Source organism: Rhodococcus maanshanensis NBRC 100610 (assembly GCF_001894865.1).
GTDB classification, from domain to species: domain Bacteria; phylum Actinomycetota; class Actinomycetes; order Mycobacteriales; family Mycobacteriaceae; genus Rhodococcus_G; species Rhodococcus_G maanshanensis.
In genome coordinates this window covers 1-57,671 of sequence record NZ_BCXA01000046.1, presented here as the reverse complement: position 1 = coordinate 57,671, position 57,671 = coordinate 1, and the positions used below count along the sequence as shown (strand labels likewise).

General features: G+C 69.9%; 45 protein-coding genes and 1 pseudogene (1 of these 46 running past the window's edge). 25 read left to right on the top strand and 21 right to left on the bottom strand.

What is annotated here, in order from left to right; genetic code table 11:
- On the top strand, positions 1-874 hold the 3' portion of the coding sequence (locus RM1_RS20865) for a polysaccharide biosynthesis protein (RefSeq protein WP_072753606.1). It extends 341 nt beyond the left edge of the window; the window shows 874 of its 1,215 coding nt (coding positions 342-1,215); the start codon falls outside the window, past its left edge; it ends in the stop codon at positions 872-874.
- Between the two features lie 160 nt (positions 875-1,034).
- Here the strand turns inward: RM1_RS20865 and RM1_RS20860 are convergent, their stop codons facing one another.
- On the bottom strand, positions 1,035-1,790 hold the full coding sequence (locus RM1_RS20860; protein ID WP_072753605.1) for a Mut7-C RNAse domain-containing protein: 756 nt from the start codon (positions 1,788-1,790) through the stop codon (positions 1,035-1,037).
- Between the two features lie 93 nt (positions 1,791-1,883).
- Positions 1,884-3,059, bottom strand: coding sequence for a cell envelope lipid trafficking protein PgfA (gene pgfA / locus RM1_RS20855; protein WP_072753604.1), 1,176 nt, complete (start codon positions 3,057-3,059; stop codon positions 1,884-1,886).
- Between the two features lie 200 nt (positions 3,060-3,259).
- Here pgfA and RM1_RS20850 point away from each other — a divergent pair.
- Positions 3,260-4,309, top strand: a pseudogene (locus tag RM1_RS20850) (acyltransferase family protein); the annotation flags it as partial.
- Between the two features lie 23 nt (positions 4,310-4,332).
- Here RM1_RS20850 and RM1_RS20845 read toward each other — a convergent pair.
- From RM1_RS20845 to RM1_RS20830, 4 genes are all read right to left on the bottom strand, one after another.
- Complete coding sequence (locus tag RM1_RS20845) at positions 4,333-8,763, bottom strand: alpha-(1->3)-arabinofuranosyltransferase domain-containing protein (RefSeq protein WP_072753602.1); 4,431 nt, start codon at positions 8,761-8,763, stop codon at positions 4,333-4,335.
- Positions 8,764-8,800: 37 nt separating this feature from the next.
- On the bottom strand, positions 8,801-8,971 hold the full coding sequence (locus RM1_RS20840; RefSeq protein ID WP_072753601.1) for a DUF2613 domain-containing protein: 171 nt from the start codon (positions 8,969-8,971) through the stop codon (positions 8,801-8,803).
- 86 nt (positions 8,972-9,057) lie between these two features.
- A complete protein-coding gene (locus RM1_RS20835; RefSeq protein WP_072753600.1) occupies positions 9,058-10,164 on the bottom strand; it encodes an isochorismate synthase in 1,107 nt (368 codons plus the stop codon).
- A gap of 68 nt (positions 10,165-10,232) precedes the next feature.
- A complete protein-coding gene (locus tag RM1_RS20830; protein ID WP_027502804.1) occupies positions 10,233-10,700 on the bottom strand; it encodes a universal stress protein in 468 nt (155 codons plus the stop codon).
- A gap of 139 nt (positions 10,701-10,839) precedes the next feature.
- On the opposite strand from RM1_RS20830, the gene RM1_RS20825 reads away from it, so the two are divergent.
- On the top strand, positions 10,840-11,970 hold the full coding sequence (locus RM1_RS20825) for a glycoside hydrolase family 3 N-terminal domain-containing protein (protein WP_092667832.1): 1,131 nt from the start codon (positions 10,840-10,842) through the stop codon (positions 11,968-11,970).
- Positions 11,971-12,095: 125 nt separating this feature from the next.
- Complete coding sequence (locus RM1_RS20820; protein ID WP_027502802.1) at positions 12,096-12,689, top strand: TetR/AcrR family transcriptional regulator; 594 nt, start codon at positions 12,096-12,098, stop codon at positions 12,687-12,689.
- A 75-nt stretch (positions 12,690-12,764) separates the two neighbouring features.
- Here the strand turns inward: RM1_RS20820 and RM1_RS20815 are convergent, their stop codons facing one another.
- Together RM1_RS20815 and RM1_RS20810 are read right to left on the bottom strand one after the other, a co-directional pair.
- Positions 12,765-13,661, bottom strand: coding sequence for a MaoC/PaaZ C-terminal domain-containing protein (locus RM1_RS20815; protein WP_072753598.1), 897 nt, complete (start codon positions 13,659-13,661; stop codon positions 12,765-12,767).
- The gene (locus RM1_RS20810; RefSeq protein ID WP_072753597.1) at positions 13,661-15,007 is read right to left on the bottom strand and encodes a 3-oxoacyl-ACP reductase; all 1,347 of its coding nucleotides are present in this window, start codon (positions 15,005-15,007) and stop codon (positions 13,661-13,663) included. The genes RM1_RS20815 and RM1_RS20810 overlap by 1 nt, the downstream gene beginning before the upstream one ends.
- Positions 15,008-15,141: 134 nt before the next feature.
- On the opposite strand from RM1_RS20810, the gene RM1_RS20805 reads away from it, so the two are divergent.
- The 4 genes from RM1_RS20805 to RM1_RS20790 all read left to right on the top strand — a co-directional run bounded on the left by RM1_RS20805 (position 15,142) and on the right by RM1_RS20790 (position 21,579).
- Positions 15,142-16,479 (top strand): acetyl-CoA C-acetyltransferase, encoded by a 1,338-nt coding sequence (locus RM1_RS20805; protein WP_072753612.1) that lies wholly within the window; start codon positions 15,142-15,144, stop codon positions 16,477-16,479.
- A 105-nt stretch (positions 16,480-16,584) separates the two neighbouring features.
- Positions 16,585-17,580, top strand: coding sequence for an aldo/keto reductase (locus tag RM1_RS20800; protein WP_072753596.1), 996 nt, complete (start codon positions 16,585-16,587; stop codon positions 17,578-17,580).
- A gap of 636 nt (positions 17,581-18,216) precedes the next feature.
- Positions 18,217-18,999: a glycoside hydrolase family 19 protein gene (locus RM1_RS20795; protein WP_072753595.1), complete on the top strand. Its 783-nt coding sequence runs from the start codon at positions 18,217-18,219 to the stop codon at positions 18,997-18,999.
- 462 nt (positions 19,000-19,461) lie between these two features.
- Positions 19,462-21,579, top strand: a complete 2,118-nt coding sequence (locus RM1_RS20790) for a VanW family protein (RefSeq protein WP_083576875.1) — start codon at positions 19,462-19,464, stop codon at positions 21,577-21,579.
- Positions 21,580-21,598: 19 nt separating this feature from the next.
- Here the strand turns inward: RM1_RS20790 and RM1_RS20785 are convergent, their stop codons facing one another.
- From RM1_RS20785 to RM1_RS20770, 4 genes are all read right to left on the bottom strand, one after another.
- Positions 21,599-22,780 carry an oxygenase MpaB family protein gene (locus RM1_RS20785; RefSeq protein ID WP_072753593.1) on the bottom strand — a complete coding sequence of 394 codons (1,182 nt, stop codon included), beginning with the start codon at positions 22,778-22,780 and terminating at the stop codon, positions 21,599-21,601.
- Positions 22,781-23,046: 266 nt separating this feature from the next.
- Positions 23,047-24,882, bottom strand: a complete 1,836-nt coding sequence (locus RM1_RS20780) for an acyl-CoA dehydrogenase (protein ID WP_072753592.1) — start codon at positions 24,880-24,882, stop codon at positions 23,047-23,049.
- A 97-nt stretch (positions 24,883-24,979) separates the two neighbouring features.
- Positions 24,980-25,588 carry a class I SAM-dependent methyltransferase gene (locus RM1_RS20775; RefSeq protein ID WP_072753611.1) on the bottom strand — a complete coding sequence of 203 codons (609 nt, stop codon included), beginning with the start codon at positions 25,586-25,588 and terminating at the stop codon, positions 24,980-24,982.
- Between the two features lie 35 nt (positions 25,589-25,623).
- Entirely contained in the window at positions 25,624-26,736 is a 1,113-nt protein-coding gene (locus RM1_RS20770) for a glycoside hydrolase family 183 protein (protein WP_072753610.1), read from the bottom strand.
- A gap of 142 nt (positions 26,737-26,878) precedes the next feature.
- Between RM1_RS20770 and RM1_RS20765 the strand changes: the two genes are divergently transcribed.
- Complete coding sequence (locus tag RM1_RS20765) at positions 26,879-27,856, top strand: isopenicillin N synthase family dioxygenase (protein ID WP_072753591.1); 978 nt, start codon at positions 26,879-26,881, stop codon at positions 27,854-27,856.
- 157 nt (positions 27,857-28,013) lie between these two features.
- On the top strand, positions 28,014-29,039 hold the full coding sequence (locus RM1_RS20760; protein ID WP_072753590.1) for a beta-ketoacyl-ACP synthase III: 1,026 nt from the start codon (positions 28,014-28,016) through the stop codon (positions 29,037-29,039).
- A gap of 128 nt (positions 29,040-29,167) precedes the next feature.
- On the opposite strand, the gene RM1_RS20755 is transcribed toward RM1_RS20760, so the two are convergent.
- The 5 genes from RM1_RS20755 to RM1_RS20735 all read right to left on the bottom strand — a co-directional run bounded on the left by RM1_RS20755 (position 29,168) and on the right by RM1_RS20735 (position 34,400).
- Positions 29,168-29,680: a hypothetical protein gene (locus RM1_RS20755; RefSeq protein WP_245816522.1), complete on the bottom strand. Its 513-nt coding sequence runs from the start codon at positions 29,678-29,680 to the stop codon at positions 29,168-29,170.
- A 326-nt stretch (positions 29,681-30,006) separates the two neighbouring features.
- Entirely contained in the window at positions 30,007-31,734 is a 1,728-nt protein-coding gene (locus RM1_RS20750) for an Ig-like domain-containing protein (protein ID WP_072753588.1), read from the bottom strand.
- 35 nt (positions 31,735-31,769) lie between these two features.
- The gene (locus RM1_RS20745; RefSeq protein ID WP_072753587.1) at positions 31,770-33,503 is read right to left on the bottom strand and encodes an Ig-like domain-containing protein; all 1,734 of its coding nucleotides are present in this window, start codon (positions 33,501-33,503) and stop codon (positions 31,770-31,772) included.
- A 229-nt stretch (positions 33,504-33,732) separates the two neighbouring features.
- Positions 33,733-33,936: a cold-shock protein gene (locus RM1_RS20740; RefSeq protein WP_027502787.1), complete on the bottom strand. Its 204-nt coding sequence runs from the start codon at positions 33,934-33,936 to the stop codon at positions 33,733-33,735.
- A 122-nt stretch (positions 33,937-34,058) separates the two neighbouring features.
- Complete coding sequence (locus tag RM1_RS20735) at positions 34,059-34,400, bottom strand: hypothetical protein (RefSeq protein WP_072753586.1); 342 nt, start codon at positions 34,398-34,400, stop codon at positions 34,059-34,061.
- A gap of 149 nt (positions 34,401-34,549) precedes the next feature.
- On the opposite strand from RM1_RS20735, the gene RM1_RS20730 reads away from it, so the two are divergent.
- The 8 genes from RM1_RS20730 (at position 34,550) to RM1_RS20690 (ending at position 46,350) form a co-directional block, all read left to right on the top strand.
- Entirely contained in the window at positions 34,550-34,795 is a 246-nt protein-coding gene (locus tag RM1_RS20730; protein ID WP_072753585.1) for a hypothetical protein, read from the top strand.
- A gap of 16 nt (positions 34,796-34,811) precedes the next feature.
- Complete coding sequence (locus RM1_RS20725) at positions 34,812-36,926, top strand: DNA/RNA non-specific endonuclease (protein ID WP_072753584.1); 2,115 nt, start codon at positions 34,812-34,814, stop codon at positions 36,924-36,926.
- Positions 36,927-36,956: 30 nt separating this feature from the next.
- Complete coding sequence (locus tag RM1_RS20720; RefSeq protein WP_083576873.1) at positions 36,957-38,186, top strand: zinc metalloprotease; 1,230 nt, start codon at positions 36,957-36,959, stop codon at positions 38,184-38,186.
- Positions 38,187-38,202: 16 nt separating this feature from the next.
- Complete coding sequence (locus tag RM1_RS20710; RefSeq protein WP_072753583.1) at positions 38,203-38,514, top strand: hypothetical protein; 312 nt, start codon at positions 38,203-38,205, stop codon at positions 38,512-38,514.
- On the top strand, positions 38,511-39,737 hold the full coding sequence (locus tag RM1_RS20705; protein WP_245816520.1) for a M28 family metallopeptidase: 1,227 nt from the start codon (positions 38,511-38,513) through the stop codon (positions 39,735-39,737). The genes RM1_RS20710 and RM1_RS20705 overlap by 4 nt, the downstream gene beginning before the upstream one ends.
- Positions 39,738-39,880: 143 nt before the next feature.
- A complete protein-coding gene (locus RM1_RS26555; protein ID WP_072753582.1) occupies positions 39,881-43,024 on the top strand; it encodes a DUF4185 domain-containing protein in 3,144 nt (1,047 codons plus the stop codon).
- Positions 43,021-43,671, top strand: a complete 651-nt coding sequence (locus RM1_RS20695; RefSeq protein WP_072753581.1) for a hypothetical protein — start codon at positions 43,021-43,023, stop codon at positions 43,669-43,671. The genes RM1_RS26555 and RM1_RS20695 overlap by 4 nt, the downstream gene beginning before the upstream one ends.
- A gap of 192 nt (positions 43,672-43,863) precedes the next feature.
- On the top strand, positions 43,864-46,350 hold the full coding sequence (locus RM1_RS20690) for a LuxR family transcriptional regulator (RefSeq protein WP_143069449.1): 2,487 nt from the start codon (positions 43,864-43,866) through the stop codon (positions 46,348-46,350).
- A gap of 6 nt (positions 46,351-46,356) precedes the next feature.
- Here the strand turns inward: RM1_RS20690 and RM1_RS20685 are convergent, their stop codons facing one another.
- The gene (locus tag RM1_RS20685) at positions 46,357-48,951 is read right to left on the bottom strand and encodes a helix-turn-helix transcriptional regulator (protein WP_072753579.1); all 2,595 of its coding nucleotides are present in this window, start codon (positions 48,949-48,951) and stop codon (positions 46,357-46,359) included.
- A gap of 206 nt (positions 48,952-49,157) precedes the next feature.
- Between RM1_RS20685 and RM1_RS20680 the strand changes: the two genes are divergently transcribed.
- The 4 genes from RM1_RS20680 to RM1_RS20665 all read left to right on the top strand — a co-directional run bounded on the left by RM1_RS20680 (position 49,158) and on the right by RM1_RS20665 (position 53,032).
- A complete protein-coding gene (locus RM1_RS20680) occupies positions 49,158-49,769 on the top strand; it encodes a hypothetical protein (protein WP_072753608.1) in 612 nt (203 codons plus the stop codon).
- 160 nt (positions 49,770-49,929) lie between these two features.
- Positions 49,930-50,574 (top strand): TetR/AcrR family transcriptional regulator, encoded by a 645-nt coding sequence (locus RM1_RS20675; protein ID WP_072753578.1) that lies wholly within the window; start codon positions 49,930-49,932, stop codon positions 50,572-50,574.
- A 2-nt stretch (positions 50,575-50,576) separates the two neighbouring features.
- Entirely contained in the window at positions 50,577-52,235 is a 1,659-nt protein-coding gene (locus RM1_RS20670; protein ID WP_245816519.1) for an FAD-binding dehydrogenase, read from the top strand.
- Positions 52,232-53,032: an SDR family oxidoreductase gene (locus tag RM1_RS20665; protein ID WP_072753607.1), complete on the top strand. Its 801-nt coding sequence runs from the start codon at positions 52,232-52,234 to the stop codon at positions 53,030-53,032. The genes RM1_RS20670 and RM1_RS20665 overlap by 4 nt, the downstream gene beginning before the upstream one ends.
- Positions 53,033-53,084: 52 nt before the next feature.
- On the opposite strand, the gene RM1_RS20660 is transcribed toward RM1_RS20665, so the two are convergent.
- Positions 53,085-53,654, bottom strand: a complete 570-nt coding sequence (locus RM1_RS20660; protein ID WP_072753576.1) for a TetR/AcrR family transcriptional regulator — start codon at positions 53,652-53,654, stop codon at positions 53,085-53,087.
- A gap of 91 nt (positions 53,655-53,745) precedes the next feature.
- On the opposite strand from RM1_RS20660, the gene RM1_RS20655 reads away from it, so the two are divergent.
- The gene (locus RM1_RS20655) at positions 53,746-54,174 is read left to right on the top strand and encodes a nuclear transport factor 2 family protein (RefSeq protein ID WP_072753575.1); all 429 of its coding nucleotides are present in this window, start codon (positions 53,746-53,748) and stop codon (positions 54,172-54,174) included.
- A complete protein-coding gene (locus tag RM1_RS20650; RefSeq protein ID WP_072753574.1) occupies positions 54,167-55,174 on the top strand; it encodes a zinc-dependent alcohol dehydrogenase family protein in 1,008 nt (335 codons plus the stop codon). Before RM1_RS20655 ends, RM1_RS20650 begins: the two co-directional genes overlap by 8 nt.
- On the opposite strand, the gene RM1_RS20645 is transcribed toward RM1_RS20650, so the two are convergent.
- Positions 55,164-55,559 (bottom strand): RidA family protein, encoded by a 396-nt coding sequence (locus RM1_RS20645; protein ID WP_072753573.1) that lies wholly within the window; start codon positions 55,557-55,559, stop codon positions 55,164-55,166. The two genes, RM1_RS20650 and RM1_RS20645, sit on opposite strands and share 11 nt — an antisense overlap.
- 41 nt (positions 55,560-55,600) lie before the next feature.
- Positions 55,601-56,635 (bottom strand): NADP-dependent oxidoreductase, encoded by a 1,035-nt coding sequence (locus tag RM1_RS20640; RefSeq protein WP_072753572.1) that lies wholly within the window; start codon positions 56,633-56,635, stop codon positions 55,601-55,603.
- 171 nt (positions 56,636-56,806) lie between these two features.
- Here RM1_RS20640 and RM1_RS20635 point away from each other — a divergent pair.
- A partial coding sequence (locus RM1_RS20635; RefSeq protein WP_174562983.1) for an AfsR/SARP family transcriptional regulator occupies positions 56,807-57,671 on the top strand: 865 nt, incomplete at its 3' end.

Sequence of the window (57,671 nt, the reverse complement as noted above, 5' to 3'; positions counted from 1 at the left end):
GGCCGCCGCGCTGCTCACCGCGCCGCTGCTGGTGCTGCTCGCCACCGAACAGGGACTCCTGCAGGGACGCGGCCGGTTCGGTGAGCTGAGCGTGATCCTGGCCGCCACGGGTATCGCGAAGGTCGTGCCCGCGGTCGCGGTCCTTGCGGTCGGCGGCGGGGCGGGCGCGGCGCTGACGGTGGCGGCGATCGGGACGGGCTCGGTGGCCGCGGGCACCCGGGTGCTGGTCGGCCGCGGGGGCGTGGCCGCAGGGGTCGAGCGAGCGGTTCCGGTTGGGGTCGCCGCGGTGCTGCGCGCCTCGCAGGTCCAGTTGGCGCTGATCGCGCTGTCGTCGGCGGACCTGCTGCTGACCCGGGTGGTGCTCGACGAGTCGCAGGCCGGGCAGTACGCGCTCGGCGCGGTGGCGACGAAGGCGGCATTCTGGCTGCCCGCCGCGGTCGGCGTGGTGCTGTACCCGCGGATGGCCAGCCCGACGCACTCGGCGCGCGCGGTGCGCTCGGCGCTCGGCGTGCTGGTGGGGCTCGGCGCCGTCACGGTCGCGGGCGTCGCGCTCGTCGCGCCGCTGGCGCCGCTGCTGGTCGGGCAGGACTACGCGCCGGTGCAGGGCCTGCTGTGGTTGTTCGCGCTCGACGGGGCGTGCCTGGCGGTGCTGCAGGGGGCACTGCTGTCGGCGATCGCCCGCGAGCGCACCCGGCTGGCGCTGGCCGCGTGGGTGGCGCTGGCGATCGGGGTCGCCCTGATCCTGGCTTTCGCCTCGACGATCCGGCAGTTGATCACGATCGCGGTGGTCACGGCCGCGCTCGCGGCGGCGGTGGTGAGCGTCGCGGCCCTGCGCGGCGCCGAGGGCGTCGCTGAGCGCGTCACGGAGAGCTAGGGCACGTCTCCCAAATCCACATTCGGCGCACCTGGCGCCCGATCGCCGCCCTGCTGCGTTGTCGTCGTCGCCGATACAAACCCGGTATCGGCTCCTCCTCCGCCTTGCCGGACGACGATCGTTTCACCAGGTGCATCCGGAGGGATTTGAGAGACGCGCGCTAGAGCCGCACCCCGACCGCGGCCAGGCGCCGACGCAGGCGCACCAGGTGGCTGCCCGGCCAGTACAGCTGGCCGCAGGAACGGCAGCGGCTGAACTCGTGCTGATCGCGGGCCACGCTGTCCGGCACCAGCCCCGCCGCGACCCGCCTCGGCACCGGGCCGACGGGTCCGTTGCAGCGGGCGCACCGGGTCAGCGGTGCGATCCGCGAATCGAGCTGGAACCGGTCCAGCACCTCGCGGAGCTGCCGACGCGGATCGGTCTCGTGCAGGAAGGCGCCGCGTCGCAGTGCCGCCCGTTTGAGCAGACCGATGTCGCGGGTCAGCACCGTCCGGTGCTCGCTGAGCGAGAGCGCGAGCAACTCGTCGTCCGCGAAGTCGTTGCGGTACAGGCAGTCGAAGCCGAGCAGGCGGAGATAGGAGGCGAGCCGGCCCAGGTGCACGTCGGCAGCGAACCGCGGCTCGCGCAGCGGCAGCGGCCGCAGCCGGGTGAGGCCGTCCAGGTCGAATCGCTCGAACACGGGGTAGACCGCCACCCGTTCGCCGCCGCACAGCCGGTGCCCGAAACCGACGGAGCCGCCGTCGACCAGGATCAGGTCGACCTCGGTGTGCGGCACCCCGAGCGACTCGATCCGGTCCTTCACCGTCGGGGTGCCGTCGAAGTCGTGCGGGAAGTCGCGCTTGCGCAGCGCGGGCGGCAGGAAGTCGTTCAGCTCCTCGTAGAAGCGGAACTCGCAGCGGTGACGGGTCTGGCTCATGGGCGCGCTCTCGACTACGCCCAACCTACGCCCGGCAACGCGAAGGGCCCGCACTCGAGATGAGTGCGGGCCCTTCGCGTTGCTGTGCTTTGCCTACAGGCGGGTGGTCGGCGGTTCCTGGTCGCGGGTGTCGACGGCCGGGAACTCCTCCGTCTTGTCCGAGGTCCAGTCGTGACGCGGGAACTGCTCGGTCTCCGCGTTGCCGGAGTCGTAGGGCTCGTTGGCGGAGCCGCTCGGGGCGGTGCCCGTGCCGTTCGCGGCTGCGGGGGTCTTCGGTCCGCTGCCTCCACGGACGCCGAGGAAGATGCCGGCGATCAGGGAGATCAGGCCGAGGATGCCGAGGATGATCGGAACCGTGCGGCCGAACATCGACAGCTTGTCCGCGCCGTCCTTGGCCTGGCCGATCTGGTACTCGATGGTGTCCTCGTTGAACGGCAGCGTGGCCTTGAGGACGGTCACCTCGGGCTTGTCGGCCGTGCGGGCGTAGTACTGGTACAGCTTCTCCTGGCCCTTGACGACGACGCCGGTGATCGGGTCGACCCAGGTGTCGCGCTCGTTGGCGTACCAGCGGGTCATGGTGACCGGCGCGTCGCCGCCCTCGACGCCCCAGGTGGCGGCGGGCAGGGTCAGCTTGTTCGTCGGCGAGGCGACCACCTTGGACAGGTCGACGGGGCCGACCTTCTGGTTGTAGTGGTACACCTTCATGCCGTTGATCTCCGTCTCCTCGACGAAGTCGATGTCCTTGGTGGCACGGGCATTGATGTCGAAGTACGGGTACGCCTGCTGCTCGGCGTCGAACGGCCACTTGTACTGCAGGCCGGTGTGCTCGACCTCTTCGGCCGGCTTGTCGGACTGGGTCTGGATCGACCCGATCGGGTCCTGGATCGGCATGGAGCTGACCCGGTCAACGGTGACGGTGTCGACGGTCGCGGTCAGCAGGCCGGTGTCGCCCTGCTTGTCGGTGCGACGCAGCGTCTGGCCGGCCTGGACGGTGATCTTCTCGGCGTCGGACGGGTCGACGACGGTGACGTAACGCTGGGCGACCAGCGGCACGTTGGTGTTGACGACGGCCTTGCCCGCGGTGAGCGACTTCGAGTCGAGGACCTCGCCGACGCCCTCGGCCACCGTGGTGACCTCGAGGTCGAGCGGCGTCTTCTTCAGCTTGTCGACCGTGTACGTCGGGATGAGGACAGCGGCAGCCAATAGGAAAGCGCCGAGCCCCACCAGGATGCAGGCAAGTGTCCTGCTCGGCCCTGAGCGTCCCGCCATGCTGAATCTCCTTCGTCAATCATTGTCAGCCCGAGTGCTGCCGTGGGCGGCACCGATCGCAGAGCGTCCGGCTTGCGACACTCAGTGAGCCAGACAGTAACAGTGTCCAGTGTCCGATTGCGCTGGCACGCCGTATTTCCGTGTCTCGGCATCCGGGTGTCCTCGTCCGACACGCCGGGCTGGGGCACACTGGTCCGCAAATGAGTACCGAGGCTTCCCACCCGCAGCAGGTCGTGTCCGCATCGCGCGGGTTCATCCCCGCGTTGGAGGGCATGCGGGGATTCGCCGCGCTCGGCGTGCTGGTCACCCACGTCGCCTTTCAGACCGGGGCGACCGGCGATCCCGTGCTCGGCCGCATCTGGGGTCGCTTCGACATGGCGGTGGCGTTGTTCTTCGCGCTGTCCGGGTTCCTGCTGTGGCGCCCGCACGCTTCGGTGGCCCGCGGGCTGGGCACGGCGCCCGCGACCGGGCGCTATCTGCTGCACCGCGCCGCCCGCATCCTGCCCGCGTACTGGGTGGCGGTCGTGCTGATCCTGCTGTTCCTGCCGGAGGCAGGCGGCGGGCTGCAGGTGTGGCTGGCGAACCTGGGTCTGGTCCAGGTGTTCGTGCCGCTCACCCTGACCGGCGGCCTGACCCAGATGTGGAGCCTGTCGGTGGAGGTGGCCTTCTATGTGTTGCTCCCGCTGATCGCGCTCGCCTTCGTCCGACTGCGCGGGGCGAGTGCCCGGCTGCGGATCCCGGTGCTCCTCGCCGCGGCCGTGGCGAGTCTCGGCTGGGTCTTCGTGCCGGTGCCGACGCCGGACGCCATCCACTCCGACAACTGGTTGCCCGGGTACCTGCCGTGGTTCGCGGCCGGCATGGTGTTGGCCGAACTCGCCCTGCTGGTCGACAGCCCGGCGCACCGGCTGGCGCGCAGGCGCGGGTGGATGGCGGTGATCGCGGTGGCCGCGTTCGCGCTCTCGTGCACGGATCTCGCTGGGCCGGAAGGGCTCACGCGCGCGGAACCGTGGCAGTACTCGGTGAAGATCGCGCTCGGCGCGGTGCTCGCGTTCGCGTTGCTGGCGCCGCTGGTGCTCGGCGACACCGCGCGGCACCGGATCCTGGCGAGCCCGCTCGCGCTCGCGGTCGGGCGCTGGTCCTATGGGCTCTTCATCTGGCACCTCGCGGTGCTCTCGATCATCTTCCCTGTGTTCGGCATCGTGCCCTTCAGCGGGAGTTTCGTCTTTGTGCTCGTGGTGACGATCTGCCTCAGCCTGGCCGTCGCCTCCGCGAGCTACGCGCTGGTCGAGGAGCCGGTCCGCCTCGCGGTGAAGAACTGGGAGAGTCGCCGCAATGCGCGGGAGGCGCGGGGCGAGGCGGCCAGCGGCAACGCGGCCAGCCCCACCGCGACCACCGCGACCAGCGCCGGGAGCTGAACGAGCACCGAGTGGCCGACGTAGCCGTCGATCGCCCGCCACGGCCCGGTGGAGAGCAGGGCGGCGCTGAGCATGGCGCCCAGCCCGGCCGTTCCGACCAGGATGCGAGCGGCACTCGCGGGCCCGCGCCGGACGCGCAGGGCCAGTGCCAGCCCGGTCACCAGCGCCGCGACGATCGTGCCAGGCAGCCCGGCGATCACCGTGGCGAGCGCGAGCAGCCCGAGGTAGCCGACGGTGACGGCGTGCCAGGTTCGCGGCGCCGGGCCGGGGACCACGCGTCGGCGGGCGGGGAGCACCGCCAGCAGCAGCAGCGGTATCAGCAGCAGCAGGCCGCCGAAGATGCCCAGCCGGTACCAGCGGTCGGTCGGGAACTCCAGGACGACGGTGCCGTCGGTGCCCGCGGGCACGATCCAGCCCTGCTGCCAGCCGTTGACGACGACAGGCGACAGTTCGGCGCCGTCCGGTGCGGTGGCGATCCAGCCGATGTTGTGGGACTCCGGCACCACCAGCAGTCGGTCGCCGTCGGGGGCGGTCACGTGCAGGGACCGCTCGTTGGGGGTCCATCCGTCGGTGGGCACGCGGACGGCGTCCTGCGTCCCCGGCGCGGCGGGGGTTCCGGCCGCGGGGGCGGCGACGAGCTGCAGTCCGTCGACGAAGAAGGCGGCGCCGGGCGCGACGGTGACGTCCTGACGTCCGGCGGGCAGCGAGATCGCGGCGGCCGCGGGGGCATCGGGATCGACTGTGGTGCTCTCGGTTTCGTCGGTGTCGCCGGTGTCGTCCGCGCACACGGTCGCGGGCACGGGGGCACCGGACCGTAGCTGCCCAACGGTCGCGGTGACGGAGGCGCGCAGCGTCCGTCCGGCGAGCGAGAGCGTCGGCCCGTCCGCGCAGCCGACGGTGACGGTCCGGTCGGTGGGCTGCTCCTCCACCCCGGTCCCGGCGACCACCAGGTCGGTTCCGTCCTCGCTGGTGGTGAGGACGCCGATCTCCGCGAGCCCGGCCGGCTGCACCTTCGCGAAGCCGAGGGCGGTCTGGTCGAGAACGTCCTCCCAGTCGACCAGGCTGAGCACGATGCGGTCGGTGACGGCCGGCTCGAGGCGGATCGGTTCGTCGTCGCTCAGCTTCCGGACCTGGGGACCGGTGCCGAGGTCGACGGCGACGGTGGTCGGCGCGGCGGGGAGGGCGCCGAGGCTCGGGGTCAGGTCCAGTCCCGTGACCAGTGTCGGCTCCGGAAGGCGCACCGTCAGAGTCGGTTTCGCGTCCTTGCCGCTGGTGGTGTCCTCGGATGCGGTCCACGCGGTACGCAGGTCGCCGTCGGTGGCGGCGAAGGCCGAGCCGCGCAGGTCGCCGACCGCGGCCTGCCCGGCGGCCTGCGCACGGCCGGGCTCGGCGAGCAGCGCGTCGAGCGCCGGGCCCTGCCGGGAGCGGACGAACAGCTGTGGCGTCACCGCGGTGGCGGCCGGCACGGACAGGGTGCGCTGGAAGGTGCCCGGCTCCTCCGGGGCGAGGCCGAGTCCCCGGCTGCACCGCACCCGGTCCGGGGCGTCGACGCACCCGGTCCGGCCGGGCAGTTCCTGGCCGAGGTCCCAACCCTCGACGGCGGCGCCGGTGGGGGTCGGCGGCAGCACGGTTCGGAACGCGATCGGCACCGCCACCGGGGCGTCGCGATCGGAGTAGTCCTCGACGGAGATCTCGCTGACCCCGAACTGGGTGCCAACCGAGCCGTCCTCGGTCTTGGTCGCGGTGACCTTGAGCCAGTCCGTCTTGCCGGGGGGAAGTGACACCGTGATCACCTCGCCCGGCTTGCCGACACGGACGGCGGTGCTGCCGTTGGGGGTGGTCACCTCGAGCTGCTTCACCGGCACGCCGAGCGCGCCCGGGCTGGTGCGCAGCTTCAGCAGCCCGCTGGTCACCGGCGCGTCGAAGTCGAGTCGGATCCACTGTCCGAGAGCGCTTTCCAGGCCGTTGCTGAACCAGCCGGTCGCCGGGTCGCCGTCCACGGTGGCCGCAGGTCCGTTGCCGGGCGCGGTGCCACCGAGCTGGGTGGCGTCGGCGGCCGAGCTGGAGACCGTGATCCGCGCGCCGTCCCATTCGCCCGTGACCAGCGGGGCTCCCGGCACCGGGTAGTCCGGCACCAGGTTGTGGGTGCGCCGCGGGTCGTCGGGGGTGCGCAGCGCCGAGCTGTGGTTGTCGACCTGGCCGTAGTCGGTCTCGCGATCGGTCGGGGTGTCCGTCACGACCACCGAGTCCACCGGCAGTCCGGCTCGCTCGGCGTCGGCGGCCAGCAGCACGGGGCCGGGAGGCAGGTCGAGCCCGGTGTCGCCGAGGCCGCGCCGGGCGGCCAAGCGCTGCAACGATTCCGGTCCGCCCTGCACCCGCGGCGCCGCGTCCAGGTCCACGGTGAACGGCCCGGAGTCGACGGCGCCGGGTCGGTTCGGGCCGGTGACCCGGTAGATCTCGACGGCCGGGTACCGGGGCCTCAGGTCGCTGTCGGTGACCAGTCCCTCGGCCTCGCCCGCGCCGACGTCCTCACCGAACTGAGCGACCTTCTCCAGCCCGGGCGACCCGTCGATGGCCTGGTGGACCAGCGCAGGACGGGTCGAGCGGGACGTCTCCGGATCCAGGTCGTTGCGCACCACCACATAGCCGATGCCCTGTCCCAGCAGGGTTTCCGCCAGGCCGGCCGATGGGCTGCCGTCCGCGACGAGGCGCTGCACGGAGTCGAGGGCGCGGATGGCGCCGGGCGGCACCAGCGGCACCGCGTCGCGCACCGCCCACGGGGTGTCGGCCAGCGCCTGCATCGGCTCGTCCCTGGTCAGCCCCCACACCTGGCTGGCGAACGGCGCGCCGGGCACCAGCAGCGCGCGCTGCGCGTCGGACCCGTCGGGGGAGCTGCCCGCCGCGTGCTCGCCGAGCCAGTCCGCGGCCTCGTGCCAGTACCCCGGCACCTCCGGGTAGGCGCCGCGCGGGGCGAGCTTGCCGGTCCAGGCCAGCGAGGTCGCGAGGGTGAGCGCGACCAGGATCAGGCTGGTCAGCGCGACCATCGGCTCGCGTTCGGGGTGCGCGAGCGCGGTCCGCCAGCGGGCGCGGGGGACCGATCCGGGCAGCGACACCTTGCCGAGCAGGTGGGCGAGCCCGAGGACCAGCGGCAGCCGGACCAGCGGCTCGAGCTTGTGCACATTGCGCAGCGGGGCGCCGCCGGAATCGAGGAACAGCCGGACCTGCTCGGCGATGGGGGAGCCGAGGTCGCCGACGTAGCCCGCGGCCAGTCCGGCCAGCCCGACGAACAGGATCAGCGCCAGCCTGCCCTTGGCAGGCATCGAGCGCATCGCCAGGCCGGCCATGCCCGCGGCGGCGATCAGCCCGGTCGCCAGGACCGCTGCGGGCTGGGTGACCAGCACCGCGCCCGCGATCCGCTCGGGCGAGACGAACGGCGTCCAGCTGTCGGTGCCGCGCAGCACCTCGGCCAGGTTGGTCCACTGGGTGGTGACCCCGGACGACTCGATGTAGTCCAGGAACGGGGGGCTGACCTTGCCGAGCAGCAGCAGCGGCACCATCCACCAGGCCGTCGCGACCAGGCAGAGCGGGATCCACCACGCGGTGAAGATCCACCAGCGCCGGTTCGGGCGGTGCGAGGCCCACCACAGGGCGGCGACCAGGCACGCGGCCGCGGTGGCGACGGCGTTGACCGAGCCCATCAGCGCGACGGCGAGCGCCGACTGGGCGGCGAGCCGCGCCGGTGAGTACTTCTGGTCCCCCTGGGGGCCGGAAGTACTCACGAGCGACGAGGTCGCCAGGATCACCGGCAGCAGCACCCAGGGCGCCAGCATCATCGGCAGGGTCTCGGAGGAGATCGATCCGAGGGTGGTCAGGACCCGCGGCGAGAGCGCGAACGCGACGGCGGCGATGATCCGGGAGCTGCGGCTGCCGATGCCGAGCGCCTCGGCGACTCGGATGATGCCCCAGAACCCCGCGATGAGCAGCAGCGCCCACCAGATGCGCTGGGTGATCCACGGTGGGATGTGGGCCAGCTCGCCGAGGCTGAAGAAGGCGCCGTGCGGGAAGAAGTAGCCGTAGGCCTGGTTCTGCACCTGGCCAAGCGGTGCCTGGCTACTCCACTGGTGCGACGCGCGCTCGAGGAACCCGAGCGGGTTCTGGGTGAGGTCGAACTTGGTGTCGGCGACCAGCTGGCCGGGAGCCTGCAGGAACGCCAGAAGAAACGCTATGGCTGAGGCGCCGAACAGCCACCGACGGGTCAGTGGGGCGTTGTTCGGCGCCTCGGACGCCAAGACAGAAGGAGTGCGGGGACTCGCGCTTCCAGCGTTCTCAGCGGCTGCCGTACTCAACCTGGTTCAGCAGGGAGGAATCGGCGTTGCCGCTGCGGTCGATGTCCGGACGAGTGTTGTCCGACGCGGCCGCGGTAATCCCGAAGACGGCACCCAGACCGAGCACCGCACCGATCACTGCGCTTGCCACACCGGGGACAAGGAACTTCATCTCGGATCTCCCATTTGCTACTGCTGACCGGAAACGTCTCGCGTCAAGGTATCACCTGGCACCCGGCGGTCGGGTTCGCTTACCGGTTACGCGCCGCGGCCCGCCGGCTCGGGGTCGACGCCGAGCGCGCCGAGCAGGGTACGGAGCTTCGCGGACGTCTCGGCCAGCTCGGAGTCGGGGTCGGAGGCCGCCACGATCCCTCCGCCCGCCCACGCCCGCGCGCGCAGGCCGTCCGCGTCGATCTCGGCGCACCGGATGGCCACCACCCACTCGCCGTCGCCGTCGTGGTCACACCAGCCGGCCGCGCCGCCGTAGAACCGGCGCGGCTCCTCGCACTCGCGGATCGCGACGATCGCGCCCTCGGTGGGGGTGCCGCCGACGGCGGGCGTCGGGTGCAGCAGGCGGGCCAGCTCCAGCGCCGACGGGGCCGGATCGCGCAATACACCCGTGATCGGGGTGCCCAGGTGCCACACCGCGGGGGTGCTGATCAGCCGGGGGGACTGCGGCACGGTCAGTTCGGCGCAGACCGGGTCGAGGACGGAGCGGATCCACTCGGTCACGAAGGCGTGTTCGGACCGGTTCTTCGCCGACGCCAGCAGTCGCTGCCCCTCCGCGTGGTCCTGGTCGGGGTCTGCGTGACGTGGGGCGGTACCGGCCAGCGGGAAGCACTCAACGGCGCGGCCGGTGCGGCGCAGCAGCAGTTCGGGGCTGGCCCCCACCAGTGCGTGCCCGAGATAGCCGTCGCCCGCGGGCGACAGGTCGACGCCGAAGCCGTTGCCCGCGTGGTCCCGCGACACCAGCCGGGCCAGCAGCGACCACGGGTCGATGGGTGTGGGCGCCGAGAGCACCACCGAGCGCGCCGCGACCACCTTCTGCAGATCGCCGCCGCGGAGCCGGTCGATCAGGCGGGCCACCCGGCGCAGGTGCTCCTCCGCCGCGGGCAGTTCCTCGGTCAGCCGCACGGTGGGCAGCGCGGGCAGCGATTCCGGCCGCCACGGGCCGCCGGTGAAGCGTGCGGTCTCCGGTGCGGTCAGCGCGGCGGGTCCGGCGGGGTCGAACGGCAGCGCGCCGACCACGAGCGGCACCCGGCGACGGGCGAGAGCCTCGGCGGCGGCGTCGATCTGGTGGAACCGTTCCCGGCTCCCGGAGGTGCGCAGGGTCCGGTCGGCGCGGGAGAGCAGGAAACCGTCCATCGGTTCACGACGATAGTCCCGCGCCGGCGCGACGGCCTGCCCGGCCGGTGGCTCGGTGCCCGCGCGACCTATCGGCCCGGCGGGACGATCAGCACGGGTCGGTGGCTGTGCCGCAGGACGTGGTCGGCGACCGAGGACTGCAGCAGGGACCGCAGCCCGGTGGTGCCGCGGGTGCCGGTGACGATGATGTCGGCGTTCAGGTCGTCGGCGGCCTCGACGATGGTGGTCCAGATGGTGGTGACGCACTCCACGGTCCTGCCCTCGGCGTTGAGGCCCGCGTCCCGCGCGAGGTCCAGTCCCTCGATGTTGATGGCCTTGGCGTCGGTCAGCGCGATGTCCTCGGACTCCGCGTCCGGGACCCATTCCGGCTGCATCACGCCCGACAGCCCGGACATCCGGGCGGCCTGGCGGACCATCGGTTCCCAGGCGGTCATCACCACGGCCCGCTCGGCGCTGAGAAAGCGGCCGGCGTATTCGATTGCGCGCTTGGCGTTGTCGGAGCCGTCGTAGGCGATGAGCATCAGATCTGCGGGCATCGAGACCTCCTCGTTTCGGGGGCGATCCACCTCTAACGCTACCCGTTGCAGGGTGTGGCGGACGGGGGATCTGTCCTACCCTCGAATGGTGAAGTCCACTCGAGTGTCCCGCGCCGCCGCCCTCGTCCTCGGTCTCGGGATGCTCGTGTCCTGCGGCAGCAACGCGACCGACACCGAGCCGTCGCCTTCCGCCTCGCCTTCCCCGTCGGCGGCGCCCGAGCACGACCTCGTCACCGGTGCAAGGGACCAGACGCTGCCTGCCCACTGCGGTGCGGACTTCCTCGCGTCGCTGACCGGGCGGCAGAAGCTGGCGCAGTTGCTGAACGTGGGTGTGACAGGCACCGCCGACGCGGTGGACGTGGTGCGGAAGGAGCAGATCGGCGGCATCTTCATCGGCAGCTGGACCGACGAGTCGATGCTGGCGCTCAAGCAGGTCCCGCAGGTCGAGGCGGTGGCGAAGGTGCCGCTGATGGTCAGCATCGACGAGGAGGGCGGCCGGGTGTCGCGGGTCGCGGACCTGCTCGGCGAGGACCCGCCGCCGCGCACCGTTGCCGAGACGATGACGCCCGAGCAGACCTACGAGATGGCGCTGGAACGAGGGCGGGGCCTGCGGGGTCTCGGTATCACCGTCGACTACGCGCCCGTCGTGGACGTCAGCAGCCAGCCCGCGAACTCGGTGATCGGGGACCGGTCGTTCAGCGACGACCCGGAGGTCGTCACCGAGTACGCAGGGGAGTACGCCCGCGGCCTGCGCGACGCTGGCCTGCTGCCGGTGATCAAGCATTTCCCGGGACACGGTGCGGCATCGGGTGATTCGCACACCGGAGCCGTCACCACGCCGCCGCTGGACCAGCTGCAGACCCGCGACCTGGTGCCGTTCCGTGAGCTGGTGGACACCGGCGTCGGGGTGATGGTCGGGCATCTGGAGGTGCCGGGGCTGACCGCACCAGGCGTGCCCGCGAGCATCAGCCCCGCCGCGATGAACCTGCTGCGGACGGGGACCGGGTACGGCGCGCCCCCCTTCGACGGACCGATCTTCACCGACGACCTCAGCGGCATGCGGGCGATCACCGACAAGCTCGACACCCCGCAGGCGGTGGCGGCGGCCCTGACCGCGGGTGCCGACGTCGCGCTGTGGCTGACCACCGACGAGGTGCCCGAGGTCCTCGACCACCTCGAGGAGCTGGTGGCCTCGGGCAAGCTCAGCCAGCAGCAGGTGGACGATTCCGTGTTGCGGGTGGCCCGGGCCAAGGGCGTCGTCACCTGCTAGCGACGGCTTTTCCCGGCTCGCAACCGGCCGCGTGCAGGCGCAACGGGTGGATCCGGCAGAATGTAGGACGTCAATCGATCTACTTACTCTAGAGTAAGATAAAGGGTCTTACCTCTGGAGGACACATGGCTGGCGGGACCAAACGGCTGCCTCGGGCGGTTCGCGAGCAGCAGATGCTCGACGCCGCGGTCGAGGTGTTTTCCGTCAACGGGTTTCACGACACGTCGATGGACGCCATCGCCGCTGCCGCGCAGATCTCCAAGCCGATGCTCTACCTGTACTACGGCTCCAAGGAGGAGCTGTTCGCGGCGTGCATCCACCGCGAGGGCCTGCGCTTCGTCGAGGCGATCACACCCGCGGGGGACCCGAGCCTGTCCCCGCGCGAGCAGCTTCGGGCCGCCCTGGTCGGGTTCCTCGGGTTCGTCGATCAGAACCGCTCGTCCTGGATGGTGCTCTACCGGCAGGCGATCGGTCAGCAGGCGTTCGCGGGCCAGGTGCGCGGCTCGCGCGACCGGCTGATCGAGCTGACCGCCAAGCTCCTCGAATCGAGCACCAAGGATCCCGACGAGGGGACCGATTTCTCCATCATGGCCGTCGCGCTTGTCGGCGCGGGCGAGGCCGTCGCGGACCGGATCGCGGGCGGGGAGATCGCCGTGGACGCCGCGGCCGACCTGCTCGAGCGCCTGGCCTGGCGCGGCCTGGCAGGCAAGAAGAAGTAGAAACAGGCGCTGCGCGCCCGTGCGCGGTTGACGAGTCCCTGGACTCGTCAACCGCGCACGGGCGGCGGAGCCGCCTTACCGCAGGGTCGCGGTCAGGTGCGGGTAGCCCTTCTTCGGGTGGCGCAGCGCCAGGTCCCAGCCGGTGCCCGCGGAGCCGTCCGTTGCTGCAACCTGATCGGCGTAGACGTTGACCGTGGCGGGCAGCACGATCGGCTTGCCGAACTTGACGCTGTAGGTGGCCCGGTCCGGGATCCGGCCCTCGATCGCGCCGAGAACCGCTGCCGCGCTCCACATCCCGTGCGCGATGCTGCTCGGGAACCCGAACGCCTTGGCGCCGAGGGAGGAGACGTGGATCGGGTTCCGGTCCCCGGACACCGCGGCGTAGCGGCTGATGGTCGACTGATCGACCCGCAGCGTCCGCATCGGGCGCGGCGGCACCTCGTCCGCGTGCACCTGCTTCGGCTCCTTCGGCTCGCCGGTCGGGTGCATCTTCAGGAAGCTGCTGACCTGCCGCCACACCAGCTCGCGGCCGACGGACACCTCGCTGACGAGGTCCACCTGGGTGCCCTTCGGGTGCCTGCGGATGTTCTCCGCGTGCACCTTCAGGTCGAGCGGCTCGCTGACGGAGATCGGGCGCAGCTGCTCGATCACGTTGTCCGTGTGGACCGAACCGATCACCGGGAAGGGGAACTCGGCCGAGACCATCAGCTTCATCACGGTCGGGAAGACCAGGGTGAAGGGGTAGGTGATCGGCAGGGTGTCGCCGAACCGCAGCCCGCACACCCGCGCGTACGCGGCGAGGTTGTCCGGGTCCACCCGCAATCCCTCGAGGGCGAGGGTCTGCTTCGGCAGGCTGCGCCTTGTCCCCGACTTGCCGACGACGGGCAGCGCGCCGAGCGCAGCGCGGGCGTAGATCTCGAGTGTCCGTGGCTGCTCCGTGAGCTGCACGAGGCCTCCCTTCCGCGCGGACATCAGGCGCCGATCAGGGACTGGCCGCACACCCGGACGACCTGGCCGGTCACGGCGTTGGACGCGGGGCTGGCGAAGTACGAGACCAGCTCGGCGACGTCCACGGTCTGGCCGCCCTGCAGCAGCGAGCTCATCCGGCGGCCGCCCTCGCGGGTGACGAACGGGATGGCCGCGGTCATCGCGGTCTCGATGAAGCCGGGCGCGACGGCGTTGATGGTGATGTCCTTCTCTGCCAGCACCGGGGCGGTGGCCTGTACCAGGCCGATGACGCCTGCCTTGGAGGTGCCGTAGTTGGTCTGGCCGCGGTTGCCGGCGATGCCCGCGATGGACGACACGTCGACCACCCGGCCGCCGCTGCGGAGTGCACCCTTGGCGAGCAGGGTGTCGGTGATCCGCTGCGGGGCGAGCAGGTTCACGGCGATCACCATGTTCCAGCGGGCGTCGTCCATGTTCGCGAGCGTCTTGTCGCGGGTGATGCCCGCGTTGTGCACGATGATGTCGGCGCCGCCGTGGCGCTCGAGCAGGTGCTCGGCCAGCTTCTCGCCCGCATCGTCGGCGGTGACATCGAGGGCCAGCGCGGTGCCGCCGACCTTGTTCGCGGTCTCCGACAGCGCCTCGCCCGCGGCCGGGATGTCCGCGCAGATGACCTTCGCGCCGTCGCGGGAGAGCACCTCGGCGATGGTGGCGCCGATGCCGCGGGCGGCACCGGTCACCACGGCGACCTTGCCCTCGAGCGGACGGTCCCAGGAGGCCGGGGCCACGGAGTCGGCGGCGCCGACGCGGATGACCTGGCCGTCCACGAACGCGGACTTGGCGGAGAGCAGGAAGCGCAGGGTGGACTCGACGCCGGACAGCCCGGTCGAGGCGTTCGGCGAGACGTAGACCAGCTGCGCCGTCGCGCCGCGCTTGACCTCCTTGCCGACGCTGCGGGTGAAGCCCTCGAGCGCGCGCTGGGCGATCTGCTCGTCGACGCTCGAGGCCTCCTCGGGCGTGGTACCGAGGACCACGACCCGGGCGCTGGGTGCGAGGTTGCGGATCACCGGCTGGAAGAACTCGAAGAGCTGGAACAGCTCGCTGACCTGACCGATGCCGGTGGCATCGAAGACGAGCGCGCCGAGGCGGTCGTCGTGGGGTGCGGCGGCGGGGTAATCGGAGAGCAGGTTCCGCAGCGGCTCGACCAGGCGGCCCTTGCCGCCGATCAGCACCGGGCCTGCCAGGGCGGGCTCGCCCGCCTTGTAGCGACGCAGGTTCTCCGGCTGCGGCAGGCCGGCCTGCTTGGCGATGAATGCGCCCGGCGCGGAGTTGAGGAACTGGGAGTAGAGGTCGGGAGCGCCCTTGCTGGCTGCCACGGTCCACCTTCTTTGTCGCAATCGGGCACCCGGATTTCGGGTGCGGTGTCGACATCTAACTTACTGCGGAGTAAGTTCAATGTCGAGGCCCGGACCCTTCAGCCGAGGCGGATCCCACTTACATGGAGACCGACGTGACCCCCAGAGCCCGAACCAGCAAGAAGCCGGCCGCCGCAGCCCCGAGCGCGGGTGGCAAGCAGCTTCGCCCCGTCGCCATCGTCGGCGGCAACCGCATCCCCTTCGCGCGCTCCGACAAGGCGTACGCGCAGGCATCGAACCAGGACATGTTCACCTCGACGCTGGACGGCCTTGTGAGCCGCTTCAACCTGCAGGGGGAGCAGCTCGGCATGGTGGTCGGCGGCGCGGTGCTCAAGCACAGCCGCGACTTCAACCTGATGCGCGAGAGCGTCCTCGGCAGCGCGCTGAGCCCGTACACCCCTGCCTACGACCTGCAGCAGGCCTGCGGCACCGGCCTGCAGTCGATCATCGCGGTCGGCGATGCGATCGCCTCGGGCCGGATCGAGGCCGGGATCGGCGGCGGCGTCGACACCACTTCCGACGCCCCGATCGGCGTCAACGACGCGCTGCGCGAGTTCCTGCTCTCGATCAACCGGGCCAAGACCACCGGCGACCGGATCAAGCTGCTCGGCAACGTGCGTCCCTCCATGCTGGGCCTGGAGATCCCGCGCAACGGCGAGCCCCGCACCGGGATGTCGATGGGCGATCACGCGGCGATCACCGCCAAGGAGTTCGGCATCCGCCGCGAGGACCAGGACGAGCTCGCCGCGGCCAGCCACAAGAACATGGCGGCGGCCTACGACCGCGGGTTCTTCGACGACCTGGTCACGCCGTTCCTCGGGCTGACCCGCGACGACAACCTGCGGCCCGGCTCGACGGTGGAGAAGCTCGCCACCCTCAAGCCGGTGTTCGGCACCAAGCTCGGCGACGCCACGATGACCGCGGGCAACTCCACCCCGCTCACCGACGGTGCCTCGGCGGCGCTGCTGTCAACCGACGAGTGGGCGGCCGAGCGGAACCTGCCGGTGCTCGCGCACCTGGTCGACTCGGAGACCGCGGCGGTCGACTACGTGCACGGTGGCGACGGGCTGCTGATGGCGCCGACCTACGCGATCCCGCGCCTGCTGGCCCGCAACGGGCTCACGCTGCAGGACTTCGACTACTACGAGATCCACGAGGCGTTCGCCTCGGTGGTCCTGGCGACGCTGCAGGCCTTCGAGTCGGACGAGTACTGCAAGGAGCGGCTCGGCCTCGACGGCGCGCTCGGCTCCATCGACCGCAGCAAGCTCAACGTCAACGGCTCCTCGCTCGCGGCCGGGCACCCGTTCGCGGCGACCGGCGGCAGGATCGTGGCCTCGTTGGCAAAGATGCTCGCGGAGAAGGGATCCGGCCGTGGCCTGATCTCCATCTGTGCGGCGGGTGGCCAGGGCGTCACGGCGATCATCGAGCGGTAACCGAACGGGCGGGCCGCCGAGCCCGCTCTGCCTTCGACGCACGGTCTGGGATCACGCTGATCCCAGACCGTGCGTTTCGCTTCGTTCTGGGTGAGGATGCGAGTCATGACCGTTCGCGCCGTTGCACTCGCCGAAGGACTCGTCGTCAGCGCCCAGGGTTACGGGGCCATGTCGGTCGCGCCGGTCTACGGACCGGTCGACCCGGCCGAGGCCCTCACCACGCTGCACCACTCGATCGACATCGGCGTCACCTTCCTCGACACCGCCAACGTGTACGGGAACGGCGCGAGTGAGAAGGCCGTCGGGGAGGTGCTGCGCACCAGGCGCGGCGAGGTGCAGCTGGCCACCAAGTTCGGTCTCGTCGGCAACATCGCCGCCGGACAGCGGGGCATCGACGGGCGGCCAGAGAACGTCGCGGGCTATCTGGAGGCGTCGCTCGGCCGTCTCGGCGTCGACAGCGTCGACCTCTACTACCTGCACCGGGTCGATCCGAACGTCCCGATCGAGGAGACGGTCGGCGCGATGGCCGAGCTGGTCACCGCGGGCAAGGTGCGACACCTGGGCCTCTCCGAGGCCACCGGCGCCGAGCTGCGCCGAGCCCACGCGGTGCACCCGATCGCCGCGATCCAGAGCGAGTGGAGCGTGTGGAGCCGCGACGTCGAGCGCAGCGTCGTCCCCGTCGCCGCCGAACTCGGCGTCGGTTTCGTGCCGTACTCGCCCGTCGGTCGGGGTTTCCTGACCGGCACCTACGATCCGACCGCGATCGGCGAGTCCGACCTGCGCCGCCGGTTCCCGCGATTCGACGCCGAGGCGCTCGGCGGCAACGCGAAGGTGCTCGAGGTGATCGAAGCGGTCGCCCGCGAGTCCGATGCGACGGCAGCCCAGGTCGCGCTGGCCTGGCTGTACGCCAAGGGGCGTGAGTTCTCGTTGCCGGTGGTGCCGATCCCGGGGACACGTTTCGCCGGGCGGGTCACCGAGAACGCGGAGGCGGTGGCCCTCGAGCTGTCAGCCGACCGGATCGCCCGGCTCGACGAGCTGGCCGCCATCACCGTCGGGGCGCGGTCGGCCGATCCGACCTGGGTGTCCTCCGGCCGGGAGTAGGCCGCGCCCGGCCGACCGGCGTGTCGAGACGCGCCTGCGGTCGAGCTGCGGGGCCGGCGCCGGTCTCGGTAATGTCACGGAAGCGCGATTTTGGTGTCGATCCGTGTCGACAGCGGGCGGCGCGCGGCCCGTTCGCCGGTGTTGTGTGGGACACAAACCGACCGCCCCGCCGCTGCGGGGACGTCGAGGCGGCCGGCTGCGTACCGGCCGGGTGACGACGCCGGCCACGATCTCGCCGTCATGTGTGGGAGCCGGGGATTTCGGCCCTCGGCAGTGCCCGATCAACGCGATGATATGAGCGAATCTCATTGCAGCAAGCCGATACTGGGAAATGTCCGGCGTCGACCCGTTCGTTTCGGACGCTGCCGACTGCCCGAGGTTTCGGTGAAGAAGGCCGCCGCGCCGAGCCGGCCGAGTGGCACCCCGGCCGGCGGGGAATGTCAACCCGACACACCGCTATGTCAATTGTGACGCTCATCGCAATTGGTTGAAATCTGGGTTACCTGGGACGTTACCTGGTTGTGACCTAATTGCTGCGTGACGGTGACTTGACAGGGACGGCGACGTTCTCTGGGGAGTGCCCGCGGCACCGTTCGGAGGCCGATCACCATTCGGTCGAATCTTGGAGCACGACCCTTGCATGTTTCACGATCGCGCCATTTCGGCGTCGCCCTTGCTGCCGCAACCCTGATCGCCACCGGCGCCGCAGTTGCCGGACCCGGTGGTGTCGCCAACGCCGCCACCGCTGTCCCGGCCGGGTTCTACGGCCCCCTCGACGCGTCCGCGCCCCCTCGGGCCGTGGCTCCTGCCGCGGCGGAGCCGGCGCCGGCCGAGCCGGCCGCTGAGCCCGCCCCTGCGCCTGCGCCGCCGCCGCCCGCCCCTGCGCCGCTCGCCGTCACTCCTGACGACCTGGCGCGCATCGTGCCCGGCATGCCGGCGGAGAAGATCGCGGAGTACATCGCGCCACTGAACGCGGCGATGGCGCGCGGCGGAATCGACAACCCCGTCCGGCAGGCGGCGTTCATCGCGCAGCTCGCCGTCGAATCCGACTCGTTCCGTACCTTCGAGGAGTACGCGTCCGGTCGCGCCTACGAGGGTCGAGCGGACCTCGGGAACACCCAGGCGGGCGACGGAGAGCGCTACAAGGGTCGCGGCGCCATCCAGATCACCGGCCGCCACAACTACGAGAGTGTGAGCCAGTTCACGGGTGTCGACTTCGTCGCGCATCCCGAGCTTCTCGAGGCGCCGGAGAACGCGTTCAACACCGCCGTCTGGTACTGGACGTCGAGGGACCTCAATCAGGTCGCCGACTCCGCGGGAATCGTTCGGGTGTCCGAGGTCGTCAACGGTGGCCATCACGCCCTCGAGCGGCGGGTGGCGGACTTCCAGCGCGGTCTGGACGTTCTGCTCCGCCCGTGACATCCGCCACTGAAGGGGCCGTGTGGTCTCGTTGGCAAAGGTGCTCGCGGAGAAGGGATCCGGTCGTGGTGCGATTTGCGCAGGTGACGCGGCCCCATCCCGAATCCTGGGATGTCCGAGAAGATTTCTGACAATGGTTGTAACGGGATCTCGACGTCGCTCGATACCCGTGTAGTCCCGCGTTGCAGCCTGACCCCCGACCCGGTTGCAGCGCGGGACTACCCATTTCCGCGTGTGGGTGTCCGCCTGATTGGACGCCCGACCAACATTTGCGCCAAAGTTCCCGAGGGGCCGAATCATTCGTGGTGAGGCCGCCGCGCTGTCCGGCGATCACCTCGCCTGGAATCAGTCGGTTCCCGGGTCCGGCGACTCGACGAATCGGCGCCCCCACGCGCGCCGCGTTAGTCTGGACCTCGGATAACAGGCGGTTGGCCCAGCGACAATTCGGTAGGAGGGGCCAGGGTGACGGACGGTAACGGCGGGAGCGGTAGGCATGCGAACGGGCATGTCGCACCCCCGACCGAAGATGGCGGGAAGGTGCCCGGCCATTCCGTCGGCGACGCCGATCGCTCCGAGACGGTTCGCATCGTCGTCGACCAGGCCAAGGAATCCGAGGTCCCGACAGCGCGGATCGAGCGCCCACACCAGACGCAGGTAGACCAGGGTGACGGCGGCCCAGACGAGGCCGCGACGACGATCATTCCCGTCGTGCGCTCCGATCAGCCCGCGGATGCGTCGTCCGAGTCCTTCCCGGCGCAGGCGCAGGCCTACAGCGACGTGCCCGGCGCGACCACCGCGGCCGCAGCGCCGCCGGATCCCGCCGCCCCCGGACCCCCGCCCGTCCCGCCGGTGGGACCGCCGACGGGTCCGCAGGACGGCCAAGGGGCGCCGCAGCCCGGGTCACCGGGCCGATCCCCGCTCGTCAAGATCGCGATCGGCGCCGCGGCGCTGGCCGCGGTCGGGCTCGTCGCCTACGGGGCGGACTACGTCCTGTCTGGCGATTCGGTCCCGCGGGGCGTCACGGTGGCCGGGGTCGATGTCGGTGGGCTGAGCACTGCCGACGCGGAGGCGAAGCTGCGCGCGCAGATCGGACCGAGGGTCGACCAGCCGGTCCCGGTGCAGGCAGGCGAGGTGCAGACCGACATCGTGCCGAGCGAGGCGGGTCTCGCCGTCGACTGGTCGGCCACGCTGGACCGGGCCGGTTCCCAGCCGCTGAACCCCGTCACGCGGTTGACCTCGCTGTTCTCCGAGCGTGAGATCGGCGTCGTCACCACAACCGACCCGGTGAAGCTTACCGAGGCGATCGACGGGATCCGGCTGCAGACCGACCGTGCGCCGCTCGAGGGCAACGTCGTGTTCGAGGGGGCGACACCGATCGCCGTCACGCCCCGGCAGGGCCAGAATCTCGACGGACAGGCCGCTGAGACCGCCTTCGCGGAGAACTGGGCGAACGGCGACGGTGTGGACCTGCCCGTGAGCGTGGTGCCCGTCTCGGTGGGGCAGGACGGCGTGGACCGGGCGATGAGCGAGGTCGCGGTCCCGGCCGTGGCGGCGGATCTCGTGGTGACCGGTAGGGACAACAAGTCCGCGGTGTTGCGTCGGGACCAGGTCGGCGGCGTGCTCACCTTCGCCCCCGACGGGAACGGTGGACTCACCCCGCAGTACAACGTCGACGCGGCGATCGGGCTGCTCGCGCCGCAACTCGCAGGTACCGAGGTGCAGCCCAAGGACGCGACCTTCAGCCTGACCGGGGGCGCGCCGACGGTGGTGCCCGCGGTCACCGGCGACCTGGTCGAGTGGCGCAAGACCCTCGAGCAGCTGCCCGCGCTGCTTGCGCAGACGGGACCGCGCACCACGGCCGCGGTCTACGAGCAGAAGCCGCCCGCACTGACCACGGCCGCCGCGGACAAGCTCGGCATCCGGCAGGTCATCGGCGAGTTCACCAGTGGCGGCTTCGAGTACGCCTCAGGGGTCAACATCCGTTTGGCGGCGAGCGAGATCAACGGCGCCGTGGTCAAACCGGGGGAGACGTTCTCGCTCAACGGGCATACCGGTCCGCGTGGATCGGCGGAGGGCTACGTCGAGTCCGGGGTGATCAACAACGGCCGTCCCGCGAAGGCGGTCGGCGGTGGCATCAGCCAGCTCGCCACCACGCTCTACAACGCCGCCTACTTCGCTGGCATGGAAGACGCGGGCCACACCGAGCACAGCTACTACATCTCCCGGTACCCCGCGGCCAGGGAGGCCACCGTGTTCGAGGGTGCGATCGACCTGAAGTTCAAGAACGACTCGCCGACCGGTGTGCTGATCCAGGCCTTCGGGACCGGATCCGATGTGACGGTACGGCTCTGGGGAACCAAGACGGTGGACGTGCAATCCATCCCCGGGGAGCGGTCCGCACCCACCGACCCGAACACCGTGACCCTGCCCAAGGGACCGGGCTGCATCGCCTCGAGCGGCGCGAAGGGCTTCACCACCAGCGACACCAGGGTGATCACCGATCACGCCACCGGACAGGAGATCTCGCGCGACACCCGCACCGTCAAGTACGACCCGGTGCCCATCGTCAAGTGTGAGTAGCGGTTCGGGGAGCGGCGGCTCAGGCCGAGTGGGCGATCTGTCCGATCGGCGGTCGCTCGCCGCCGAGCAGCCGTCGGTGGGCGTGCTCCAGCTGGCGTTCCGCGCGGGCATCGACCCAGCGCTGTCCGCCGGGTAGCCGGGCGATGACGCGATGCTTGGCGGTGTTCGCGGCGGCCCGCCACACCGGGTACCACGGCGGCCGCATCGGCACCCGGAGCGCACGCACCCCCGCGGGACCGAGCAGCGTGGTGGCCAGGCTCAGTCCGCGCTCGTAGTCGTAGGTGCGACGGATCCGCTGGAAGTTCTTGTGGTGGATCAACTTCGGTGAATCGATCAGTGACTTCGCCAGCGCGAGGCTGTTCGCGTCCGCGGCCGGGGATGCGATCCCGATGTGATAGATCATCCGCCGGCCGTCGGCCTCGGTGAACGGCAGCCAGTGCTCGTCCACGCCCATCAACCAGCCGACGTAACACCACAGGTGCATCGCGGCCTCGGCGTCGGCCCTGGTGTAGCGCATGCCGAGGACCCGGGTGTGGATGAGGAAGGTGGTCGAGAACAGTCCGAGGGTGCCCGCCTGGTCGAACTGGTTGATCGGCAGTCCGCGCAGATCGCTGCGCCACGCGGGGTCGTGCTCGTGCTGGTAGTTGAGGAACGCGTGCATCGCCCGCACGTGCACGGTGAGCTTCCAGCCCTCGCCGAAACGGTCGAGTCCGCCGGGCGCGGTGACCCCGCGCCACCACACGCTGGTCTCGGAGACCCGGTGCAGCGTCTGCTCGCCGGTGAGTTTGCCCGACGCCATCAACAGCGGCAGCGGCCCGGAGTTGTTGTAGCCGCCCAGAAGTGAGCCGTAGCCGAGGACAAGGGAAGCGTCGAGGCCCACCCTGCGCAGCACCCGTGCGCCGTGCGCCAGCTTCGCCTCGTCCACCCAGTCGGGGGTCCGGGTCAGCATCTCGAAGAACTCCCGCAGCTGCTCCGGCGGATCGGGGATCGAGTCGATGCCGCGGTCGAGGGCCTGGCGGAACATCGGCATGGACACGATGTGGTCCTCGCGGATCGCCCGGACCAGCGCGTCGCCCGGTTCGTCGCGTTCCATCAGCGCCCGGCCGAGCCGGTCGCGTTCGCCGACGCTGGGGTCCGGCGCCGAGCCGACGAGCAGGCGCAGGGGTGCCGCCACCCTGCGCGCGGCGATCGGATCCCGCATGAACCGTCGCGGTGCACCTGATCCAGTCGTAGCCGACAGACTCTTCGTCACGATGCGCCCTTCGTTCGGAGTATCCCGGTGCCGCAGATCTGCTCGCGGGCCATGGTCAACATGCAGGATGACAACGCATGTTGTCAATACCTGATCCGGGCCGAGGTGGCCGCGGTTCCTCCGGTACGGAAAACGGCGATGCCGCACACCGTGTCGATGTGCGGCATCGCCGTTGATCCGGTTCGGGCCCGTGGGCCCGGTCGAGCTCGTGCCGATCAGAACGCGGCTTCGTCGAGCTCCATGATGTCGTTGTCGGTGGCCGCGATGATGGCGCGGCTCGCGGTCAGCTCGGGCAGCACGTTCTTCGCGAAGAAGGACGCGGTGGCGACCTTGCCCTCGTAGAACGCCTTGTCCTTGTCGGCGGCACCGGCGTCGAGCGCCTTGATGGCGATCTCGGCCTGCTCCAGCAGACGCCAGCCGATGAGCAGGTCGCCGACGGACATCAGGAAGCGCACGGAACCGAGGCCGACCTTGTACAGCTCGGTGGTCTGCTCCTGCGCGCCCATCAGGTAGCCGGTCAGGGTCGCGGCCATCGTCTGGACGTCCTCGAGCGCGGTGGCGAGCAGTGCACGCTCCGACTTGAGGCGGTTGTCGGCGTCCTCGCGCTCGATGAACTTCTTGACCTCGCCCGCCACGTGGGCCAGGGCGACGCCACGGTCGCGAGCGATCTTGCGGAAGAAGAAGTCCTGCGCCTGGATCGCGGTGGTGCCCTCGTACAGCGAGTCGATCTTCGCGTCGCGGATGTACTGCTCGATCGGGTAGTCCTGCAGGAAGCCCGAGCCGCCGAGGGTCTGCAGGCTGTCCGTCAGGTACTGGTAGGCCCGCTCGGAGCCGACGCCCTTGACGATCGGGAGCAGCAGGTCGTTGACGCGGAACGCCAGGTCCTTGTCGGCGCCGGAGACCTGCTTGGCCACGACCTCGTCCTGGTGCGCGGCGGTGTAGAGGTACACCGAGCGCAGGCCCTCCGCGTACGCCTTCTGCATCGCGAGCGCGCGGCGGACGTCCGGGTGGTGGGTGATGGTCACGCGCGGCGCGGCCTTGTCGGTCATCTGGGTCAGGTCGGCACCCTGCACGCGCTCCTTGGCGTACGCCAGCGCGTTGAGGTAGCCGGTCGAGAGGGTGGAGATGGCCTTGGTGCCGACCATCATGCGGGCGTGCTCGATGACGTCGAACATCTGGGCGATGCCGTTGTGGACCTCGCCGACCAGCCAGCCCTTGGCGGGGATGCCGTGGCCGCCGAAGGTGACCTCACAGGTCGCGGAGGCCTTGAGGCCCATCTTGTGCTCGACGCCGGTGACGAAGGCGCCGTTGCGCTCGCCCAGCTCGTTCTTCTCGAAATCGAAGTGGGTGGCAGGCACGAAGAACAGGCTCAGGCCCTTGGTGCCCGGTCCCGCGCCCTCGGGGCGGGCCAGGACCAGGTGGAAGATGTTCTCGAACAGGTCGTCGGAGACCGCCGAGGTGATGAACCGCTTGACGCCCTCGATGTGCCAGCTGCCGTCGTCCTGCTTGATCGCCTTGGTGCGGCCTGCGCCGACGTCCGAGCCGGCGTCCGGCTCGGTCAGCACCATGGTGGCGCCCCAGCCGCGCTCGACGCAGGTCTCGGCCCACTTCTTCTGCTCGTCGGTGCCGTTCTCGAACAGCACACCGGCGAACGACGGGCCAGCGGCGTACATGAAGGCGGCGGGCTGTGCGCCGAGCAGCATCTCGGCGATGGCCCAGACCACGGTGCGGGGAGCGGCGACGCCGCCAATCTCCTCCTGCAGGCCCATCCGGTACCACTCGCCGTCCCACATGGCCTTGAAGGAGGCCTTGAACGACTCGGGCAGCGCCAGCGTGTGGGTCTCGGGGTCGAAGACGGGAGGGTTGCGGTCCGCGTCGGCGAACGCCTCGGCGAGCGGGCCCTCGGCCAGCTTGGCAACCTCGCCGAGCATGGTGCGGATCGTGTCCGCGTCCAGGTCGCCCCAGGCGCCCTCGCTCAGCGGCTTCTCGAGACCGAGTACCTCGAAGAGGTTGAACTCCAGGTCACGGACGTTGCTCTTGTAATGGCCCATGTCTTTTTCTCCCGGTGAGACGGTGCGGTCTAGCTGTGTCAAGTACCGCCCAAGTAGCTACTCGTCGGTAACTTAGCCGATATTACTCGGCATTCAGTTAGCTGCCAAGAGAGGGCCGCCTTCCCACGACCAGTGCATCGATCGCGGTGCCGGTATCGGTGTGTCGGTACCGCCGCTCCGCGACCGTCGGGATCACCGCGTCGCCCAGCTCGTCGACCAGCTTCGTTGGGGTGTATAGGATCTCGATGTCCTGTGGCCCGCCAACGCCCTCGGAGATGTTGGCGGCGTCGTGCCCGAGGACCATCAGCGTGCCGCCCGGCCGGAGCGCGGCCGCGGCCCGACGCAGCAGTTCTGGCCGCTGATTCGGCGAAAGATGCAGGTAAACGACGAGAACAAGGTCATACTCCTGCTGGAATTCGATCTTCGTCACATCGCCGTGCATCCACTCGAGTCGTTCGCGCACGGACCGCGGCAGTGGTGCGGCGGCCCTCGCCCCCTTCTCGAGTGCCACCGAGGAGAAGTCCACCGCGGTGACCTGCCAGCCACGAGTGGCCAGCCACAACGCATTTCGGCCCTCGCCGCACGCGAGATCCAGGGCCCGTCCCGTGGGCAGGGAGGTGGCGAACTCCATCACCACCGCGTTGGCAGGCGCACCCCAGACCAGGTCCGTGCCTGCGTACTTCTCGTTCCAGTCCTCTGCGTCCATTGCGGTGACGGTAGCGGTGCGCTGCCGGCCTGCGTTCACCGATTGAGGGTGGTGCGCATCAACAGTACGTTGTAGTTGGAGTGCACGGTGGTGAGGTAGTACAGATCGGGGCCGGTGGACCAGGGATGGATGTACGCCCCGTAGGCGGTCGGCAGCTCACGGGCGTCGAGCAGTACCTCCGGGGGGCTCCAGGGGCCGGTGGGTGTCGGTGAGCGCCGCATCACCACGGAGTTGAAGTTGTCGGTGGTGAGCATCAGGTACTGGCCGAGGAACTGGTTGTACTGCACGGACAGCTCGGCGACACCGCCGAACACGATGGGTGCGGCCGCGTTCGGGTCACCCTTCTTCCACTCGTGTCCGTTCCAGTACTCGTAGGCGCCGAGGTCGCGGATCTGCTTCTCCGGCACCCGGGCCAGATGTACGAGTCCACCGCGGCCCGGCGGGGTGCCGTACTGGTAGACGAAGCCGCCGTCCTTGACGAAGGCACTCATCTGGAAGTTCCGATTGCCGTCGGTGGCGGGGCGGTTGGTCTCGGGGGCGACGGTCCAGTTCTCCCCGTTGTCGGTGGAGAACGCGAGGCCCGAGTAGTTGGTGTCCCACCGGCCCGGCTCGCCCCAGTTCCTGACCGACATCAGCGACATGTACTGCACGCCGTCCACCGCGACACCGGCGGTCGGGATCCTGCTGATCTCCACGTACGGGATCTTCGGGCTGGGGATCAGTTCCTTGGCCTGGCCGAGGAAATCGCGCGGTGAGCTGTCAAAGCTCATGCCGTCGGCGAGATTTCGATCGGCGCTGCGGAAGAGGGTGTTGCTCCGCCACGACCAGAGGCTTCCGTTCAAGAGGTTCGGGATGCCGAGCCCGGCCGAATCGCCGAACGCGGTGAGCACCTCGCCGTTTCCGTTGTCCCACATGATGCCGAGGTCGGTGCCGAGGACGTTGGCGTCCTGGGTTCGATTGGGGCTGAGCAGGCCCGTGGCCTGGGCGACGGCCGAGGATCGGCCGTTCAGTACCGGCAGCCCGTTCGTCCCGTTGAGTCCCGGGATCGGGTTCACTGTGTTCGGATCGGCCGAGGCGGGACCGGCCAGCAGGAGCAGCGCCGCCGCTCCGATTGCCGAGACCTGCACGAATCTCTTGGAAGTTCCCACGATCACACCACCCCATCGACGTTCACCGCGACTGTTGGTCATGGACACCAGTTCCCGTGGCGTGAGCGGCGAAGCGCACGCCAGGTAGATCCTAGTAATGAATGGCCCGGATTGCAGGGATTCACGGGGATACCCTGTATTCATGTTGCCGGTGGTCGACTTCGGCGAACTGACCAGTGCGCGGGGGCGACTGGCGTTGCGCCGCGCGACGCACGAGCTCGGTTTCTTCTACCTGACCGGGCACGGCGTGCCGAGGGCGCTGATCGACGAGGTCCTCGATGTGGCCCACAGATTCTTCGCGCTGCCGGTCGAGGAGAAGATGTCGATCGAGATGCTCGGTAGCCCGCATTTCCGCGGCTACACCCGGCTCGGTGGTGAACTCACCGAGGGGCGCACCGACTGGCGGGAGCAGATCGACATCGGGCCCGAGCGCGCGGCGATCCCCGATGCGGTCGGGTACTGGAATCTGCAGGGGCCGAACCGCTGGCCGAAGGTGTTGCCCGAGCTGCGGGAGACCATCATCCGCTGGGACGCCGAACTGTCGCGGCTCGGCCTGGAACTGTTGCGGGAGTGGGCGGTCTCGCTGGGTGCGAGTGCCGACGTGTTCGATCCGGCGTTCGCGACGGACCCGGCGACCCTGATCAAGGTGGTGCGCTATCCCGGTCATCGGGTCGGCGAGGTGGCGGACCAAGAGAGTGACCAGGGTGTTGGTGCACACAAGGATTCGGGCGTGCTCACCCTGCTGCTGGTCGAGCCGGGGTCGAGTGGATTGCAGGTGGAGGGACGCGACGGTGGTTGGATCGACGCCCCGCCGATGCCGGGGGCCTTCATCGTCAACATCGGCGAACTGCTCGAGGTGGCCACCGCGGGATACCTGAGGGCAACCAGGCATCGGGTGCTCTCGCCGCCCGGATCGCCCGAGCGGATCTCGGTGCCCTACTTCTTCAACCCCGCGCTCGACGCGGTGGTGCCGGTGCTGACGCTGCCCGCGGAGCTGGCCGGCCGGGCGCGCGGGGTCAGCACCGACCCGGGTAACCCCATCTTCGACACCTACGGCGCGAACGCGTGGAAGAGCAGGGTGCGCGCGCACCCGGACGTGGCGGCTCGCTGGGGGTACTGAGCTGATCGGACGCCCATGTGAGCGGTTGTGTACTGCATCACCATTGTGGGCTGTATCACCGTCCAGTTGGTTTGGGCGCTACGGTGTCGAGCGAGGAGAGTTCGTGGGTTTCGCCCGAGCATCCCGAAGCGGAACTTTGAGCAAGAGGAGATAGACCATGGGTGCAGTGATCGCGAACTCCACCGAAATCCGTAACACCGCCATGCTCGGACTCGGGGTGCACCGACCCGAGCGCGTGGTGACGAACGAGGAGATCTGCCAGTCGATCGACTCGACCGACGAGTGGATCCAGTCGCGCACGGGGATCAAGGAGCGGCGGTTCGCGAAGGCCTACCCGGAGGAGTCCGTGCTGGACATGTCCGAGTCGGCGGCCCGGTCCGCGCTCGCGGCCGCGGGAGTCGAGCCGGCCGAGCTCGACGTGGTCATCCTGGCCACGTCGACCTACCCGATGCAGACGCCGCAGGGCGCGGCGATCCTCGCCGACATGCTCGGCGCAGGCGGCCCCTCGGCCTTCGACGTCGCCGCCGGGTGCGCAGGCTTCTGCTACGCCCTGGGAGTGGCCTCGGACCTGGTCCGGGCGGGCACCGCGAACAAGGTGCTGGTGGTCGGGGTGGACCGCATGACGGACTCGACCGAGCCCACCGACCGCTCGGTGCGGGCCATCTTCGGTGACGGTGCGGGCGCTGTGGTGGTCGGCGTCTCCGACGAGGTCGGCATCAGCTCGACGGTGTGGGGCTCCGACGGCGCGCAGGGCCGCTCGATCCGGCAGGAGCCGGACTGGGTCGGCTTCGCGCAGAACCCTGCGCAGAAGCGCCCCTGGATCATCATGGAGGGCACCGCCGTCTTCCGGTGGGCTGCATTCGAGATGGGCAAGATCGCCAAGACGGTTCTGGACCGCGCAGGCCTGCGGATCGACCAAATCGACGCGTTCGTGCCGCACCAGGCGAACCTGCGTATCAATGACGTGATCGTCCGGTCGATCGACCTGCCCGAGGGCGTTCCTGTCGCGGACGACATCATCGAGACCGGCAACACCTCGGCTGCGTCGATCCCGCTCGCCATGGAGAAGATGCTGCGCACCGGTCAGGTTCAGCCCGGCGCGACCGCGCTGCTGCTCGGATTCGGCGCCGGCCTGTCCTACGCCGGCCAGGTCGTCAAGATGCCTGCGCTGGCCGAGAGCTGATCGAGGCGGGGGCACACCCCGCGCCCGGCAGGGGGCATCCTCGCGCGAATTCGTGTTGGGGGTGCCCCTTTTCGGTCCGTCGCTCCCTGCCGGTGGTCAGGACCAGAAGTCATCTGCTTCGGGTCAGATCAGGGCGCGAACTTCCCGACGGCGTCGAGGTTGGCGAACACCTCACCGGCCGTGACGAGGTTGGCACCGGCGGTCTCGTTGAAGGCCTGTGCGAAATATGGGGTGAAGCGGAACGGCCAGTACGTGGGGCCGATCCCGCCACCGTGCGGCGTCATGAGCGTCGGCATCATCTCGCCCATGTTGTAGGTGGCCACCATCCTCTCGCCCTGGGCGACCCCGTTGACCTTCACGGTCCCGTAGGCGCCGTCCATCCGCAGCCAGATGTTCTCGACCGAAACAGAGTTCCCGGTCTTGCCGACGAACCGCGGCCCGCCGGGGTAGTACACACCCATGCACGCGTCGACATAGTTGGTGTGCGAGCCGATCGGCAGATAAAGGCCGGTCTTCGCGGGCTTGGCCTGGAACGGCGTGATGCCTTCGACCGCGATCTCGTTTTGGTTCAGCAGCCCGACGATTCGCGGGGGGAAATCGAAGTTGGCATATCCGAACGGCGTGAAGTACGGCATTCTCATGCACTCGGCCTGAGCGGAAGCCAAGGGCGCCTGAAGAGATAGCGCCAGAACCAGGACGATCGCCCCGGCGACCGCTCCTACAAACGCACGAAAGATACGCATCTCTGCTCCAATCTTCGTGATTGTTCGGCGTGGTGCCGGGCGACGAGTAGCGCCACCAGCGCCAAAAGCCTCAGATGATAGGTTACGCGCCCCGAATCTGGCATCAAATCGCCATTTTTCTCCCGGGGCGGCGCATCGGCAGGGCCGCGAACAGGCCCGCAGGACGAGAAACGGCGGGTGCGTCACCGAAAGGCGACGCACCCGCCGTGGGGCGAGCGGTTCGATCAGGAGCCGAAGATGCTGCCCGCCGAGCCGCTACCGCCGCCGGGGGTGCCAACTGCGGTCACGTTGACCACGTGCGCGTCCGAGGTGGAGCCCAGGAATCCCGCCGCACCGCTGTAGACGGCGGTGATGCCGTGCGCGCCGACGGCGCCGAAGGCATGCGACAGCGTCGCGGTGCCGTTGGCAACCGGCACCGGGGCGCCGATCGCGGTGACACCGTCGAAGAACTGCACGGTGCCACCCGCCTGGCTCGGCGCCACGGTGGCGGTGAGCGTCACGGCCTGGTTCTGGGTGGCCGGGGTCGGGGCGTCCAGCGTGGTGCTGGTGGCCGTCTCGTTCGGCGCCGGGACGGAGACCGTGATGGTCTTGGCCGCCGCCGTCGAGGGGGCGGAACCGGGCGCACCGCTGAACGAGGCGGTGATCGAGTGGTTGCCCGCGGAGTCGAAGGTGTGCGCCAGAGTGGCCACACCCCCCGCGACGGTCACCGGGGCGCCGATCGGGGCGCCCCCGTCGAGGAACTGCACCGTCCCGCCGTTCGGCGCGGGCGCGACGGTCGCGGCCAGGCCGACCGACACCCCGGTCTTCGCGTGGGTGGGCGTGGTCAGCACGGTGGTCGTGTCGACGGTGGCGACGCTGACCTCGACCGAGCGCGGCGCCGAAGTCGAGGGCGCGAACCCGGGTGCGCCGCTGTAGACCGCGGTGATGGCGTGCGCGCCCGCGGCTGTGAAGGTGTGGCTCAGGGTGGCGGTGGCGCCGCTGAGGGCGACCGGTCCGCCGATGTTGTCGTCGCCGTCCTTGAACTGGACAGTGCCGCCCGCGGGGGCGGGGCTGACGGTGGCCGTGAGATCAACGGCCGCGCCGGTGTTCGCGGTCGCAGGCGCGGCGACCGCGGTGGTGGTCGTCGCGTCCGGCGGGGCGGTCACGTTGATCGTGGCCAGCGGGCCTGCGCCCGCGTTGAGCGGGACGCCGCTGCCGGGGTCGGTGCCGTTCTTCGGCACGCACCGGGTGGCGGACCAGTAGGACACCGAGAACACCGGGTCCTTCTCGCGGACAAGAGAGGTGAAGAAGTTCTCGTCGGCCTTGTAGTTCGCCGCCGCCCCGGTGGTGCGGAGCTTCGGCGTGACCACGGATCCGGCCGGGCCCGCCACGGCCGTGACCTCGATCGCAGGCAGTCGGTACGAGGTGTCGCCGGAGCCCGCGTTCACGACGATGCCGCCCTCGGCGCCGTCGTTGGTGGCGGGTCCGTTGCCGACGGTCTCGTTGTTGCCGGACAGGCGCAGGATCGTGCCCGTGGCGGAGGGGCTACCGTTCTCGGCCACCCGGGTGACCGTCGGCGCCGACCCGGCGAGGTTGACGCCGGTGCCGGGAACCACGGTGGCAGAGACGAACTGGGCGCCCGCGGGGATCTCGTAGTCGAACTTGATCCTGGACACGCTCGAACGGATGCGGAGGTTCTCGCCGTTGCGCGCCAGCGTCATCGTGTCGGGCTGAAGGCGGTACGTGAAGGTCTCGCCGGTGACGACGCTTGCCGGTGCCTCGACGGTCACGCCGGTGCTGATGGACTTGTGGGTGTTGTCCAGCAGGCTCTTGAACTTGCCCCAGCACGCGGCGTCGAAGCCGGTGGTGGTCGGCGCCGCGGAGGCCGGGGTGGCCAGTAGCAGTGCGCCCGCGGTCAATCCGGCGGCCGCGAGGGCCGCCGCACCGCGGCGCAGGGGGGTGGGGGATGTCAAAACAACTCCTGAGGGGGTGGGTCTAGGGGGTGTGATCAGGAACCGAACGGGCTGCCGGCGGATCCGCTGCCGCCCGGGGTCCCTGCGGCCGAGGCGGTCACCGCGAAGGGTGAGGACGTGGAGGCCACGAATCCCGGCGCCCCGCTGTAGACGGCGGTGATGCTGTGCTCGCCGGCCGAGGTGAAGGTGTGCGACAGGATCGCGGCGCCGTTCACCACGGTCACGGGTCCACCGATCGCGGTGGTGCCGTCCATGAACTGGACAGTGCCGCCGGCAGGGGAGGGGGTGACCGTCGCGGAGAGGTCGATCGGCGTGTTGACGGTCGCCGTGCTCAGCGCGGTCACCTTGGTCGCCGTTGCCGCGTCGGTGGGAGCGGGGGCGTTCACGTCGATGGTCTGCGAGGCGGAGTTCGACGCCAGGAATCCGGCGCTGCCCGAGTAGGAGGCGCTGATGTTGCGGTGTCCGGTGGTGGTGAAGGTGTGCGCCAGGGTGGCCACGCCGCCCACGACCTCGACGGGCGCGCCGATCGGGGTGTTGTCGGCCTTGAACTGGACGGTGCCACCCGTCGGGGCGGGCGCGATCGTCGCGGACAGGCCGACGGCGGAGCCCGTGGTCGCGGTGGCGGGGATGGTCAGGGTGGCGGCGGTGGCGACGTCGACGGGGGCCGGGCCCTGGACATCGACGGTCGCGACCGCGGAGGTGGAGCCGGTGAAGCCGGTCGTGCCGCTGTAGACCGCGGTGATGGAGTGGGCGCCCGCGGTGGCAAAGGTGTGGCTGCGGGTGGCGTTGCCGCCTGCGAGGTTGACCGGCGCGCCGATGTTGGTGTCGCCGTCCTTGAACTGGACCGTGCCGCCGCTCGGGGCGGGCGCGACGGCCGCGGTGAGGTCGATCGCGGTCCCCGTGGTCGCGGTGGCGGGCGCGGTCACGGTCGTGGCGGTGGCCACGGCGGCCGCGACGACGTTGACGGTGGCCAGCGGTCCGCCGCCGGCGTTGAGCGCGCCACCGCTGCTGTCCTTGGGCACGCAGCGGGTGGGTGCCCACACGGTGCCGACGAACGGGGCGCTGGCCTTGGCGAGGGAGGTGCTGTAGTTCTCGTCGCTGTTGTATCCGGCGGCGTTCCCGCTCACCCGCAGCTTCGGGGTGATGGTGCCCGCGGCGCCCGCCACGATCGTCACGTCGACGGCGGGCAGCTGGAAGACGCTGTTGCCGCCGGAGTTGCTGGTGCCGTCGAGGTTCTTCTTCAGCTTGGGGGCGGTGATGCCGCCCTCGCTGTTGCCGCTCGCGGACGGGCCGTTGCCGATGGTCTGGTTGTCGCCGGAGAGGCGCAGGATCGGGCCGGCGGCGTCGACGGTGCCGGAGGTGCTCACGCGAAGCACGTTCGGGGCGACCCCGCCGAGGTTGGCGCCGGTGCCGGCCGCCACGACGGCGTTCACGAACGTCGAGTTCGCGGGGATCTCGAAGTCGAACTTCAGCCGTGACAGTCCTGCGGTGGTGCCACCGGACTGGGAATCCGGGTAGGAGCCGGGGCCCGGCTGGATCCGGTAGGTGAACGTCTCGCCGGGCGCAACGGTCGCGGGCGCGGTCACCGAGGCAGATGCCGCGACAACCTGATGCTGGGGACCGGCGAGCGAGGTCGACGGCGTGGCCTGGCACGCGGTCTGAAAGTTGACCGTGCCGGCGTGCGCGGGCGCGCCGATGAGGGCGAGTCCGGCGGTCAGGGCGAGGACGCCGACGGGCGCCACAAAGTGGCGCAGGGTTGAGCTAGGCATGGTGACCCGGTCTTTCGGAGAGGGGGGGTGAGACCAAAGATCCGAGTAGAGCACAGCCGGGTCAGGGAGATGACGAAAATGAGTGAAATGATTGAACGTTTGTCCAAGTCCCCTGGTGGGGGCCGGTCCGGGCCAGGAAACGCCGAAGGGCGCCTCCGTGAACGGAGACGCCCTTCGGAAGGTCTGACGGGTCGCGCCGTGTGGCGCGCGCCCGGAGACTTGAGTCGCTTTAGACGGTGCGAACGCCGGTGGCCTGGGGGCCCTTCTGGCCCTGGCCGATCTCGAACTCCACGCGCTGGCCCTCGTCGAGGGACTTGAAGCCGCTGCCCTGGATCTCGGAGTAGTGAACGAACACGTCGGGTCCGTCACCGTCCTGCTCGATGAAGCCGAAACCCTTTTCGCCGTTGAACCACTTCACGGTGCCTTGTGCCACGTTATTACTCCTGTTACTGCGAGCCGGATCCTCAGGTCGAGAACCCTGGTCTCGAGTAAAGGATGCCACCTCGATGGCGCTCCGTCTACGGCGGGGAGTACTTTGTGGGGTTCTGAGCGCTCCTATCGGGGTGCCGGACGCCTGCTTCCCACGAACTCGAGGGCCTCCCTGGCCAGCGAGATCCAGGTCCGGTCGTCGTCCATGGTGACCGTCAGCCATTCCCTCATCGGCCGTCCCTTGCCGGCCTCGAACGTTCCGCCCATTCCGCTCCCGACCAGGGCCTCCACCCGGGCTCTCGGCAGCTTGACCACCAGTCGGCCGCTCGTGAGCATGGCGAAGATCGAGCCGTTGACCTTGAGTGCACCCGATCCGAAGCCCCGCCGGGTGCACTGTTCGGGCACCGTCACGCCCGCGAGGCCGGCGAACTCGTCGACCAGCGCGGTGAAGCGCTCCTCGGGGTCCACGAATCAATTCGACCGCGTTCGAGGGCCCCACGCAACCCTGCCCGGCATTGCCGATTCGAGTAGTCGGGTACTCATGTGATATCGGTCGCGCGCCGGGAGACTGAGTGGTGGGCCCGCATGATCAAGGGCCGTTCCACGCGGAGAGCGCCATGAACGACATAGCCGTGCTGTTGCCGGGTGGCACCGAGCCCGCGACGGTCGAGCTCCTGCCCCTCGAGTCGAGGTTCGCCGACGGTCTGCCGCCGGACTTCTTCGCGCCGAGAACGCGCCGTCGGTCGACGACCGTGGACAGGCGCGACGACCGCCGATCGCGGCGGTACTCGAGCGCAGCGACCGTGCCGTGGCCGGGTAGGACGCCGGTCGAACCGCGAGCAGATCGGCACGGCGGGGCGTGAGTCGAAAGGAATCGTGATGACGATCGTTACTCCTCGGCCCCGGGGAGGACAGGAAAGTGGCAGTGCCGCAGGGTATACGGGGACATTCGAAACGGAACGCAGGCGACAAGCCGAGGCCGCCGCGCGGCGCGCGCGAGAGCGGGCCCAGCAACGGGGCGAGCATGTGAGCGTGCTGTCCGAGCCCGGCGGTGTCGCCGCTGCGGACACTCCCGAGCGCATCGCGAAACGGCTCGACCGGCTGAGCCGTTACTACGCCGGTGAGGAGCCGTCCGCACAGCCGACGGTGGACCCGCCGGAGACCGTGGTCGAGGAGGCGCTGAACCGGATCAGTGACGTCGCCGATGTCGACGGCAGCGCCGAGGTCGTGCTCGAGAAGATCATCAACACAGCGGATTTCGTCGGCGTCCGGTATCTCGACGCCGGTGTGGCGGCGTCGCGCGCCGTCTGTCGGGTGGTCATTCGCGATGGGCGTGGGATCGACCAGGGCTTCGGGACGGGGTCGCTCGTCTCGCCCGCGCTGATGCTGACCAATCATCATGTGCTGCCGAACGCGGACACGGCCCGCAACAGTGTTGTCGAGTTCAACTTCCAGGACGGCATCGACGGCAAGGAACTGCCGAGGCAGACCTTCCCGCTCGACCCGGGAGCCTTCTTCGTCGCGGATCGTGAGCGGGACTTCGCCCTCGTCGCAGTTCGCGGCAGGCCCGAGTTGCTCGCGCCGTTCGGCTTCAACCGGTTGATCGAGTCGGAGGGTAAGTCGATCATCGGTGACTTCGTCACGATCGTTCAGCACCCAGGAGGGGCCAAGAAGCAGATCGCCCTGCGCGAGAACCGGATCGTGGACGTTCCGGAACGGTTCCTGCACTACTCGGCGGATACCGAACCGGGGTCGTCCGGATCTCCTGTCTTCAACGACCAATGGGAGGTCGTCGCCCTGCATCACGCGAGCGTGCCCGCGCCGGCGCACACCGAGTTCGGTGGGGTCCTGAACGAGGGGGTGCGGGTCAGCCGGATCCTCCAGCACCTCCGCGGCCTCGACCTGCCGCCCGCGTGGCGTCGACTCGTGGACGAGGTCTCTGCCGCAGAACGGGTGGAGCGGGTGACCCCGGCGGTGGACCTGCCGACGTCCGACGCCACATGGCGGGGGCAGAGTTCCCGTGAGGGCGAGGTGACAGTGCAGATTCCACTCGAGATCACCGTGCGCGTCGGTGCCTCCCGAAGCGGCACCTCGCAGTCCGTGACGGGCGGATCGCCGCCGATTGCCGTCGACGGATCGTCGATGCAGGCCGTCGGAGCCGAGCCGGAGGCGATCTCCATCGATCCCGATTACCGCAACCGTGGTGGCTATGACGCGGGGTTCCTGCGCGTACCGCTGCCGTTGCCGGAACACGGCGGGGCGCTGGAGGCGGTCGCCTCCCCGGAGTTGCGCTACCACCATTTCAGCGTCGTCATGCACCGGACCAGGGCGCTCGCGATGTTCACCGCGGTGAACATCGACGGCAAGCAGTCGCAGGACCTGCGGCGCGAGGGCGACCGCTGGATCCTCGATCCCCGGCTGCCCGCGAACCAGCAGACCGGCGAGGCGGTCTACCGGGACAATCCCCTCGACCGTGGGCACCTGGTGCGCCGGCTCGATCCGGCCTGGGGTCCGTCCGCGAAGGCAGCGAACGACGACACCTTCCACTTCACCAATTGCTCTCCGCAGCACCACGATTTCAACGCGGGCAGCACACTCTGGCTGGGGCTGGAGGATTACATCCTGAACAACGCCGACAACGCCGACATCGCGGTCAGCGTGGTGTCGGGGCCGGTGCTTGCGGCCGACGACCCGCACTACCGCGGGGTGTCCCTGCCCCGGCAGTTCTGGAAGGCCGTGGCCATGGTCAGGCAGGACGGTGAGCTGTCCGTCACCGGCTACCTGCTGAGCCAGGCGGCCCTGCTGGAGGAGTTCGCGGAGGGGGAGGAGTCGTTCTCGTTCGGCGCGTACCGCACCTTCCAGGTCCCGGTCCGGCGGATCGCCGCGTTGACCGGGCTCGGCATGGACGCGTACGTCGCGGCCGACCCGCTCGAGCGGATCGAGGCAAGCGCTCTGCCGAGGGAACTGATCCGCCCGCAGGACCTCATTCTCTGAAGGTCAACGCCCACAAAGGAGTTCATCGCCATGACCAGCAACGATCCCAGTGTCGGACTGCCGACTCGCCGCAAGTGCGGAGCGATGGAGGTGCACCGCAGGTTGCTGACCGAGTCGGAGTCGTACCGCATCGCGCGCTCGGAGATCGAGAATCAGACGATCGAGTTGGAGTCGACCGGTGCGGCCGCGGCCCGCGGCCTCGCCAGGATTCCGGTCGTCGTGCACGTGGTGGCGCACACCCAAGAGCAGAACATCTCCGATGCGCAGATACAGAGCCAGATCGAGGTACTCAATCGGGATTTCCGTGCCGCCAACGCGGATATGTCGACGGTGCCCGCCGTCTTCGCGGATCTGGTCGGCGACGCGCAGCTCGAGTTCTTCCTCGCGACCGCCGATCCGCTGGGTCGGCCGTCGAACGGCATCACCCGCACCTCGACGAACGTCGCCGCGTTCGACCAGGGTGACGGCGTCAAGTTCGTCGAGAGCGGCGGGGCCACCGCCTGGCCCGCCGAGCGGTACCTGAACATCTGGGTCTGCCAGCTCTCCGACGGACTGCTCGGCTACGCACAGTTCCCCGGCGGCCCGGTCGCGACCGACGGCGTCGTGATCACCCACACCGGCTTCGGGACGGTTGGCACAGCGGCAGCGCCGTTCGACCTCGGTCGCACCACCACCCACGAGATCGGTCACTACCTCAACCTCTTCCACATCTGGGGTGACGACGGCACCGGCTGCCGCGGTAGTGACGAGGTCGACGACACGCCCAACCAGGCCGGTTCCAACGGCGGCATCCCGACCTTCCCCAGGGTCACCTGCAACAACGGCCCCAATGGAGACCTGTTCATGGACTACATGGACTACACCGACGACGCGGGGATGGTGATGTTCACCAAGGGGCAGGTCGCCAGGATGACGGCGTGCCTGGACGGTGCGCGCAGGCAGTTGTGGACCGAGCGGCACGAACCGGAACCGGGGCTCCCGCGAGTGGAGGCCCCGGCAGGCCAGGCGCCTGCCACGGGAACCTCCGCGTCCGCCATCGGTCAGCCGACGGTGGTCACCAGCCGTTCCGGTCGCATGGACGTGTTCGTGACGGGGGCGGACGGCGCCGTCCACCACAAGTGGTGGGACGGCTCGGGATGGCGCCCCTCGCAGGACGGCTGGGAGTCTCTCGGCCGACCCGAGCCCGCCCCGCGAACCGCCTGGCATCCGGGCGACGGTGAGGTGGCGGCGGCACCATCGGATATGTCGGCCGCCACGTAGGCGCGGTGAGTACGGCGTGACGGAACTCTGTGGACGATGGGTCCATTCGTTCGAGGAGGACCACGACGGGATTCGCGTGTACCGGCCGGCCGGCTACGACTTCCCGCGGGCGCGCGGCCGCGACGGGATCGAGTTCCGCCCGGACGGCTCCTACGTCGACTGGGCGATCGGCCGGGGTGACGCCGGTGAAGCCCGGGACGGGACCTGGGAGTCGAGCACCGAGAACGGAGGTCTCGAGGTGACCACGGCGGCGGGCGAGCACCGCGTCGTCCGGGTGGTCCGGATCGACAAGGATCGCCTGGAGCTGGAAGTGGGTGGGCCGCCGTGACCGGCGTCGAGTTCGCGACGGTGCCCGCAGAGTCGTTTGACAGTGCAGACACCGCCACCTCGACCGCTCGCGGCGCGCTGCGGTGGGCCCGGCTGGCCGACGAGGTCGTGGTGTGGTCCGAATCCGCCGATCCTGTCCGGCGATTCGCCGGGGCAGAGTCCCTGTCGGGACACGCCGCGGGGTTGAGCCTGGTGACTCAGGTGGGGAAGTCCTTCCAGTATGCGCACCCCGATGTGCCGGTCCTGGTCGACCATGGGCGCCACCTCGTGGTCGACGGGGGTGACGTCCCCGCGCCCACGGCAGCCGAGCGCGGGTGCTGGCGCGTCGAGGCCCTGGCCGCAGACGCTGTCGTCGTCGACCGTCCCCGCGCGGGGGCCCGGGAAACCGACCCGACGATGGGGGACCTGCTAGGGCTGCTGTCACGGTCGTCGTACGAGGGACATCTGGCGCGGATCACCGGCCCGCACACCCGGCACTCGACCAGCGGGGGGTTTCTCGCTGCGGCAGAGTCGGTCTCAGCAGACCTGAAATCCTTCGGCTACACCGTTTCCGAGCAGTCCGTCTCGGTCGGGGCGGGGGTCAGCCGCAACATCGTCGCGGACCTGGCCGGATCGAACCGCGGGTCGGTCGTGGTGACGGCGCACCTCGACTCGATCAACCACGAGGACGGAGTCGCCGCGCCTGCCCCGGGGGCGGATGACAACGCGAGCGGCGCCGCGGGTGTGCTCGAGTTGGGGCGTGTGCTGGCGACCCGATCGTGGCACCACGACCTGCGCCTGATCCTGTTCGGTGGTGAGGAGCAGGGGCTGTTCGGTAGCACCGAGCACGTGGCCGGACTGTCGGCAGGGGAGCGCGACCGGATCGTCGCGGTGATCAACATGGACATGGTCGGCAGGCGCAACACCAGTGATCCGGGCGTGCTGATCGAGGGCGCCCCTCTCTCGCGGGCCCTCATCGACGACCTCGTGGCTGCGGCTGCAACCTGGACCCGGCTCGTGGTGTCGACGTCGTTGTCCCCCTTCGCAAGTGACCACGTGCCGTTCATCGACGCCGATATCCCGGCGGTGCTCACCATCGAGGACAACGACACCGCCAACCGTGACGTGCACAGCGCGCGCGACCTCGTGTCGACGCTCGATCCTGCGCTGGCGATGGAGATCCTGCGGATGAACCTGGCGGCACTCGCGGGCCGACTGGACGGGATCCCACGCGAAGTCGGGTAGCCGACTACGCATGACGCGCACCGTGCAGGCCGCGACGATTGAGTGGTACGCGGTGCACCCTGGCGAGTGCCGCGACCGGAGCCCGCCGGGCCACTGCCCGCTGGCAACCGTGATCCGATTCCATCCTCATCGGCGAGGCAATCATGATTCGTTTCCACCCGCTGGCCCCCGGCACCTACTCGGGCGAGAGCAGCGGCTACCGGACCCCCGACCGGCCGGACCATCGCGGCGTGGACATCGCCGCGGATACCGGCACACCGATCTACGCACCCTCCGACGGCACCATCGCGCACGTCGGGATCAACGACGACCCGCAGGGCTACGGTTCCTGGCTCGTCATCGACTCGCAGAATGAATGCGGGTTGGACTTCACGTTCGGACACACGCCTCCCTCGTCCTTCATCAACCCGGACACCGGGCGGCAGTGGGAGTTCGGGGACCTAGTGCACGCGGGTCAGAAGATCGCAGTGGTCGGCAACGAGGGCGGTTCGAGCGGACCGCATCTGCATTTCGAGACCTTCGGCGCGCCCGGCCGATTCGGCGGGCCTGACCTCGATCCCAACGCGGTGTGGCTCAGGGACGCGGTCGATCCGCGCGGGGCGACGACGGGTGACGGGCAGGGCTCGCTGGTCGGCAAGCTCCTCGTGGACTTCTCGGCGGGAATCCCCACCGCGCAGCAGATCCAGTCGAGCGGGTTCGTCGGCGCCATCCGCTACGTCTCGGATCCACGCGCCGGATGGATGATCGGCAAACCCCTGCGGAAGTCGGAGGCCGACGACCTCCGCGCCCGCGGGATGGTGGTGGTCTCCAATTTCCAGTTCGGCAAGTCAGACTGGCTCGGCGGCGCGGAGCAGGGTCGCCGGGATGCCGAGCGAGGCCTCACCCTGCACCGCGAGGCCGGTGGTCCCGACACCGCGGTGATCTACGTGTCGGTGGACGCCTCGCCCAGCGAGGACCAGTGGAACACCCTCGTGCGGCCGTACCTGCAGGCATGGCAGGAGCGCCTCGGCAAGGCCCGGATGGGCGTCTACTGCAACTATCCGACCATCGACTGGGCGCTGCGCGACGGCATCGGCAGCTACTTCTGGATGCACAACTGGGGCAGCGGTGGACGGGTGCACCCGGCCGCGCACCTGCACCAGTTCGAGATCGACAAGCAGACCGTTGGCGGTGTCGGCATCGACCGGAACCGCATCATGAAGGAGCAGTTCGGGCAGTGGGCTCCGGCGGCCGAACCGATGCCGTCGCCCGTGGCAGAGCCGACCGCCGTCGCCGCACCGAGCGGATATCCGATCGCCTGGTACGGCGGTCCCGGGTACGACACCGGGCACGGCGCCTATCTGCGAATCTATCTGCACACCACCGAGAACCAGGAGTGGAACACCCGCGCCGAGAATGTCGCCGACTACCAGGCCCGCCAGCAGGACGGCAGCTACCACTACCTCGTCGACGACGAACACATCATCAACACCGTCACCACCAAGAACACCGCATGGGGCGTGCTCAGCGACAACCGCGTGAGCGTCCAGATCGCGATGGTTGGCACTTCGGGCACCGTCGAGACCTGGAGTGGGGCGAACCCGAACCGCGAGGAGCGACCCAAGACCCGAGAGCAGTGGCTCGCGCACGAGAAGAAACTCGACATGGTGGCCTTCGTCATCGCCACTGTCGCAAGGGACTACGACATCCCCATCGAGCGCGTGGACATCGGCGGGGTCGGGGCGAACCTCCGGGGTGTGAGCAGTCACAACAACTACACCTATGGCTCGGTTGTCCTCAAGGGATTCAAGGACGGTACGCACTGGGACGTTCCCGACACCTTCCCGTACGACGTGGTGCTCGGCGCGGCGAGGCGATATGCGGGCATCAAGGACGATCCGGACCGCTTTCCGCTCCCCGCCGGTCACTACTGGGGACCTCTGGACGGGCCAACCGAATCGTGGTCGAACACCTTCGGCAACGAACCGCAGTCGTCGAAGGACGGCCTCAGGCGCTGGCAGGAGGCGATCGGGGTGCCCGGATCGGGCATCTTCGACAACGCGACCAAGGCGGCCGCGACCAGAATGCAGCAGCTGTGGGGCTGGCCGGTCACCGGAAACGTCTACGAGGGCGAGTGGAACGAGGTCATCCGCAACGGGTGGCGGCTGCCTGCACCCCAGCCGCGGATGCCGGCGGCGCCGATCGACCCGGGGCCCAAGGTGCATCGTTCGAGGAAGGTCAGGGATGCCACCGGTCCCGGGTTGACCGACCGATTCGGGATGGCGGCAACCGATCTCGGCGTCATGGCGCGCACCCCGTCCGGGCGGATCCTGGCGGTGTTCGGGGACACCTTCCGCGGGCCGCGGGTCGGCGACGGCGATTGGCGTGCGCCAGTGGGGCTGTTCTCCGACACCACGATCCTGGACAACGGCATCACCTGGAGCGAGGCGGCGGGTGGTGACCCCGGGTACGCGCGTCAACTCTGGGACTACCCACACAACAATCCGGTCTTCTCCACGGTGCTGCCGTCCGACGTCATCACGGTGGGCGACACGATGTACCTGCACGCCATGGTCAACAGGGGCCTGGGCAACGTGGTGTGGACCGAGATCTGGAAGTCGACGGACGACGGCAACACCTGGCAACACTCGGGCGCCAAGTTCGATGCCGGACTGCACCGTGGGCTGGCCCAACTGTGGACCTGGGACGTCGCCGAGGACGGCTGGGTCTATGTGTTCTCCACAGGCTTTCAGCGCGACAAGCCACTGATCCTTCGGCGCGTCCGAGGCGAGCAGATCACGGACCCTGGCGCGTACGAGGGGTGGGGCTGGCGCGGGGGCGCCTGGGGTTGGGGCAACGAGCCCACCCCCGTGCTGGAGGGTGTGGGTTCGGCGGACAAGTTCGGTGAGATGTGCCTGCGGCGGATCCAGGGCGAATGGGTGTTCATCAACTTCGACTCCTCCAACGTCGGCGGATACGACATCGACGTCCGGGTCTTCCGCAACATCACCGACGACCTCTACGAGGCGCACAAGAGCACGCCGATCCGTGGGGTCGGCTGGGGGCAGGAGGGTGACGACGCGGTCGCGCAGCTCTACGGGCCGTCGATCGTCCCCGGCTCCACGCTGGACGGCGGCTTCCACATCCTGCTGAGTCAGTGGAAGACCGACGGCCCGGACGCGGGGTGGCCGTATCGCGCGATGCAGTTCAAGATCCCGGTCTCGAGCGTCTCCGGGTTCCGCGATGACGGTGCAGCGGCCACCAGCCACGGTGGGCGGACGCACCTCGCGGGGAGGCGGCTCACATGACCGGGAAATTTTCGTGGACCGGCGCCTTTCCGGCGGCGATTGCCGCGATCGCGGCGATACTGACGATGTGGCTGTTCCCAAAGAAGAATGCCGACACCACAATTCCCATCATCATCTTCGTTATCTTCGTGGCCCTGGTCATCCTCGAACTGTTGTCGCGCCGCCCTGCGCTCAGAAAGTGGATCGACGGAGATCGGGCGGAAATTCTCGGACAGTATCTCTCGAGCCGTGAGGACGGGAAGACGAGCATCGTCGACGTGGTCTACAAAAAGGGAATCTACAGCCTTCGCGGTAAGACGTTCAATCAAACCGGCAAGCCGCTGGGCGGGTGGGGATCGGAATCGCTCGACATTTCAAGGACGACGCTGAAGTACATCTATCACGGCTCACACCGGGAGGAGGGAGCCGTGTTCGGCGGCGACGGCTATGCGCGCGTGGAATTCTATGACCCGAAACTGGTTCATGGTCACTGCAGCTTCATGGATGATTCGGCGCTTGAATGGCGCCACACCGAGTACCGGAAACTCGACAAGGCGATCATCGGCAAGGTGATCGACCGTAACAAACTCGTCGCAAATGACTACCCCCTGTTCGTGCGGAAACTACGTTCCAGAACCGATGAGCAACGTGAAGCCCTGTTGATGTAGTGCTGCCGCCCCGGGTGTTCGTGCGGCGGGCATGGGCAGTACGCAACGTGATCTTCCGGGTGGGTTCCCGGTTCGATGAGGTTGGATCGACTCCCCGCCTACAATTCCCCCATGGTCCTTCGGTGGCCATTGATACCGCGGGGGGACGAGATCGGTGCCTCCTCCCGGGGACCGTCACGCGGTGTCGTGATCGTGGGCCCCACCGGGGCCGGGAAGACGACGCTGGCGCGCACCATCGCATCGAGTGCGCGTCCCACCCGGCTCTGGGCCGCAGGCTCGGAGTCGACCCGCCGGATCCCGCTCGGTGCCTTTGCCCACCTGATCGAGATCGACGCGACAGTGGACCCGGCCACGGCGTTCGCGAACGCCCGCTCGACACTGGGCGGCCGGGGTGACACCGCCCTCATCGTGGACGACGCCGATCTGCTCGACCCGTTGTCCGCCGCCCTGGTCGGCCGGCTCCTCGAGGACGGCGACGTCCACCTGGTCGTGACCGTCGGCAGCGTGGAGACCGGCCCGGACCCCGCGATCGTCGCCGATGGGCTGCTCGATCGCATCGACCTCGCCCCCTTCGCTCGAGACGAGGCCTATCGCGTGCTCGAGTCCGCTCTGGACGGGCCGCTGGACCGGGTCAGCGCGCAGTGGATGTGGGAGATTTCGGAGGGCAATCCGCTGTACTTGAGGCACCTCGTCGAGGGTTCCTGGGAATCCGGATTGCTGTTCCAGATCGGTGGCGTCTGGCAGCTCGAATCCCGCCCGGTGATGACCGACGAGCTGGCCACGCTGCTCGTGTCGCGACTGCCGACGGCGGACCAGGAGGTGATGGACGTGTTGTGGCTGCTGGCCTTCGCAGGCGACCTCGACGTGGGGGTGCTCGCCCGCGCCGCGTCGCGCGATGCGGTGGCCGAGGCGCGGCGCGGTGGGCACCTGTGGATCGGCTCGGATGCGACCCCGCGCGTGGTGCGGCTGCGCCATCCGATCGTGGGCGAGGCGCTCCGCGAGCGAACGCCCGTGCTCGCCGCGCGCAGTCTGCGGGGGCGGTTGGTGCGCGCCCTCGCCGCGGGCCCGACGGCTGGTGAGGAGCTCCGGATGGCGACCCTCGCACTGGACGCCGACGTCGACCTGGATGCCGCACTCCTTGTCGACGCGTCCGAACGTGCGCTCGCGCTGTGTGACTACCCGCTCGCGGAACGACTGGCGCAGGCGGCGCTGCTCGGCGGCTGCGGGCTGAGGGCCGCGGTGGTCCTCGCGCGGGCGATGACGTGGCAGGGCAGGGCAGGGGAGGCCGATGTGCTGCTCGGCACGTTCGACCCCGTCGCGGTGCCGGAGTACGAACGTCTCGCCTGGGGGTTGTGGCGTGCGACCACCTACTTCTTCGACAACAGGCAGGATGCGGCCCGGCGTGAGCTGGACGGGCTGCGGGAACACGCGACCAGTCGCGATGGGCTGGAGGTGCTGTCGTCGGCGGACGTGACCTTCGACTTCTTCGCCAACAACGTGCCGCGTTCGATCGAGCTGACGCGCACGCTCTTCGGGGCGGAGAACACCTCGGCGCTGGCGATGAGTTTCGCCGCCTCCACGGGCGGTTTCGCCCTGGCCAGGGCCGGCCACACCGATGAGGTGCCCGACATCGTGGAACGCGGGGTGGCGGCGGCGACCGGAACCGGGTTCCTGTTGGGGCGCATGCAGATCGGCGTGGCCGAGGTGTCGGCGGCGACCCTGTCCGGCAACCTCGCCGGTGTCCTCGAGATGCTCGATCGCTACTCGATCGCCACTCCTCCCGGGCGCTCGAGATGGGTGGTGGACGGATACATCCACGGCCTCGCGTACCTGGCCACCGGCCGGGTCGCGGCGGCGGAGGAGCACTTTCGGCGCGGCCGCGCCGCCGCCGTCAACGGTGGCCCACGAATGTGGGTCGTGCTGTGCTCGATCGGCCTGTGCCAGGCGCTCGGCGCGCAGGGCCGAACCGAGCAGGCGATCGAGGCCCTCGATTACGCGGAGGAGTCCTTCGGCGAGCACCTCGCGACGTTCGGACCGGATCTGTCACACGCGAGGGCCTGGATCGTGGCTGGCTGCGGGGAGCACCGCGAGGCGATCAGGGTGGCACGCGACGCCGCCGTCCTGGCCCGAGAGGGATCGATGTTCGGGATCGAGGCGATGGCCCTGCACACCGCCGTCCGGTTCGGGGATCGGTCGGCGACCGCACGGCTGCGCCGTCTGATGCGCCTCGTCGACGGCCCGTTCGTCCGGGTCGCCTCCGCGCACGCACACGCATTGCGGAACCGCGATGGTCATGGATTGGACAGTGTCGCAGCCGAGTTCGAGGCCATGTCCGCGAATCTGCTGGCGGCCGACGCCGCCGCTCAGGCCGCGATGGAGCACAACCGGTGTGGGGACAGTCTCGGTGAACGGCGGTCTGCGGCCACGGCTCGGCGGCTGGCCGCCGAGTGCCCAGGCGCGCGCACTCCGGCGTTGAGCGTGCTCGAGAATCCCATGGCCCTGACCGGGCGGGAACGCGTCGTCGCCGCCCTCGTTGCCACCGGCATGACCAATCGGGAGATCGCGGAGCGGCTGACACTGTCCGTGCGGACGGTGGAGGGGCACGTGCACCGTGTGCTCGCGAAACTCGGCGTCGATGATCGAGAAGCCCTGGTGGACAGGCAGTATCGGCGGGACTGAGTTCCGCTATGGGGTGGTCTCCATGAGAATCGTGTCGGCCAGGCTCTCGCGATCCGGCACCTCGAGCTTCATGTAGATGTGATAGATGTGCCCCTCGATGGTGCGCGTGGACACCTCCAGCCGATCCGCGATCTCGTGGTTCGTCAACTTGGCGGCAGCGAGCACGGCGACCTCGTGTTCACGCGGGGTCAGCGGAAGCGGTCCGGCGGCGGCGCGGATCGCCGGGGTCTGTGCGTCGCCGCACAGGCGGGCGAGGGTGTAGGCCCGGGTGGATGCCCGTAACTCGGCGCGCCGATCGCCCGCTCGACGGTAGGCCGCCGCGGACTGGGCGTAGGCGTCCGCCGCAAGCAGCCTCGAGCCACGGTGGTCGAACTGGGATGCGGCAGAAAGTAGCCCGTCCCCATCCGCCGCTTCGGCGGCAACCGCCTGCGCGGTCATCGGGGCGATCAAGTCCCCGTCCACCACGTTCGCGAGCGCCCTCAAGCGCGCGCCGCAGGCGCGATCGCCGAACCGGACGGCGGAGTGCATCGCCTCGGCCTCGACGGCATGCAGCCCGTGTCGACTCGCCTGGTCCGCGGCGCGACGGGCCAGTCCGATGGCGCGACCGAGATCACCCGATGCGGCCGCGAGCCAGGCCCGGGTGATGCCGAGATCGGCACCGTAGAGCACCGTGCTCTCCCCGTGCGCGTCCTCCGCGCGTGCGGCCGCCGCGACCCCGTCGGATGGTCGTCCCAGCAGCGCCAGGCACTGGGCCAGAAGGAGGTTGGCGAGGACCCGCCACTCGGGGTCCGTTCGCCCCAGGCCCGAGACCGCTTCCTCGAGTCTCGCCTTGCACTCGTGCAGCCGGCCCCTGGCCAGCTCGAGCTTTCCGAGCAGTGCGCTCATGCCGTACCAGGTATCGTCGTGGTTTCGTGCCAGCTCCAGGTACCGCCGCGCGCAGAGCTCGGCCGGTCCGAACTCACCGGTGTAGGTCAGCGCGAGCATCTCACCCTGCCCTATGGCGAATCGCAGTGCGGACGTGTCCCATCGGGTGAGTCCGTCCGTCTGGCGCGACCATTGCGGCACCTCGCTCCCGCGACCCATCAGGCTCAGCGCGAGACAACCCGCGCTCGCCGCCCACATCCGGGCCGCGGGTGGGACGCGCCCCGCGTCGCGGATCCGCTCGACGACCTGAACTGCGGCGCAGGTGTGTCCGAGACGGACGTCGATGGCGGCGCGCGCCGCGTCCAGGCACTGGCGGCTCGCCGGTGTGGTGACCCGCCTGCGGGTCGCGGCGAGGAGGTCGGTCGCGCGATCGCCGGAGCCCAGGTTCCGGTACAGGTTTCCGGCCCGGAGCATCGCCCACAGGACCAGGTCCGGCTCGGCCATGCGGGTGGGGTCGAGGGTGGCCAGGAGTTCCTCGGCCTCCGCGGCCCGGCCCGTCCCGGCCGACGCGGCGGCGCGGACCAGGTGGGCCTCGAGGCCGCCGCCATCGGTCACGGCAGCGCGGGCCAGCCCGACCGCCCTGTCGAAGGCGCAGAGTGCGATGGCGTCCGCGGCCGCCGCGGTGAGCTCGCGGGCACCGGCCGGACGGTCGCTGCCAAGCGAGAGTTCCGCGGCCCGGATACGTTCGGCCGGGTCGGGCGCGCCGGTGAGCCGGGCCGCGAGCTCGCCCCTGATCCGGCGGGCCGTCGGATCGTCCACACACTCGCGGATCACGTCGCCGAGGAACGGATACGCCAGCCGCGCCACCACGGTCCGGCCCTCCGCGGCGAACCGGACCAGCCCGGTGCGCTCGGCGCCCAACATCGACACGTGCTTGGCCAGGTCGCCGAGAACCGCCAGCGTCATGGGCTCACCGAAGGCGACCAACGCGACGGCCCTACGGGTGCCAGGAGGTGACTGGAGCCATCGTTCGCGGAAGTGCCGGGCCAACTCGGCGGTGACGGCGGGGTCCTCGCGGAGCTGCCAGATCCCGTGCGCACGGCGCAGGTGGCCGGCGGCCAGCGAACCCTCGACCAGGCGCCGCAGGTGCAGGGGGTTGCCCCCGGTGGTCGCCGCGATGTGATCGACCGTTCGGCTCTCCACCGGCCCGCCGAGCGCGGTTGCGAGCACGGTCTCTGTCTCGGCGCGATCGAAACAGCCGAGGGTGACCCTGCCGAGTCCGCGGTCCTTCCACAACGCCGTGACCGCATCGGGCGTCGGCTCGCCCGACCGGATCGCCACGACGAGCGTCGGGGATCGAGCGGTCGCGAGTTGGTTGAGCAGGGCAGCGGACAATGGGTCCAGCAGGTGGGCGTCGTCGACGATGATCGAGCCGCCCGTCAGTTCCTCGCTCAGGCCGCGGCTCATGTCGGACAGCAGGGCCGCCAGTGTCCACGGGGAGGTCGCGTCGACCAGGCGGCGGACCGCCCCGAACGGTCTGTTCCTGGAGGCCGCCGTGCCGGTGATCCACCGGACCGGGCGTGGCAGGGCGGCTGCACAGGACGTGACGAGGGTGGTTTTCCCGGTGCCGGTGACGCCCTCGACGAGAACGCCGCGGGAACCGTCGGTCGATCCCACGGCTTCGGCGATCGCGGCGGATTCCGCCCGCCGTTCGATCACCGGCCAGGCCAGGTTCACATCGTGAATTCTAGTCCCGGTCGTTGCGATCCCGAGGGCCCGATCCGGTCCATGGCCGCCCTTGCGTCCGGCGGGGGCCGGGCGAAGGATTGAACCCGTAGTGGCCGCCGCGCGGGCCGGGTGGTGCCCGCCGATCGGTGGACCGCGTCGGTCGGTCACCGTGATCCGTTGGGCCGGGGCCCATGCTCCGGCTCGAGGAGGCAGAGATGTTCATCCAAGTCGTCCAAGGAAGGGTGTCCGACGAGGAGGGTCTGCGCCGGTGCATGGACCGGTGGGCGGAAGAACTGCAGCCGGGGGCGACCGGCTTTCTGGGCTCGACCAGGGGAATGTCCGATGACGGGACGTTCATCGTTGTGGCACGGTTCGAGTCCGAGGAGGCGGCCCGCCGCAACAGCGAGCGCCCCGAGCAGGGCGCCTGGTGGGCCGAGACGGAGCGCTGCTTCGAGGGTCCTGTCTCGTTCATGGACTGCCCTGAGGTGACCGAGTGGCTCGGCGGCGGCTCGGACGATGCCGGATTCGTGCAGATCATGGAGGGCCACACCAGCGACGCGGCCCGGATGCGCGAGGTGCTGACGCAGGCAGGCGACCAGGTGCACCAGTTGCGCCCGGAGATCGTCGGCGGAACCCTCGCCACCGACGATGGTGGCGGGTACGTCGAGACCGTCTACTTCACGTCCGAAGCCGAGGCGCGCGCCCACGAGAAGATCGAGATCCCCGACGACCTGCGCTCGCTGTTCGAGGAGGAGGGCAGGCTGATGGGGGAGGTGTCGTACTTCGACCTGCACGAGCCGATGCTCGTCACCGCGCGGCGGAACTGACGAATCCGAACCGCAGACGAAAGCCCCCGGACCTGCCGGGGGCTTTCGTCTGCGGCCACCATCCGATTCCCGAGACGGGGCGCACTGGAACTGATACGGTTCCGCATCGGATGCAAAAATGTATCGAACTGTCCCGTGGTGTGTCGGGAAGGAGCGGCTGATGCGAGTGGACGGCACGGCCGGGTCCGCGACGCCAAAGCGTGTGACGAAACGCCGCATCCAGACGCGGGAGCGGCTGCTCGACGCCGCGCTGCTCGTCTTCGCCGATGAGGGCTTCGGGCGCTCGACGGTGGAACAGGTCTGCGAACGCGCCGGCTATACGCGCGGTGCCTTCTATTCGAACTTCGCCTCCCTCGACGAGCTGTTCCTGGCTATGTGGGAGCAGCGGTCGGCGCAGATGCTCATCGACGTCCGGGAGGCGGACGTCGCGACCCGCGCGAAGCAGCAGGGCCCGGTCACGCTCGAGGCGATGACTGCCGCGCTGCTCGAGGCCATCCCTGTCGACGACCGGTGGTACCGGATCACCGCGGAGTTCACCGCCCACGCCCTCAGGAACCCGTCGCTCAAGCGGGTGATGGCCGCGCGGGAGAACGCGATCCTGGCCACCATCCTGCCGCTCGTCGAGGCGGGCCTTGCCGGTGTCGGGCGGCGAGCGACGGATCCGCAAGCCCTCGGCCGGGCGTTGGTGGCCGTGCACGACGGGACCACCGTCCAATGCCTGATGGAACCAGAAAGTGACACCGTCCGCCGGGCGCGCACGAACCTGTTCGTGAGCGTGCTGCGCAACTACAGCGAGGAAGTGTGAATGTGAACGCCGATGTCATCGTGGTGGGGGCGGGCCTGGCCGGACTGGTGGCCACCCACGAGCTCGTGAAGGCCGGACGCCGGGTGCTGGTGATCGACCAGGAGAACCGCAACAACCTTGGTGGGCAGGCATTCTGGTCGCTCGGAGGCCTGTTCTTCGTCGATTCCCCCGAGCAGCGCAGGCTGGGGATCAAGGATTCCCACGAGCTGGCGCTGGCGGACTGGATGGGATCGGCCGGATTCGACCGCGAACGCGAGGATCACTGGCCGCGGCAGTGGGCGCGCGCCTACGTCGACTTCGCCGCGACCGAGAAGCGGGAGTACCTGCGTGAGCTCGGGCTCAAGGTCGTGCCGACCGTCGGGTGGGCCGAGCGTGGCGGCGGAAGCGCTGCCGGGCACGGCAACTCGGTGCCCCGGTTCCACCTCACCTGGGGCACCGGGCCGGAGGTCGTGCGCATCTTCGCCGAGCCGGTTCTCGAGGGCGAGAAGCGGGGCCTGGTCGACTTCGAGTTCCGGCATCAGGTCGACGAGCTGATCGTCGAGGACGGCGCGGTCGTCGGTGTCCGGGGGACCGTTCTGGAGCCGACGGATCTCGAGCGGGGCAAGGCGTCCTCGCGAACCGCCGTGGGCGAGTTCGAGTTCCGTGCCAAGGCGGTGATCGTCACGTCCGGCGGGATCGGCGGCAACCACGACCTGGTGCGCAAGAACTGGCCGACCGAGCGGGTCGGCCCTGCGCCGGAGACGATGATCTCGGGCGTGCCCGCGCACGTGGACGGCCGGATGCTGGCCATCACCGAGAACGCGGGCGGCAACATCGTCAACCGCGATCGCATGTGGCACTACACCGAGGGCATCGTCAACTGGGACCCGATCTGGCCGAACCACGCCATCCGCATCATCCCGGGCCCGTCGTCGCTGTGGCTCGACGCCACCGGGCACCGGCTACCCGCGCCGAACTTCCCCGGCTTCGACACGAATCAGACGATGAAGGCGATCCTCGCGACCGGGCACGACTACTCCTGGTACATCCTCACCCAGTCGATCATCGAGAAGGAGTTCGCGCTGTCGGGCTCCGAGCAGAATCCCGACGTCACAGGCAAGGACGTCAAGCTGCTGCTGCGCAGCCGGCTGGCCAAGGGGGCGCCCGGTCCGGTCGAGGCGTTCAAGCAGCACGGCGTCGACTTCGTGGTGGCGGACAACCTGCGCGAGCTGGTCGACGGGATGAACAAGATCGCCCGTGGCCCGCAGCTCGACTTCGATCAGGTCGAGGGTGAGGTCCTCGCCCGAGATCGCCAGTTCGACAACAAGTTCGGCAAGGACCTGCAGCGGATGGCGATCACCAACGCGCGGCAGTATCGCAGCGACAAGCTCACCAGGGTCGCCAAGCCGCACCGGCTGCTCGACCCCGAGCACGGACCGCTGATCGCGGTGCGCCTGAACATCCTCACCCGCAAGACCCTCGGTGGGCTCGAGACCAACCTGGACTCGCAGGTGATCCGCGCCGACGGCGAGCCGTTCGACGGGCTGTACGCGGCGGGCGAGGTCGCCGGCTTCGGCGGCGGCGGGGTGCACGGCTACAACGCCCTCGAGGGGACCTTCCTCGGCGGATGCATCTTCTCCGGCCGCGCGGCGGGCCGGGCGCTGGCGCGGGAGCTCGCGTGACCGGTACGCGCACCGCACTGGTGACCGGGGCGTCCTCCGGTATCGGTGCGGCGGTGGCGAAAGCTCTTGTCGGCCGGGGGTATCGGGTGTTCGGCACGAGCAGGAACCCCTCGTCGATCGGCGACCCCATCGCCGGCGTCGAGTACCTGGCCCTCGACCTGACCGACCCGGCGAGCATCGAGGCGTGCGCCGCCGCGGCGGGCGAGGTGGACGTCCTGGTCAACAACGCCGGGGAGAGTCAGAGCGGGCCGATCGAGGAGCTTCCGATGGAGGCGGTCGAGCGGCTCTTCCAGACCAACGTCTTCGGCGCGGTCCGGCTCACCCAGCTCGTGCTGCCCGGGATGCGTGCGCGCGGGTACGGGCGGGTCGTCATGGTCGGCTCGATGCTGGCCAGTTTCCCGCTGGCCTACCGCTCGTCCTATGTCGCCACCAAGGCGGCGATCAAGGGCTTCGCGACCGCGGCCAGGCGGGAGGTCGCGCCCTACGGCGTCGGGATCACCACGGTGGAGCCGGGGTCGATCAGCACCGGCATCGGCGAGCGCCGCACCCACTACCTCGCCGACGGATCGCCGTACACGGACGAGTACCGGACCATGATCGCCGCGCTCGACGCCAACGAGCGCGCGGGCATCACCGGGCAGAAGGTGGCCGAGACCGTCGTGAAGGCGATCGAGGCCGACCGGCCCAAGCAGCTCTACGCGGTGGGCAGCAACGCCCCGGTGACCTTCGCCCTGCGCCGCGTGCTGCCGCGGACGATGGTCGAGAAGCTGGTGGCGCGCCGCCACGGATTGCGCTGAGCCGCAGCCCGTCACGGCGGTTCGACTGCCGTGACGGGGGCGAGCGGCGGTTCTAGCGCGGGACGTCGAGGATCTGCCCGGCCAGCTCGCGGGCGGAGGCCGCGGGGTCGGTGTCGGGCCGGGTGACCCCGGCCGCAAGCGTGCCGTCGATGAGCAGCAGGAACTGATCGGCCGCGTGCGCGGGCCGCGGGTGCCCGAGGGCGACGAACTCCGCTTCGAGGAGACAGTGCACGCGCTCGCGGTAGGCGCGGGTGACGGCGTGCCCTGGATGGTCGGGGTCGGCCAGCGCCAGGTCGGCGGCGAGGTAGCGGCACCCTCGGAAGCCGGGCTGGGCGATGACCTCGGCGAGCCTGTCGAGGATGGCCAGCAGGCGATCGCGCGGGTTCTCGCCCGCGGCGCGCATCGTCCGCTGGTAGTCGGCCTCGTCCTCGGCGGTGCTGCGCTCGAGCACTGCAGCGATCAGCCCGTCCTTGCCGCCGAAGTGCTCGTACAGGGAACGCCGCGCCACGCTTGCGGACTTGAGGAGCGTGTCGACGCCGACGCCCATGCCGTGGCTGTAGGTCAGCTCCTGGGCGGCGTCCAGCAGGCGCTCTCGTGGCCCGGGTGCGGTGCGGGTGCTCATGAGGCCAGCCTTCCAGGTGTTGACGGGTAGATCAACCGTTCTATATATTTCGAGGAGACCGAACGTTCTATCTACTGATGGGATTGTCACCATGTCGCTCCGCACCACCACCGATGTCATCGATCTCTTCAACCGAGCCTTCATCGACGCCGACCCCGGGCTGCTCACCGACCTGATCGGCGAGGACTGCGTGATGGAGTCGGTCCAGCCTGCCCCGATCGGGGAGCGCGTCGAGGGCCGCGCGGCCTGCCTGGCCTGGTGGGGAGCGCTCGTGGCGGACCGCACCACCCAGTTCCGGCCCCAGGAGGTGGTGGTGGCCGGGGACCGGGCGACGATCCGCTGGCGGTACCGCTTCGGCGACGGCCCCGCCGACTGGGTGGAGGGCGTGAACCTCATGCGGGTCCGCGACGGTCTGATCGTAGAGGCGCTCGGCTACAGCAAGACCGCGGGCGAGGTTCCGCTTGCCACCGACACCGACACCACCGACACCGGAATCCGAAGGGAGAACGCCGATGCGTAGCTATCACGTCGACGAGGGCGCCGGGATCGACGGCCTGAGGATCCGGCAGCACGAGGTCCCGGTTCCCGGCCAGGGGCAGGTCCTGGTCGCGGTGCGCGCAGTCTCGCTCAGTTACCGCGAGCTGTTGGTGCTGCGCGGCACGTATGTGCTGCCCGTGAAGCCGGACGTGGTGCCGGTGTCGGACGGGGCGGGCGAGGTCGTCGCGGTCGGACCGGGGGTCCGCGCGGCCCGGATCGGTGACCGCGTCGCGGCCACCCTGTTCCCGAGCTGGCAGGACGGGCCGTTCGGGGCCGAACACCTGCCGCAGCGGGGCGGCTCGCTGGACGGCATGCTCACCGAGTTCGTGGTGCTCGGCGAGGACGAGTTCGTGCCGATCCCCGATCACCTGTCCTTCGAGGAGGCGGCGACACTGCCCTGCGTCGCGGTCACCGCGTGGAACGCCCTGACCGGCGACGGGATCGGCCTGCGTGCCGGGGAGACCGTGGTCGTGCAGGGATCGGGCGGGGTGTCGCTGTTCGCGCTCCAGTTCGCGAAGGCGCTCGGCGCCAGGGTGATCGCCACCACCAGCGGCCCGGCCAAGGCCGCCCGCCTGGCCGAGTTCGGTGCCGACGCGGTCATCGACTATCGGGCAACGCCCGACTGGGCGAGCGAGGTCAGGGACCTGACCGGCGGGCGAGGCGCCGACCGCGTCGTCGACGTCACCGGATTCCTGGAGCAGTCACTCATGGCGGTGGCGACAGCGGGTCACGTCGCCTGCGTGGGCTTCGTCTCCGACAACGCACCGCCGCCCCTCGATGCTCGGGTGTTGTTCGCCTCCGGTGCCACGGTGCGCGCCGTCGCGGTCGGCAGCCGCGCGCAGTTCCTCGCGATGAACCGCGTCATCGAGGCGAACCGGATCCGCCCGGTCATCGACCGCGTGTTCGCCTTCGACGAGGCCCCCGACGCCTACCGTCACTACGCCTCGGGCGCGGCCTTGGGAAAGGTGGTGGTCAGTCTGTGACCGCCACGGCGTCGATCTCGAACTGCATGTCCGGGAGGGCGAGCGCGGCCACCCCGGTCAGTGTCTGGGTCGGCGGCCGGTCACCCCAGATCTCGCCGATCAGCCTGGCGATGATCGCGAGCTTGTCGGCGTCGTGGTCGACGATGTGGGTGCGGAGCGCGACGACGTGGCGGAAGTCGAGGCCCACCGCCGAGAGCGCGGTCCGCAGGTTCGCCAGCGACCGCTCGACCTGGTCGGTGAAATCGGGTGAGGTGACATGGCCGTCGGCGTCGGAGGCGTACTGGCCGGCGATGAACACCAGATCCCCGCGCGTGCGGGCGACGTGGCTGTAGCCGAATCCGACCGGGTCGTGCAGGTTCTCGGGGTTGATGAGGGAGAGGGACATCGCAGGGTTCCTTTCGTGGGAGTTGGCAGGCGAGGGCCGGCTCAGGCGCCGAGGCGGACGAGCATCTTGCCGGTGTTGGCCCCGCGCAGCACGCCGAGAAAGGCGTCCGGGGCCTGTTCGAGACCGTCCACGACGGTCTCCTCGGTGCGCAGCGTCCCGTCGGCGAGCCAGCCCGCGGCCAGGGGGATGTACTCCGGGAACAGGTGGAAGTACGAGCCGATCAGCATGCCCCGCAGTGTCAGTTCCTTCGCGGCGGCCTGAAACAGGTTGGTGGGACCGGGAGTGGGCGCGGTGTCGTTGTATGTGCTGATCGCGCCGACCAGGGCGACCCGGCCGCCGACGCGTGCCGCCCCTATGGCTGCCTCGAGATGATCTCCGCCGACACTGTCGAGGTAGACGTCGATTCCCTCGGGGGCGTAGTCGGCGAGTCGCTCGCCCAACCGGCCGTTCCGGTAGTCGATGGCGGCGTCGTAACCGAAGTCGGCGATCAGCTTCTTCGTCTTGATCGGACCGCCCGCCGATCCGATCACCTTGACGGCGCCCAACTTCCGTGCGATCTGGCCGGCAACCGACCCGACGGCCCCTGCGGCCGCGGAGACGAAGACGACGTCGCCCTCCCGCACCGGTGCGACCTCGGTCAGGGCGGCGTACGCGGTCAGGCCGGTCGTGCCGAGCACCCCGAGGTAGGCCTGGGCGGGCGCGATCGCGGTGTCGATGACGGTGGCGTCGGCCGCGTCCAGAACTGCGTACTCGCGCCACCCGAGGAAGTGGGTCACCGTCGCGCCGACGGGGATCGTCTCCGACCGCGAGGCAACGACCTCACCGACCGCACTGCCGTCCATGGCGGCGCCCAGCTGGAACGGCGGGATGTAGGACTCGGCCGCGTCCATGCGGCCCCGCATGTACGGATCGACGGACATCCAGGTGTTGCGGACCAGGATCTGGCCCTCTCCCGGCCGGGGCATGGCGACCTCGACGAGTTCGAAGTTGTCCGGCCCTGGCTCGCCGACCGGGCGGGACGCGAGGCGGATCTCGCGGCCGGTGATCGGGGTGGCGGCGGTCTGGTTCGCGGTCATGAGTTCTCTTCTCGGGGTCGGTGGTCGGTTCACAGTCGAGGTGGTGGTCGGTTCCTCCGGCCTCGCTGGAAACCACTGTGCCGACGGGCGCGCACGAACAGCGCACGGTTCGCTGGGGGGGTCATGCACGGTGAACCGTGAGAGGCCCGACCGCTGGGTTACTGTGGCCGAATGCGTTTCGGGGTACTCGGTCCGCTCGCGGTGTGGACCGCCGACGGCGCCTCGGTGCGGGTCCCCGAGGTGAAGGTTCGTGCCCTGTTGGCGGACCTGTTGGTGCATCACGGACGGCCGGTGACGGCCGCGCGGCTGGCCGACGACCTGTGGGGTGGGGACCTCCCCGGTAACCCGACGAACACCCTGCAGACCAAGGTCTCCCAGCTGCGCCGGGCCCTCGAAGGCGCGGAGCCGGGCGGCCGGGACCTGGTTGGATACAGCCCGCCCGGCTACCTGCTGCGGGTCGAGGCGGACGCCGTGGACGCGGGCCAGTTCGTCACGCTGACCGCGCGGGCACGCGCAGCCGTCGATGCGCGCGAGCGGGCCGCGCTGCTCGCGGAGGCGCTGGCGCTGTGGCGGGGACCCGCCTATGTCGACTTCGCCGACGAGGGATTCGCGCGCGAGGCTGCCACCCGCCTGGATGAACTGCGGCTGACCGCCCTCGAGGACCACGCCGAGGCCCGCCTCGAGCTCGGCGAGCACGACCTGCTGGCCGACGAGCTGGGGCCGTCGGTCGCCGCCAATCCGCTGCGGGAGCGCCTCCGTGCCGCCCAGGTCCGGGCCCTGTACCGGGCCGGCAGGCAGAGCGAGGCGCTGGCGAGCTACGGGCAGTTGCGGGAGATCCTGGCCGAGGAGCTCGGTGTCGACCCCAGCCCGGACCTCGTCGCCCTCTACCACGCGATCCTGGACCAGGACCCGGGTCTTCACGCGGCGTCGACCGCCGGTCCGCGCGCCCGCGACAACCTGCCCGCCGCGCGCAACGACCTGATCGGCCGGGCCGGGGAGCTGGCCGAGACCTTGGATCGGCTCGCCGGCGCCGCCT

Excerpts from the sequence above, each read along its gene's own strand:
- RM1_RS20860 (WP_072753605.1), bottom strand. The coding sequence starts at position 1,790 with ATGAGCCAGACCCGTCACCGCTGCGAGTTCCGCTTCTACGAGGAGCTG.
- pgfA (WP_072753604.1), bottom strand. The coding sequence starts at position 3,059 with ATGGCGGGACGCTCAGGGCCGAGCAGGACACTTGCCTGCATCCTGGTG.
- RM1_RS20840 (WP_072753601.1), bottom strand. The coding sequence starts at position 8,971 with ATGAAGTTCCTTGTCCCCGGTGTGGCAAGCGCAGTGATCGGTGCGGTG.
- RM1_RS20835 (WP_072753600.1), bottom strand. The coding sequence starts at position 10,164 with ATGGACGGTTTCCTGCTCTCCCGCGCCGACCGGACCCTGCGCACCTCC.
- RM1_RS20830 (WP_027502804.1), bottom strand. The coding sequence starts at position 10,700 with ATGCCCGCAGATCTGATGCTCATCGCCTACGACGGCTCCGACAACGCC.
- RM1_RS20825 (WP_092667832.1), top strand. The coding sequence starts at position 10,840 with ATGCTCGTGTCCTGCGGCAGCAACGCGACCGACACCGAGCCGTCGCCT.
- RM1_RS20820 (WP_027502802.1), top strand. The coding sequence starts at position 12,096 with ATGGCTGGCGGGACCAAACGGCTGCCTCGGGCGGTTCGCGAGCAGCAG.
- RM1_RS20815 (WP_072753598.1), bottom strand. The coding sequence starts at position 13,661 with ATGTCCGCGCGGAAGGGAGGCCTCGTGCAGCTCACGGAGCAGCCACGG.
- RM1_RS20800 (WP_072753596.1), top strand. The coding sequence starts at position 16,585 with ATGACCGTTCGCGCCGTTGCACTCGCCGAAGGACTCGTCGTCAGCGCC.
- RM1_RS20785 (WP_072753593.1), bottom strand. The coding sequence starts at position 22,780 with ATGCGGGATCCGATCGCCGCGCGCAGGGTGGCGGCACCCCTGCGCCTG.
- RM1_RS20780 (WP_072753592.1), bottom strand. The coding sequence starts at position 24,882 with ATGGGCCATTACAAGAGCAACGTCCGTGACCTGGAGTTCAACCTCTTC.
- RM1_RS20775 (WP_072753611.1), bottom strand. The coding sequence starts at position 25,588 with ATGGACGCAGAGGACTGGAACGAGAAGTACGCAGGCACGGACCTGGTC.
- RM1_RS20765 (WP_072753591.1), top strand. The coding sequence starts at position 26,879 with ATGTTGCCGGTGGTCGACTTCGGCGAACTGACCAGTGCGCGGGGGCGA.
- RM1_RS20760 (WP_072753590.1), top strand. The coding sequence starts at position 28,014 with ATGGGTGCAGTGATCGCGAACTCCACCGAAATCCGTAACACCGCCATG.
- RM1_RS20755 (WP_245816522.1), bottom strand. The coding sequence starts at position 29,680 with ATGAGAATGCCGTACTTCACGCCGTTCGGATATGCCAACTTCGATTTC.
- RM1_RS20745 (WP_072753587.1), bottom strand. The coding sequence starts at position 33,503 with ATGCCTAGCTCAACCCTGCGCCACTTTGTGGCGCCCGTCGGCGTCCTC.
- RM1_RS20730 (WP_072753585.1), top strand. The coding sequence starts at position 34,550 with ATGAACGACATAGCCGTGCTGTTGCCGGGTGGCACCGAGCCCGCGACG.
- RM1_RS20725 (WP_072753584.1), top strand. The coding sequence starts at position 34,812 with ATGACGATCGTTACTCCTCGGCCCCGGGGAGGACAGGAAAGTGGCAGT.
- RM1_RS20720 (WP_083576873.1), top strand. The coding sequence starts at position 36,957 with ATGACCAGCAACGATCCCAGTGTCGGACTGCCGACTCGCCGCAAGTGC.
- RM1_RS26555 (WP_072753582.1), top strand. The coding sequence starts at position 39,881 with ATGATTCGTTTCCACCCGCTGGCCCCCGGCACCTACTCGGGCGAGAGC.
- RM1_RS20695 (WP_072753581.1), top strand. The coding sequence starts at position 43,021 with ATGACCGGGAAATTTTCGTGGACCGGCGCCTTTCCGGCGGCGATTGCC.
- RM1_RS20680 (WP_072753608.1), top strand. The coding sequence starts at position 49,158 with ATGTTCATCCAAGTCGTCCAAGGAAGGGTGTCCGACGAGGAGGGTCTG.
- RM1_RS20675 (WP_072753578.1), top strand. The coding sequence starts at position 49,930 with ATGCGAGTGGACGGCACGGCCGGGTCCGCGACGCCAAAGCGTGTGACG.
- RM1_RS20660 (WP_072753576.1), bottom strand. The coding sequence starts at position 53,654 with ATGAGCACCCGCACCGCACCCGGGCCACGAGAGCGCCTGCTGGACGCC.
- RM1_RS20655 (WP_072753575.1), top strand. The coding sequence starts at position 53,746 with ATGTCGCTCCGCACCACCACCGATGTCATCGATCTCTTCAACCGAGCC.
- RM1_RS20650 (WP_072753574.1), top strand. The coding sequence starts at position 54,167 with ATGCGTAGCTATCACGTCGACGAGGGCGCCGGGATCGACGGCCTGAGG.
- RM1_RS20645 (WP_072753573.1), bottom strand. The coding sequence starts at position 55,559 with ATGTCCCTCTCCCTCATCAACCCCGAGAACCTGCACGACCCGGTCGGA.
- RM1_RS20640 (WP_072753572.1), bottom strand. The coding sequence starts at position 56,635 with ATGACCGCGAACCAGACCGCCGCCACCCCGATCACCGGCCGCGAGATC.